Here is a 55,355-nt window from a genome sequence, read left to right as displayed (position 1 = left end):
GCCCTATCTGATGTTTGCCGAACAGGCGGGTCTCATCGCCCACGTCAAGGCGGTCTGCCAATCGGTCGGCATTGGCGTCATCGTCTATAACCGCGACAATGCCGTCCTGACCGCCGACAGCATCGCGCGCCTGGCGGAGGAATGCCCGAACCTGATCGGCTTCAAGGATGGTGTCGGCGATGTCGACAAGGTGATCGAGATCACCACCCTGCTTGGCGACCGTCTCATCTATGTCGGCGGCATGCCGACCCATGAGGTTTATGCCCAGGCCTATTTCGCTGCAGGCGTGACGACCTATTCATCGGCCGTCTTCAACTTCGTGCCCGCGCTTGCCCAGCGCTTTTACGGCGCCCTGCGCACCGGCGATCAGGCAACCGTCGACGAGATCCTGAAGGGCTTCTTCTTCCCCTTCGTCGCCTTGCGCAACCGCAAGAAGGGATACGCCGTCTCGATCATCAAGGCCGGCCTTCGCGTCCTCGGACAGAACCCAGGCCCCGTGCGCCCGCCTCTGACGGATCTTACCCAGGACGAGCTGGCGCTATTGGAAAAGATCGTCCAGGCCAATGGCGTGACACGGATCGCGGCGGAATAATATATCGCGGCAGTAGGCCGCCGGGGTGGCTCGGCGGCTGTCCGGTTCGCACGGACATCGGCTCGGCTTGGATAGACGACTGCTACGGGGCCGGAAGCGGCGCGTCTGTTATCGGGGCGAGTTCAGCAGAAGCTGCCATTCGGCATTCGACCGCACGTCGGACATTCGCGCTTTATAATTGCGCCGGATCTACACCATCATCGATCCTGAATAGTTGTCGATTTGGCATTCATGGGCGCAAAACCAAACTGTGCCTTGAAGGCTCGGCTGAAGGCTGCTTCGGAATCATAGCCCACTTGCCTGGCGACCGACCCAACCTTGGCATCAGGCTGGCGCATCAAGCCCAAGGCGAGCGTCAGCCGCCAGCGGCTGTGGTAGGAAAGTGGCGCTTCTTTCACCAATGCTGTAAATCGCGCCGCGAAGCCGGACCGGGACAGGCCCGCCACCCGAGCCAGATCGAGCACGGTCCAGCGCCGATAAGGTTCGTCGTGGATGGCCTTGAGCGCGCGGCTGATGCGCGCATCCCCGAGCGCTCCAAGCCAGCCGACATTGCCGCCCCGCTCGATCCGCACCCAGCTACGCAGGATACTGATCACCAGCACGTCGATCAGCCGTGAAATCATGATGGACGCGCCGGGATACACCTCCTGGGCTTCCTTCATCATGAAGTAGCCAAGGCCCTCGGCCCATCCGGCGGTCTCGCCGCTGGCTTTTGGAATGTGAATGACCGAAGGCAGTGCCGATACGAGCCAGGGCACGGAAGCGCTTTCGAACCGAAAGGCTCCGGCGATAAGCTTGGTCTGTCGGCCGCCTCCGCCGTGGGAGACATTGAGTTTTTCGGAGGTAACCTGCGCCGCCATCAGGGCTGCCAAGTCAGCCTCAGATGCACACTCGCCATCGCTCAAGCCGTGCCCAAGGCCTCGCGGCAGCATGATCAGATCGCCAGTTGCCACCTGCAAGGCATGGCCCTGATCGTTCACAACCGTCAGGCCCCCTTCGAGCACGATGAAGAAATAAGCCGCTCCTGGATGAAAGCGTAGCGCCCATGGTTGGCTGAGCTCGACTGTAAAGACGATTTCGCCATGCAGGCTGACCATGGCCAAAATCTGGGAGAGCAGATCCACCCGAGAGGCGAGCATGATCGCATTTTTGGACGATGGAGCATGCATTGCGGGGCTCGGGTCATGGTGATCCATCTCGGTAAGCCCTAGTTTGGTTTTGTCTTCAAAGAGGAATTATCTGGCAGTTCAAGTGTTTCCGCGAAGGCAAGGCCATCCTGGTCTTCCTGCCGTCGCGTAGGCGATAGCATTGCAGATTATCCGAATTAAGCAATTGCGCTGATGCGCCCAGTAGGAGCTCCAAATGAAATCTCTTCTTATGTCCGCCCTAATGCTGACGACCGCCATGCTTGGTGCTGCCCCCGCGTGGGCCCAGCCGGCTCTCCCGGATCAAACAATTAAGAATATCGTTCTTGTCCACGGCGCCTTCGTTGACGAAACCAGTTGGGACGGCGTCGCTGCAATCCTGACCGCCAAGGGCTACACGGTGACTGCGGTAAAGAACCCACTGACCTCGCTTGCTGACGACGTCGCTGCCACCAATGCGGTGCTGGATGCGCAAAATGGTCCGGTTGTCCTGGTGGGCCATTCCTGGGGTGGCGTGGTGATCGGCGAGGCGGGCGACAACTCCAAGGTGGCATCACTCGTCTATGTCTCGGCCTTTGCGCCCGAGAAAGGTGAAACCATCACAGCATTGGCAGCCAGCGGTCCGGCAACCCCCGGAGCGGCCGCCATTCGGCCCGACGCAAAGGGTTACTTGACCATCGATCCTGCAGTATTCCCCAGTGCAGTGGCGGGCGACCTGCCCAAGAAGATCGGTGAACATCTGGCAGCGCACCAGATGCCGATCAACCACACTGCCTTCGATGCGCCTGCTGGGGTCGCGGCATGGCACGACAAGCCAAGCTGGTATGTCCTGAGCTCCAAGGACCTCGTCCTTGATCCCCACGCACAGGCTTTCTTTGCCGAACGGATGAAGGCCAAGGTGACGACGGTCGAGGGTAGCCACGCCTCGCTGGCCTCGCACGCCAAGGAAGTGGCTGCGGTCATAGAAGCGGCCGCAGGAGCAAAGTAGCCCTCGTCAACCGATGCTATCGCCCGCCTAGCGGTGGTCGGTAGCATCGATGTGCAACGATGCCAGTCGCAGAGCAAAGCCCCCGCCACTGCCCACACGCCATAGCCTCGGACAGCGCAGCACCGGATAGGACTCAGCCATCACGCCCCCTCACCGCCCATGAGGTGGTATCGTGATCGGGGTGCTGGTTGCTGCTCTCCTTGATGGCCGCGGCCCAGTCGGCGCCGTTGTTTTCGGTCGTACCGGTATTTTCTATGCCCGTGATCGTATCGAACCATGCCACCATGTTCTCGGTGCAGGTATTGGCAAGCGGCGAGAAGGCGTGCGGGTCGTCAAGCGAACCGATCATTAGGTTGGTGCGACCGTTTTCGAGGTGGTGGAAGAACAACGGCGTGCCGCAATTGGCGCAGAAGCCGCGCTCGACAAGCTCCGAGCTCTTCCAGACGCTCGGCTTACCGCGTGTCCAGCTGAGCGCATCATCGGGCGCGGCGACGAGCGCGGCAAAGATGTTGCCCGAGGCCTTCTGGCACATGCGGCAATGGCAGAGATGCGAATTGTCATGCATAGCGGTCGCGTGGTAGCGCACGGCACCGCACTGGCAGCCGCCGCTCACCTCCATCTCGATGCGTTTCATTTTTTCTCCTCGTTCAAGAGGCGGGTTTGGGCTTAATCTCTTTTAGGTTTTCGTCTTTTGATCGTCCAGCCTCCTAGAGCGGATCCAATTCTGGTTAGTGGGCGTGGTTTGCCAGCCCAGAAGAATGGACCCGATCACGCCTTCTCGATCGTCTGCCCATAACTTCCACTTCAACCGCCGGTTAAGCGGTGGCCGAAGCTCGCAGAGACTGTTGCGCGGGCCCGCTTTCAATCCTCCTCAATCCGAAGATCGGCGAGGAACTGCTCGAAGCTCGGAGAATAGCAGGTCACCAGACCATACTCCTCGGCCTCCTCCAGAGGTTCGGGTTCGCCTTCGTAGGCGACCATCTCGTGATCGAGCATGAAGACTTGGCCGAACCGGTCCTCGCGCAGGCAGACCATGATTGCATTGCCGCCAGCATCGTTACCGATCCGCAAAAGTTCCCTCGGAAGCGGGTAGGCGCTCGGCGTGGTGAATTCCTTATCGATCTCCGCCAAGTCACTCATGTGCCTAAGGCGAAGGTCTCTATCCATCGCATCGAGATAGACAACGGGCGGTTCAAAAATCAGGCCGCCGCCGGAAAGCTTCAAGAACTGTCTCAGTTCCTGGGGTAGCGACAAGCCAAGCTTTTTCTCGAAATCAGTCAGCTCTTCTTTCGTCGCAATTTTCCCGCCCTCGTTCTTGATGACTGCTACAAATTCTTCCAGCGTCATTCATACAATCCTTTTCCGCATGCCTAATTGATACATCAGGGTCCAAGACGTGCGTTTACCGGTGAGCGGCGGGTGGAGTGCCTCAAAGCGCTGTGGCCGATAGAGGTAGGCGGGCCACTTTCCCGCTGCCCGAAGCTGTCATGCTGCCCTTAGTGGTATGTCACGACGGGATTGAACACCCTTTGCAGGAAGGGCCTGAGAGCTCCCTGCCTGTGATTCCTTGGAATTTGATGTCCACACTCAAAGACGTGAAGCGTCGCCAGGACTCCGGCATTGGACAGAGCTTTTGAGAAGAGTTCGGCTTGGGCAACAGGAGCACGGTCGTCATGCTTTCCATGCAACAACAGCGTCTCAGACCGAACTTCGGGCGCATAATGCAATGCAGAGCGAGCCAGAAAGGCCTCTCTCGATAGGCCCGCCTCTTTCTCGATAGCCCACCGCAAACCGTCTGAACTCTCGTGATAAGCGACTTCAAGATCGTAGACGCCGCTGGATAGGATGACTGCTCGCAGATCAGAAACCTGGGTGGCGACCATTGCCGATGCAACGGCACCACGACTGTTTCCATAGAGAACAATTCGGTCAGGATCGACGGAAGGCTGGCCCCGCAGGAAAGCGAGAGCAGCGATAATCGCTTGCTGGGTTTTGGGACCGCAGAAATCCGGAGGGCCATCTGATGCCCCAAAACCGGGCTGCGAGACTGCCGCCGCAGTGATATTCAAACCAGAACAAAAGCGAAGCAACGCGCCGCTGTCGACCGCCTCTATCCCTCCAAGCAGACGGCCACCCTGATTGCCGTGGACAACTAGGATTGCTCCTGCGGGCGTTTCGCTTGCGGCTTGAGCTTGAAAAAGCTCGACCGTGGCTCCGTCACCCCGGTCAATGAGATGTCGAGTTACTACCGGCATAATCACCATCAGATTTTTGCGTGCCGGACAGACAATAGTGCAACTTGTGGCATTGGCAACGTCCGGTGGTGGGGATATCGCTCAGAAACCAAATGGCTTAGCCGCTTATCCGTCCGTTTCGGTCTTTTGAGCAGTGAGGTGCTGGCTATCCGCCCTATTCGGTGTGCGTCTGGGGGTGACGCGTCGTCAAACAAGAACGGTCTCCAATATGTGGCGATTGCGGAGTATCCAGGCCGCACTCTTTATTCTCCACGCTATTGCCCAGAGTGGCTCAGGGTTCGTACTTTCCGCCGTGACGCTGGATTCGATTGCCTGTGCTGCTGCATCCAGCACTGCGAATTCGATCAACTGGTCGATGAACCCGCTTCGAGCTTTCTGTGAGAGGCCATATCCGTCGAGCAGCATGCGGATTTGTCGTGCCCTCGCTGTTGCCGAACCGAGGCCCACCTTTTCCGCGATGTCATCATCATAGAGCTGCGCGTTCAACCAGCATGCCTGGACCAGTTCGATATCCTGGCGCACTGGACCGGCAACTTCCCAATCAATCAAAGCAATCGGCAGGCCTGCACGGGATATAATGTTCCAAGGTCCAGTGTCGCAGTGACCAATGACCAGTGGACCACGACCGACGGTGCGGCCAAACCACGGTCGCCAAACGGCATCCTTTGGAACTGAAAATGAACTGGTGGCGTCGTGCAGTCGTCTGAGCATATCCCCCAACCGGGGAAATGCGTCGTCGGCCCAAGGACCGGGATGAAGAATTTCACCCTCGATGAATGATAAAGTTTCGCGTCCTTGCTCGTCGAAGCCGCGGCCTATCACGCGCGGTGCTTCAGAAAAACCGGAGCGCTCAAGATGCTGCAGAAGACTTATGACCGTATGGGACCATGGACCCGATGCGCGAAAGACCACGCTACCGCGTCGCGAAACGCGGGTACGCCCGCCGCCGTCCAATGAAGTCTCTTCTTCCATACGGACGTATACCTTAGGGAAGGCCTAACGCCAAAATTGTCGGATCACTCAAGCAATCTCGGCGGCCACGATTGATGTTGACGATCTCGAACCACTCCAGGCGATCATCCGTGATACATGCAAATGACCTGAAGATTTCGGGAGTTATGTAGCAAATGCCACCAATGGGAGTTTACGGTCTAGGGAGTAGTGGCCGAGGTCTTGCGTAAGCGGTGCCCACCTCCCACGTTGACGCGGTCAGGCTTGGATAGGCCGTTGCATCCTGCACTAAAGGGCAAACTTTCCGATCCACCAGTCGGCTGATTTTGCCCCTTGCTGTGGTGGCCAGATTTTGCTGGAAAGGGAGATCAAGCCACCGTCATTGTATCCGACCAAAGCGATTATTTCGTCTTTGTCGACGTGGTCCAGTTTCTCCATGATTGCGGCTAGGCTCTTTGCTGCTGGTACTTTTTCGCGTACCGCCAGAATGTAGTTTTCGGGATAGCCACCCCAAAGACTTTGCGTTTTATGATAATAAGCCTGGATAGCGGTCATTGCGACGGCTTGACTAGCTGATCCGTCGATGCGGCAATCGAATAGCTGCCAATCGCTTCTCAAGAATTCTTCAAATGCGTCAATCTCCCGTACGTCGCTATGAAAGAACTTTTCCATCGTCTCGCTCTCGCCGGTTTCGCCGCCGATGATATCGCGGAAAGATTCCATCAGTCAAAGGCGGCAAACCTGCGGCCGCCTATGTTGCGTTACCGGAGGGCCGATGGTTCCACGGCAGGAGTTCTTCAATCCCACTTTGCTTGTGGCCGTTGACAATGGCCGTCAGCGTGCTGCTCAGATAGGCGAACGGATCGATAGCATTGAGCTTGCACGTTTATGCCGACCGTCGAACTATGCCGATTAATCAACTTTTTGCCAACGTTTCCGGCATCATAGCGGGCAGCTAGTCGGCATAGTTTAGGGTCTCTCCGTCGCAGTTGACGCGAAGGAGAGGACACATGAACGCAACTGACTATTTGAATCGCAGCGCCCTATACCGGAAGCTGGTCTATGGTCCGTATCGGGAGTTTGCGGGCGTTTACGCCGCCAAAATGTCGAACGAAGGTTTGGGTCGGCATTGCACGTGGCGCTCGCTGAGCCTGTTTCGGGATCTGATGGACTGGCATGTTGGCAATGGACATGCTCCGCAGGATTTAAGCGAGGTTCACGTCGACCGCTTTCTTGAGCATCGTTTCAAGCACTGGAAGCCCGACTCGGGCGATCGATCGGCACTCCGCCGCTTGCTTTTGGCGTTACGGGAGAAAGGCTTAATACCAGCCGCACTTCCGATTCTGCGCAGTGAGCACGAGAAGATCGTCGATGTATTCGGGCAATATCTCTCGACTGAGAGAGGGCTCGCCGCCGCGACTATGGGGAGCCACAAGCTTCTGTCGCTTCGATTTCTCCGGGAGGTGTGCCCTTTAGGCGTAGACGGGTTTGCAGCGCTCACCCCGCAGACCGTGATCGGTTATGTCGAGCGACATGCGCTCGATGGTTCCGCCGACAGTGGCAAAGCCATGTGCGGGGTTGTGCGTGCCTTCCTGCGCTATTTGCATCTGAAGGGTTTCATCTCGATGCCGCTCGCTGGCTGTGTGCCGTCCATCCGCCGCTGGCGACTTGCCGGCCTTCCAACATTTCTCCCGCCCGAGAAAGTCCAGAAGGTTCTCGATGCCTGTGATCGGACGACGGCAATGGGTCGTCGGGACTACGCGGTTCTGATGATCCTCGCCAAGCTCGGTTTGCGCGCCAGCGAAGTTTCCAACCTCAATCTTGACGATATCGACTGGCAGTCGGGCACGATCCTCGTACACGGAAAGGGACGACGCCAAGCGACTATGCCGCTGCGTCACGACGTCGGAACAGCACTCGTCGCTTATATCCGACATGGGCGTCCAGCCTCGGCATGTCGACGACTTTTCCTACGAACACTCGCCCCGCACGTGGGTTTTACATCTGGCAGCGCCATCACGTGGATCGCTAAGCAAGCACTCGAACAGGCCGACATTGAAGGCTATGCGCATCACGGCGCCCATCTTTTCCGCCACAGCCTTGCGACTGACCTTTTGCGATCGGGCGCCAGCTTTGCTGAGATCGGCCAACTGCTCCGCCATCGAAGCATCGACAGTACAAGAATCTATGCCAAGCTCGATATTGATAAGCTGCGTGAACTGAGCCTACCCTGGCCGGGAGGTGTCCAATGAGCCGGCTTGGCACCGCGTTTGAGCGCTACATCGGCATGCGCCAAGGGCTGGGATACAAATATGACGGTCCGGCAAAACGATTGTCGGAGTTCGTCGCTTTCATGGAATCCCGCGGCGCCGAGACCATCACGAATGATCTGGCAATGGAGTGGGTCACCTCGATGGGCCGGCAGCCAAGCTGGTCCATCCGCCTGTCTGATGTGCGCTGCTTTGCACAGCACCTCAGTTATTTCGATCCTTTGACAGAAGTGCTACCAAGCGACGCTGTAGCACCGGCACGGCGGACAAAGCCCTACATCTATAGCGAGATCGAGATTCAGACACTTTTGGCGGCGGCACTGTCGTTGCCGCCGGCCAACGCTCTGCGGCGCTGGACATATCACTGCCTGTTCGGGCTGATAGCAGTGGCCGGACTGCGCCATTCCGAAGCGCTCAGCCTGCTCCGGGCCGATGTCGATCTCGACCAGGGCGTCCTCACCATCCGAGAGACAAAGTTTGGCAAGTCACGGCTGGTCCCGCTGCATGCCACGACAATTGCTGTCCTTTCGGGCTACGCCGCCCGACGCGATGCACACCTTGGTACGCCGCGCAGTCCCTATTTCTTCGTCGCCGAACAAGGCGGCAGATTGCTGCATCAATACGTGCATCGCGTGTTCTGGCGACTATCCCGGCAAATCGGATTACGACAGGAGGGGAATCGAGATGGCCCACGGATTCATGATCTTCGTCACCGTTTCGCCGTCCAGACCCTGATCAACTGGCATCGCGCCGGCGAAGATGTGGAACGCGAGCTGCCCGTTCTCTCAACCTTCCTCGGCCATGCCAATGTTCGCGACACCTATTGGTATCTGTCGGCCACGCCGGAACTGATGAACCATGCCGTACGGCGATTGGATAAGCGTTGGGAGGTCCGGTCATGAGACACACGAACGACCTGCCCGTGCTAATCGAGCGGTGGTTTACGGATCGGCTTATGAAGCATCGAGGTGTAAGTTCCAATACCATCGCCTCCTATCGCGACACCTTCAGGCTCCTGTTTGCTTTCGCACAGACGCGCATTGGGAGATCCCCATCCCAGTTGACGCTGCGGGATTTGGACGCTCCTTTCATCGGCGCATTCCTGGAGGATCTTGAGACGCAGAGATCCGCCTCGGTGCGGACCCGGAATCTCCGCCTCACAGCCATCCGCTCTTTCTTCCGATATGCGGCGTTTGAGGAGCCGGCACACAGCGCCCACATTCAGCGTGTGCTCGCGATCCCCAGCAAGCGATGCGACAAGCGGCAGCTTCAGTTCCTAACCAGGCCCGAGATTGAAGCGATCCTGGACTGTACGGATCGAAACACGTGGCTGGGACGCCGCGATTACACTCTGCTATTGCTGGCCGCGCAAACGGGGCTGCGGGTCTCGGAGATCATCGACCTCGACCGAGACTCGGTAGTGCTCGGCCGCGGTGCGCATGTGCAATGCGTCGGCAAGGGCCGCAAAGAGCGAAGTACGCCGCTCACGAAGGTTGCACAGCAAGCCCTCCAGCGGTGGCTCAGGGAGCCAGGGAAGCGGGGCGCAACGGCTCTCTTTCCGAATATGCACGGTGGCAGGCTCAGCGCGGACGGCGTGCAGGCGCTGCTGAACAAATATGTCGCCAAAGCACGTGAGCACTGCATCTCCCTTCGCTCAAAGCGGGTCTCGCCCCATGTCTTGCGGCACTCTGCTGCCATGGAGTTGCTGCAGGCGGGCGTCGACTGCTCCGTAATTGCCCTGTGGTTGGGCCACGAAGCGATGGAAACGACGTTGACCTATCTTCATGCACATCTCGAACTGAAGGAATCTGCACTCGCAAAGCTGAAGCCGTACGAACGCGCCAAGGCCGAGCGATTTCGACCAAGCGACCGGCTTCTGGAATTCCTGAACGCCCTCTGAGCATGAGAACTATGCCGAGTGCCAAACAACAGCGACCCGCCGAACGGGCCGGGAACGCACGGTTTGCTGCAAACAATAGAAGAGACACTCGGCATAGTTCGACGGTCGGCATAAACCGCCTTATGCCGCGCGCGGCATAACGCCGTCTCGATCAATGAGGCGATGGTCGCCCAGTTCTCCGCTCCTGCGTCGTGACCTGCAAACAGAGCATTCTTCCGATTGAGGGCTATCGGCCGGATTGTTCGCTCGACGACGTTGTTATCGACCTCGATGCGGCCATCAGTTAGGAAAGCGCAAAGGCCATCCCAGTGTTTGGCGATGTAAGTGAGTGCTTCGCCGAGTGGCGACTTGCCAGCGACGCGGCCGCGATGATGCACCAGCCATATCCGCATGTCCGCAATCAATGGCGCTGATCGATCCTGCCTTCCTGCAAGCCTAGCTTCTGCGGGAAGGCCGCGCAGTTCCGCTTCGATCCGATAAAACTCGCCGATCCGCCTCATACCCTCCTCGGCGATTGGCGCTACCCCGTTGCGCGTGATCTCAACCAGCTTACGCCGAGCGTGGGCCCAACAATAGGCAAGCCGGATGTCCGGACCGACCCGGTCGGGTGCGATCAGCCGATTATATCCAGCATATCCGTCGACCTGAAGGATGCCCGTGAACCCTTGCAATATCCGTTCGGCATGTAGTCCGCTGCGACTGGGAGCATAAGTGAAAGCGACGCCTGGTGGCGCACCTCCGTTCCACGGTCGGTCATCACGGGCCAGGGCCCAGAAGTATCCGGTCTTGGTTTTGCGGGAGCCAGGATCGAGGACCGGCGCACGGGTCTCGTCCATGAACAGCTTGGTCGACCGCTTCAGGTCGGCGATCAGGGCGTCGAAGACCGGGCGCAGTTCGAATGCTGCCCGGCCGACCCAGTCGGCAAGCGTGGAGCGGTCGAGATCGACACCCTGGCGGCTCATGATCTGGGCCTGCCGATAGAGGGGGAGGTGATCGGCGTATTTGGACACCAGCACATGTGCGATGGTCGCCTCCGTCGGCAATCCAGCCTGGACCAATCGTGCAGGCGCTGGAGCTTGGGTAACGCCGTCGGTGCAGGCGCGGCAAGCATATTTTGGACGGCGGGTGACGATGACACGGAACTGCGCCGGAATGACATCTAGCCGCTCGGATAAGTCCTCGCCGATGCAATGCAAGCCTCCGCCGCAAGCACAGATCAGGCTTTCCGGCTCAATGATCTCCTCGATACGAGGTAAATGGGCGGGCAGATAACCGCGATTGGTGACGCGGGGTTTGGACTGCGGCTTCCCCGAAGGGCTGTCGGCTTCATCTTCAGCATGGATGGCCGCAATGGCCGTTTCCAGGTCTTCCAGTGCGAGATCGAATTGCTCGGGATCGGCCTTCTCGGATTTGCGGCCGAAGGCGGCCTGCTTGAAGGCGGCGACCAGCTTCTCCAATCGCTCGATCCGATCATCCTTGCGAACTTCACGCGCTTGCGCCGCGATCAGCATCGCCTTCAGGGCAGCAATATCGTCAGGAAGATCGGCGGCGTTTAGCATGGTCGAAGTCTATCAAAGCCAGTAGCACTTCGCCGTTGGAATTTGCCACCCGAGTCATCGTGCCGCATCTATTCGATGTCTTCCGGCGGCCTCGTCTCCACGGAACGGACCCGACGCCAGTCGAGACCTGCGAACAACGCCTCGAACTGAGCATGGCCCAAGGTCATCAAGCCATCCTTGATGCCCGGCCAGGTGAACGTATGCTCCTCCAACCGCTTGTAGGCCATCACCAGCCCGCTGCCATCCCAGTAGATCAGCTTCAATCGATCTGCTTTGCGAGACCGGAATACGAAGACTGTTCCATTAAAAGGGTCTTTGTGCAGCTCGTTCTTGACCAGCGCTGCCAGGCCATCGTGGCCTTTGCGAAAGTCGACCGGCTTGGTGGCCACCATGATCCGAAGCCGGTTCGATGGAAAGATCATGCCGGGACCGCTAAGGCACGCGCGACAGCCGCGATCCGGGCGGCAGACGCACCTTCTTCCAAACGGATCGTGACGGAGCCAACAACGATCTCGGGACGACTGGCTTTCTTAATCGGCGTTTCCAAAACGGGTGGATCAACGATCACCGCTGCGAACTCCACAGCATCTTCGGGTGCCGGCAGAACCAGCTTGCCCTGCCGTGCCATCGTCCGCCAAGTCGATAAGTGGTTCGGCTTCAGGCCATGTCGCTCCGCGACTTCATTCACCAACGCTCCGGGCCGAAGGCTCTCCGAAACGATCTGCGCCTTGACCTCGTCCGGCCAGTGCCGATGAACCTCACGTCCAGACCTCCTGGTCGTGAGAACCTCCAATGTACGCTCCATGGAGAAACTCCCGTTGCTCGTCCATTGAAAGCCGATCACAGATCAGGGCGGCGAGGACAACGTGGGAGTGGAACACCGGTTACGGTCTTGCGGCCGGTTCGCGTCAATAGCTGCCCCCCACGCACCCTCGTTCAGCAGCCCCGCTCTCGATGCTTAGCCATCGGATCAGTTGAGGCGAAATACTCCTGTCAGGAACTTCTTGACCGTGGCTTGCGCTGCCTCGGTCGCAGCTTTGTCGTAGCCCACTGTTGAACCGAGTTCCACACAAGCATCATTGAAGGTGAAGGGTTTGCCAGTCTCGACATTGATTATCTTGCCGTCTTCCTCGCGGCGCTGACAATTGCGAGAGGATTGTGCGCTTTGGGCAACGGAAACAAACCGCGCATCGGGGTTATCGAACCCGTGGTGCGCGCCGGGATACTCGGTCATGACAGCGTCCTTTCCGGCGGCGTTGAGACGCGTGATGTAGTCAAGGCACGGCACAGCCAGCGTCGTGTCGTCCGCCGCGCCGTGGAATTCGCGGACTGGTGCGTCTGCAATGTCGAGCTCATCAATGAAGTGAAAGTTGCACGCAGGATAGAACGAAAGATGTGCGGCAATACGCGCCTTTGCTGACCCATGGAGAGCTTGGAAGCGCCGCATGCTGGTATAGAGCGCTGCGGTGCCGCCGCGGGAGAAGCCCATCACGGCAATGCGTGATGGATCGATCCGCGGGTGGGCCGCGAGCACGTCGACGGCGCGGTAGGTATCGTAGAATTGCGCGAAGGAGCTCAGCCGCGACTGATCTGTCTCGACCTGATCTATACCTCGACCGCCAAAACTGTCGAGGCGTAACGTAGCGATGCCCATTCTGTTGAGGAATTCGCCCCATCGGACTGCTGGCGTGCTGTCGGCAGCGCCACTGGAACCATGGAGCAGAATGACGGCCGGCAGATGCCCGTTCCAACTAGGAAATCTGAGCTTGCCAGTCAGCGTCACAGCAACGCCGTTCGCCGTATTCCCCAGCAAGAACTGCTCGTCGGTCAGGGTGAGCGACGGCACTGTCAATGTCTCGTCCGGCGGAAATTTCGGCCGGACTTCCCCAGTGTGTCCGTGCGCTGCGAACAGTGTCACGATGCACAGAGTGAGGGCGGCTCCGATGAAGCGTGCCATGTCAAGCACCTCCGACTTGGCGATAACTTAGCACGTTAAGCCGCCAAACCATATGACTCCCTCAAGTTGAGTCGCATTTACTCCAACGGCCGTTGCGCCTACAGCGCCACGCCGGTGCCGCGGTCAAACACGTGCACCTGATCGCTGGTGATGCTTGCCTCGAAAACGGCGCCGTAACGGGCGGGATATTCGCCATCGACGATGGCGGTCACCTGTTGTCCGGCCAGATCGAAGACGACATGGGTCTGGGCGCCTGTCGGTTCCACCAGCATCGTCCGGCCGGCGAGCGGCGTGCCGGCGGCGACACCTGGAATGAGATGTTCGGGGCGCAGGCCGATGGTGACGGCCTGGCCGGCCTTGACCTTGCGGTCGGGCGCGATGCGGATCGCCGTGCCGTCGCTGAGACGAGCAGCAGGCCCACCATTTTCTCCGTCGACCGTGCCTTCGAGCATGTTCATCGCCGGCGATCCGATGAAGGCGGCGACGAAGAGATTGGCGGGGTTCCTGTAGAGTTCGAGCGGCGTCCCCTGCTGTTCCACCCTGCCCTGATTGAGCACGACGATGCGGTCGGCAAGCGTCATCGCTTCGATCTGGTCATGGGTGACATAGATCGATGTCGTCCTGACCTTCTGGTGCAGCGTCTTGATTTCCGAGCGCATCTGCACGCGCAGCTTGGCATCGAGGTTGGACAGCGGCTCGTCGAACAGGAAGACGGCGGGATTGCGCACGACGGCGCGGCCCATCGCGACGCGCTGGCGCTGGCCGCCGGAAAGCTGGGCCGGCTTGCGGTCGAGGAGCTCGGCGAGATCCAGCATGCGGGCGGCTTCGGCCACCCGGGCCTCGATCTGGGGTTTGGCAACGCCGGCGAGCTTCAGGTTGAAGCCCATGTTTTCAGCAACGGTCATGTGCGGATAGAGTGCGTAGGATTGGAAGACCATGGCGATGTTGCGCTCGCGCGGCGTCATGGCGTTGACGACCTTGCCGCCGATGGCGATCTCACCATCGGTGATCTCTTCGAGACCGGCGATCATCCGCAGCAGCGTCGATTTTCCGCAACCGGATGGGCCGACGAGCGCAACGAACTCCCCATCCTCAATATGAAGCGAAATGCCGTGGATGACGTCGACGGCGCCATAGGTCTTGCTGATATCGGTGAGTTCAACGGATGCCATGATTGCACTCCAACGGTTCGGTTCAGGACTTCACTGCGCCGGCAGTCAGACCGGCGATGATGTGTCTCTGGGCGACGAAAAAGACGATGATGGTGGGAAGGATGGTCAGCGTGATGAAGGCCAGCACCAGCTGCCATTCCGTGCCGTACTCGCCGCGATAGACCATGATGCCGAGCGGCCAGGGATATTTCGATTCCGAGTTCAGCATGATCAGCGGCAGGATGTAGCTGTTCCAGCTGCCGACGAAGGAGATAATACTGACGGTGGCGACGATCGGGCGCGAAAGCGGCAGCGAGATGTGCCAGAAGAAGCGGAGATAACCGCAGCCGTCGACGAAAGCCGCCTGAAACAATTCTTCCGGAAGGTTGCGGAAATAGTTTCGAAACAGCAGGATGCTCATGCCGAGACCGAAAGCCACCTGCGGCAGCACCACGCCCCAATAGGTATCGAGCAGGCCGAGATCGCGGATGCGGATGAACAGCGGCAGGATTGCGGTCGCCGCCGGAAACATCAGGCCGAGCAGGAAATAATTGAGCAGGAACGACGATCCGAAAAACCGGACATGGGCAAAGGCGAAAGCCGCCATCGACGAGACGATCAGCGTCAGGAGAACGGTGAGCGACGCGATCACCAGCGAATTGCCGATCTGCAGCCAGTAGCGTTCACCGAAAAGAATATCGGTATAGTTTGCCCATTGCCACTCCGTCGGCAGGCCGAAGGGATTGGTGCGCAGGTCGCCCAGCGTCTTGAAGCCGCCGAGCGCCGTCGTCAGCAACGGCACGAGCACGATCGCGGCAATCAGGCTCAGCGACACGTAGAGATAGACGCGTGTTGATGTGCTCATGCGGATGGAAGAGCTCATATCAGTCATGGCGCATGAATATCCTTTTGTAACCGAAGGCGAGCGTCACGCAGATGATGAAGAGCACGACGCCGACTGCGCTGCCGAGGCCGACCTGCATGCGCATGACGCCGTAGGTGTAGAGGAAGGTGACCATCGTCTGGGTGGAGTTGGACGGCCCGCCGCCAGTCAGCGGCATGATCATGTCGAAGAGCTGCAGCGAGCCGACGACGGCAAAGAAGATGGAAAGACGCAAGGTCGAGCCGAGCAGCGGCAGCGTGACGTAACGGAACTTCTGCCAACCGGTGGCGCCGTCGATTTCGGCTGCCTCCAGCACACTCTTGTCGACGGATTGCAGGCCGGCGATGAACAGCATCATGTGGAAGCCGAAATATTTCCAGACGATGACCCCAAGCACGGCATAGATCGCCACGTCCTTGTCGGCGAGCACGTAAGGGTTGGCGAATCCGAAGAAATTGGAAACGGCGGCAAACAGGCCATAGTCGCCATCATAGACGAAGCGCCAGATAAGGCCCGCGGCAACGTCCGCCAGCACATAGGGCAGGAAGAAGATCAGGCGGTAGCCGACGACACCCGGAATGCGGTGCGCCAGCATGGTCGCCAGCCAGATGGCGAGCGGCACCTGGATGCAGATCGAGATGACGATGATCAGGCCGTTATTGACCAGCGCCTGCGTGAAGGCCGCATTTCGAAACAGAACCTGGAAGTTGCGCAGCGCGATGAACTCGGTCGGCGTGCCGTAGCCGTTCCACTTGTAGAGGCTGTACCAGGCCGCCTCGCCCATCGGCATGATGACGAAGAGCGTGAAAAGCAGCAGCGCCGGCGGCAGGAAGATCAACAGCACCGCCAGCCGGTCATGGGCGACCGAGCTCTTGCTGTTTGCAGCTTTTCTTGCCGGCCTCGCGGCCGTGGTTATCGATGGGACTGAAATATTGGCCATGGGTCCTGCTTTCGCATCTCGTCGGCAGCAATGCTGGCGCTCCGCTCTGGAGCGCCAGGAGAGGTCTGCAGGCGCTGGTTATTGTTCCAGTTCGAAAGCGTCCTGGATCATCTGGGCGCCGTCCTTGGAATTCATCTGCCCGGAGACGATTTCCACCGACACGTCGTTGACGACACGCCCGACCGCCGCACCGAGATCCTGGTCGAAATAATTCTGATGCCAGGTCGAACCGGCCAGCTGTTTTGCCGATTCGGCAAGCAGCGGGTTGGTGACGCCATCGCCGGCGCCGACGGCAACGGGCAGAAGCATACCTGATTTGGCCATCGCCCGCTCATTGTCCGCATTGGTCAGGAAGGCGAGGAAATCGAGCGCTTCCTTGGATGCCTTCTTGGTAACGGCCCAGCCGTTCAGACCGCCGAGCGTATCGGTCGGCTTGCCGGCGCCGCCATCAACCGCCGGGAAGGCGAAACGGCCGATATTTTCGGGTGCGAGCCCCTTGCCGTCGCCGGCATTCTTGCGCTGGTTGGCCTCGGAATTTTCAAAGCCGAGGATGATCGCGGCCTTGCCGTCACCGAAAACGCCGAGCGCCTGCGGCCAGGTCGAGCCGAGATAGCCGGGCTGGAACGGTTCGAGCTTGCCGAGTTCGGCAAGATCGTCGCCGGCCTTGATGATCGTGGGATCGAGGAAACCTTCGCCCTGGCCGGTCTTTGCCGCTTCGAAGACCTTCTGTCCGCCTTCGCGCATGACGAGATAGCTCCAGTAGAAGTGGATCGGCCATTTCTCACCGCCGCCGCCGGCGATCGGCACGATGCCTGCCGCCTTGATCTTCTTCACGGTACCCAGAAAATCAGCCCAGTTCTTGATGTCCTCGGCCTTCACGCCGGCCTTGGCAAAGAGCTCCTTGTTGTAGAAAAAGCTGACCAGACCGACCTTATAGGGAATAGCCCAGGTCTTGCCTTCGAATGTCAGGCCGCTGACCGACGCCGGGCTATAGGCGCCGCGCAATTTGCCGCCATCGGCATCCAGCGCCGGCGTCACATCCTGGAGGGCGCCGGTTTCGGACTGCTGCTTCAAGACGCCGCCGCCCCAGCTGAAAAAGAAATCCGGTACGTCATCGGATTGCAGCAATGTCGGAAGCTTGGCCTTGAAGGCCTCGTTTTCGAGAAACTGCATCTGGATATCGACGTCGGGATGCTGGGCTTCGTATTTCTTGACGATGTCTTCCCAGGCCGCGACATATTTCGGATCGAGCTCGAGATGCAGCCATTTGACGACTGTCGCCGCCGAAGCCGCACCTGCTCCGGCCAGCAACATGCCGGCAGCCGCGGCCATGGATGCGATACGCCTGCCGCCAAAAGCGGCGCTCTTGAAGCTAAAAGTCATGATTTTTCCTCCCAGGGGTCCTGTCCTCACAATTTTTCCCCTATGCGGATTAATTCAACGGAGCTTTGGCATATTGTCAACCCAATGCCTCTATTTTTATCAAATGCGCTTGACAGGACCGCTGAATTCCCTGCTATTTATTTCGTAACCCGTTAAAAATATTGGGTTCCGCCCCAACGAAACGCTCGCCTGGCTAGTTCCCATGAAGACCGCAGATCCCGAATTAATGCGCGCGATCAATCGCTTGAACGTGCTCGATACCATCAGGCGCCATGGCCCGATCTCGCGGATAGAGATCAGCGAGCGTACAGAACTCTCCACCACAACCGTTTCGGCCATCACCGCCTCATTGCTCGACGACGGGCTGATCCTGCCGCGTCACGAAGGCGATATCCGCAATGAGGCCGTGCGCGGACGGCCGCGGGTGATGCTGGAGCTCAATCCGGATGCCGCCCGCGTGGTCGGCGCCAAGATCGCCGCCAACAGGATGGTCTTCGTCGTCACCAATTTCCGCGGCGACGTGCTGTCGAAGCTCGCCTTGCCAATCCGCATCGACCGGCAGCCGATCGGCGTCATCGCCGATCTGGTCGAGGATGGGGTCAGGCGCTGCGTCGTCGATGCCGGGCTTTCGCTTGAAGATGTCGACAGCGTCTGCCTCGGCTTTCCCGGCGTCATCGAGCACCGCACCGGCTACATCAGAAGCAGCCCGATCTTTCGCGACACCAATGTCGATTTCGCCGCCGAGATGTCGACGCGGCTGGCAACGCCGACCATTGTCGAAAGCGACGCCCACGCCATCACGCTTGGCCATCACTGGTTTGGAAAGGCGCGCGATCTCGAAGATATGGTGCTGATTTCTCTGGAGCAGACACTGGGTCTCGGGGTCCTGCACGGCAACAGCCTGTTTCGCGGCGCCGGTGGCCTCAGCCACAATCTCGGCGACCTGGTGCTCGGCATGGGCCCGAACGGCGTCGTCCGGCTTTTTAGCCAGGCCGGCGAAAGCGCGATCCTCGGCGAACAGCAGGCCGACGGGCGTTTTGCCGAGGCCATCCGCCTCGGGCGCGGCATGAACCATGCCCAGGCGCTGATCAAGGCCGATGACGACCGGCTGATCAGTGCCGCCATCCGCGCCGGCGAAGCGGTGGGTTTGACCATTGCCAATATCGTCACGCTGTTTGCGCCGCCGCGGGTTATTCTTGTGGGGTCGAGCCTAGCGCTCGGAGAACCCTTTCTCAACAGCCTGCGCGATGCTTATGCGCTCGCCATTCCGCCATCGCTGCGCGGCGTGAGCGAACTCGTCTTCGACGATTCGACCGATGATTTCTGGGCGCAGGGTGCCGCTGCGGTGGCGCTCTACGAGCTTTACGAATCGCCCTGGAGCACGACAGGGCCGGCGCTCTGACGGGCGGCACAATCAAAATCAATGGCAAGATCAGTGGAGGAATTCATGGACAAGGTCGGTATCGGCATCATCGGATGCGGCAATATTTCGGGCGCCTATCTCACGGCGATGGCATCCTTTCCCATTCTCGACATTCGCGGCGTCGCCGATCTCAACCGGGAGCTGGCGGAAGCGAAGGCTGCGGAATTCAATGTTCCCGTCAAGACGGTCGAGGAGCTTTTTGCCGACCCCAAGGTTGAGATCATCGTCAATCTGACGATCCCGAAGGCCCATGTCGCCGTGGCGCTGCAGGCGCTTGATGCCGGTAAGCACACCTATTCGGAAAAGCCGCTCGGGATTAATTTCGCGGAAGGGAAAAAATTGGCGGAAGCCGCCAAGGCGAGGAACCTCCGCATCGGCGCTGCCCCCGATACCTTCCTCGGCGGCGGCCACCAGACGGCGCGTGGCTTGATCGACCAGGGCGTCATCGGCCAGCCGGTCGGCGGCTCGGCGACCTTCATGTGCGCGGGCCATGAGCGCTGGCATCCGAACCCGGCCTTCTATTACGAAGTCGGCGGCGGGCCGATGCTCGATATGGGTCCCTACTACATCACCGATCTCGTCAATCTTCTCGGGCCGGTTTCTCAAGTTGCGGGCTTTGCAACGACGCCGCGGCCGGAACGGCTGATCACCAGCGAGCCGCGCAATGGCGAGCGGATTCCCGTGCATGTGCCGACCCATGTTACCGGCATGATGGCCTTTGCCAACGGCGCCGTCGTCCAGATCGCCATGAGCTTCGACGTTGCCGGCCACAAACATGTGCCGCTCGAAGTCTACGGCACCGAGGGCACGCTTGTTGTTCCCGATCCCAACAAGTTTGGCGGCCCGGTGGAATATCTGAAGAAGGGCGGTTCGTTCGAGGACCAGCCGGTCACAGCACCTTATGCCGAGGGCAACTTCCGCTCGCTCGGCGTCGCCGACATGGCGCATGCGATCCGTTCCAACCGGCCGCACCGCGCCAATGGCGATCTGGCGCTGCATGTGCTCGAAGTCATGGAGGCGTTCCACACCGCTGCCGCGACCGGCCGGACGGTCGCGATCACCACGGCAACGGAGCGCCCTGCCCCCTTGTCCGATTCCATCGTCGACGGACGACTGGCGAAATAAGTTTCAGGAGGAAAGACTATGCGTGAAGCACTGATCGTCTGGGGCGGCTGGAGCGGGCATGAGCCGCAGGAGTGCGCCGAAATCATCAAGACCATGCTCGAGGAAGACGGCTTCAAGGTCTATCTCGAGCACGGCACCGAGGCGCTTGCCGACCCTTCCGTCCATGATCTCAGCCTTGTCGTGCCGATCATGACGATGTCGAAGATCGAGAAGGAAGAGGTCAAGAACCTCGCTGCCGCAATCGAAAGCGGCGTCGGTATCGCCGGCTATCACGGCGGCGCGGGCGATGCCTTCCGCGACTCCGTCGACTACCAGTTCATCATCGGCGGCCAGTGGGTGGCTCACCCCGGCAACATCATCGACTATACCGTCAACATCACCCGTCCCGACGATCCGCTCATGGAGGGTATTGCCGATTTCCCTTATACGTCAGAGCAATATTACATGCATGTCGACCCGTCGAACGAGGTTCTGGCGACGACCAAGTTCACCGGCGAACACGCCTACTGGATCGACGGCGTCGTCATGCCCGTCGTCTGGAAGCGGAAATACGGCAAGGGCCGGGTCTTCTATTCCTCGCTCGGCCATCAGGCCAAGGAATTCGACGTTCCCCAGATGAAGACCATCTTCCGCCGCGGCGCCAACTGGGCGGCGCGGTAAGGCGAGGCTGTCTGGTTCGTGCGGATCCAAGAAAGGCCCCTCCCCAACCGGGGCCAGCGACGAAAGGCGAGCGCTTGCTCGCTGTAACCGTTCTACGGATTATTACGATGGAGGTTATCGCAAGCGGCGCGGCATCTTAGCCCCTCCCCCTTGTGGGGAGGGGTTGGGGAGGGGTTCTGGCTGGTCTCAGCGAATGATCAGTGCGGTGCCATAGAGCCCCAGCGCAAAAGCGGTGTGGGCGAGAAGGTTGAAGCACCGGACCTTGTTCGGGGTCGGGTGTTTGGCGGCGGCCCAGCCGATGCCGAGGCCCGGCTGCAACAGGAACCACCCTGCCCCGACGGTGACGATGCCGAAGATCCAGGCGGGAAAAAATGTCGGGGCCGCCAGCCAGGCCGAGCCCATGATGATGGCGAAGATCACCCCATAGAGGATGCCGACGGCGTAGTGGCTGATCCAGCCGAGCGCCAACTCATGGGCATAGGGCTCGGCGTCGGCAATGCTCTCGTGAAAGACCTTGCCGCGGCGAAGGTGCCAGAACCAGCGTCCCACAGGTGCCCAGTTTGGGGCCGCCTGGCCGAACTGGGTGAGCACGATTGCCCAGAGGTCCATCAGGATGGTTGCGCCGGCGCCGATCAACAGGCCGCGCCACAGAATATCGAACATTGGGAATCACCGGAAAACGTTGCGATTGCAGGAAACTACAGATCACTGCAAACCCGCCGGCGCAATGGCTGCGGTGAATTGCCTGCCACATTCCGGAGTGATTCAGAGGTTCATCCGCCTGCGGTCCGCCCTCGCCCTGCGTCTCACCCGCGCCATTGCCGATATCGCCACTGATATCCTCCGCAAACTTCCGCATGAGGAGCATCAGAGGATGCAGCACCGATCTTTAGCGGGCATCGCGCTCGTATCGCGGCGCCCATCCGCGGGCCATCCCGCGGCTCATCACTCTTTCCGCCAGTGCCAGTTGCTGGCGGAGATGTTTGCAGTCATCGAGCAGCGAGCGTATCGCCGCCTTGGCGTTGTCGTCATGCCAGGCAAGCACGGCTTCGACTTCCCAAGCTTGATCGGGCCAGGCTTGATCCGGCCAGGTTTGACCAGGTCCAGTTTGTTCGGGGCGTGCCCGATGGGGTTCCAAGGCTTTTGCCGGCTGCATCAGTTCAGCGCCAACGGCAATTGAACGGGGCGCGGCAATGGTGGCAGCGGCCGGCTGAGTTCGACCTTTCTCTGCCAGGCGGCGCGCCGCTGTTGATCCCGCTCGCGGGCTGCGCGGGACGCTTCGACAAGCGCGAGGGCGTTGGCGATCACCTGTTCCGTATGCGTCATGATCATCTCCAATGTTCCTGTTTTGTTCTAAGTTAGAACTTCGGCAGGAAAAGTCAAGCGTCGGACGATATGGCTTTGAGGATGGGGGGAAGCGCGGAGAGTATTCAGTCCGCCGCTTCTATGACGGCAATGCCCGCCTCCTGTGCCGCCCTGATGAAGGCCGCCCGCACGTGTTCCGGTGGGAGATCGCCGATAATCGCATCCAGGCACGACTTGACGGCCTCGAAATATTCTTCGCCGTCGTCTACCGGCCAATCGCGCAGGAGCGTGCGCGCGGCGTCCCACACAGAGTTAATAACGGCATAATGCCCGAGCCCCATTGAGGCCAAGCCAACCGGTCGAAAATGTGCCGTCTGTTTCACTTTGCTACAGCTTTTCCCAATTTCGGTGGAGCTTATGGGTACGATGCAATTTGCATGCCGTTGGTAGGCCGTGTCACCAGCCGAAGTGCGGCTTCACGGGATTTGATCTTGGTCAGCGATGCTCGCAGTGTAGACGCTCCCCTTCGTCCACTCCAGATCCCTGCAGCCGGCCCGGTTTGAGAACACGGAGCTTGAACTGGGGCCCTCCGATCAGTCTTTAAGCGAGCGATTATGGTAAATATCGGGCTCCCAGTCCCGCGCCTGCTGATTACGTCTCAGTCTTTCCTTTTATACTCTATAAGAATTACAGCAACTCATATGCTTTGCCCGACGCCGGACGCTCTCTAATCATTAATGGATTGTACCAGAGGTGGACGGAGTTTCATCCGGGTCGTACAATCCAAATCTATCTGCACGCGGATCTGGGAGGAGCGCGATGCCTATTTTCATGGACCGGCACTTTCTTGAAGGAACCACAGCCGCCGACGTTGCCCGGGCGCATCGATTGGATCTCGACATTCAGGACAAATACGGCGTCAAGTTCCTGACCTACTGGTTCGATCAGCGGCGCGGCACCGCCTTTTGCCTCGTGGATGCGCCGGATGCGGAAACCGCGCAATGTGTGCATCGCGAGGCCCATGGCTTCGTCGCCGGCGAGATCGTCGAGGTCGCCTTGTCGGCGGTCGAAGCTTTTCTTGGCCGAATTCACGATCCTGAGCCGGCGCCTGGCCAGTCGTCCAGCGACGTCGATCCCGGTCACCGGGCAATCCGCTTTACCGACATCGTCGGATCGACGGCAATGACATCGCGCCTCGGCGACCGCATTGCGACCGAAATGGTCAGAGCCCATGACGCTATCGTGCGCAGATGCCTCAGCCAGAATTCAGGCCGAGAAGTGAAACACACCGGCGACGGCATCATGGCGGCCTTCGCCGCGACAACGGCAGCGGTCGCATGCGCCATGGCGATCCAGCGGGAATTCGAGCGTTACAACGGCGGAAACACCGAGCCTATCCATATCCGCATCGGAGTGGATTGCGGCGAGCCGGTCGAGGACAGCAACGACCTCTTCGGCTCGACCGTGCAACTTGCCGCGCGTCTCTGCGCGGCAGCCTCCAGCGACCAGATCCTCGTCTCGGAGAATATCTTTCGGGAATATGGCGCCGCCGATCTCTTCGCTCACGCGACGCGCCGACGGTTCAAGGGATTTTCGAAGCCTATGCTGGTCTTTCGATGCGACTGGGCGAGTGCGGGCGTAAACTAATATCTGCTGGATCCGACATCCAAATAGCGGCTGCCTCTTGGCAGGGCTTGCCGCGGCGTTTTGTGGCCAAGAAATAGGCGATCATCCGATCAGCAGATATCGAAACCAGAACGCGCCGCAACTGATGTCACGGCGCGCCCTCGCCTGCCATGCAGGCGGCCCCCCACAGCCATATCTGATTAAGCATTACCAATTTGATGATTCATCAGCCCGTCGAACCTGGGACCACCCTCGACCTTGGCAAGCACGCCCGACATCTTCAGAAAGCGCCGGAAATTCTCGCGCGCAGCGCTCAGCGGGAAACGCCCGTTGGCCGTATCTCTGCACGCCTTCAACAGCGTTTCATATGCCAAACCCCGTTTGTCCTCCGGCCACCCGTCCAGAACATCGAAGATTTCATCGAGGCACGTGACCTCATCGATGAAATGTTGACGATGAAGCAGAATCGGATCAAACCGAGTTGACGACATAGTATCCTCCCATTTATATTACTTTTTTATGGTGTAATTTTACTCAAAAACCGCAATCTGTTCAAGTCGAAATCGCGCCCGCTTGACTATTAACGTGGCGAAACTACTTCCATAGCGAGGGAATAGCCCGATCAGCTTAGACTTACGTGAATTTAATCATCGGCTGAGGCCGCGACGCATCACGATTATAGATTGATTGATCAATCGCGCGAATGTTTCGGCTCAGGTGAGCGTGATCTAGCGGGCCAGAAGTTTTCGTATAGGCTCGCGTTGGCATGGTAGATTGCGACCATGACAAGCTTGTGAGGAGACGTTCAGATGAACCGATTTTTTCCATTGGTAGCGGCAGTGCTGATCGGTGTGTCCGTGTTCACGTCTTCCTGCACGTCGCCTGCAAGGCAGGATCACCAGGATTTTCAATATCAGCGGGATACATCGATAAACCCGGCATGCGCGGGCGGATTCAGACCCGGCAATGCTCGCTCGTGCAGCTATTGAAAGGCATAGAGGCGGAAATTTCGCCGGAGGCGGCATGATACGGCGATGCAAGTGATTGGGAACTCCAAGCCCTGCCTCACCGTTAGATGATCGGGTCACAATGGCCCGACCTTCAACAGGAGAACGGTTTCCCATGAACAATTTGATCTGGATTGTCGGCGCTGTCGTTATCGTGCTCGCGATTTTGAGTTTCTTCGGCTTCCGCTGATTGCAGACGTGCTGATGGCATGCGGCGGTTCAACCGCGTCTTCTTCTCCCGGCGAGCATATGGACGAGGGAAGCCGGAGTGCGCGTCTGATTGAAAAGACTTCACGAAGCGCGATTGACCCGCCGACGCCCCCTGACAGGTTTCGAGAAGGCCGAACTGGCTTTTTCACGGAAGGAATTACTGGTCGCCGATTGTGACGTATTCACAGTATTGCGATACCGCCCAGTTGCCGCCCGACAAACATCAGCCACTTGCCACCGGACATACGCGTTCCATATCGGAGAGCTTGAGCATTGGAGGAAAGGGAGACCGACAATCCTGCGATGTCTTATTCCTTCCAGTGCACTCGTTCTTGCGGGTTGCAGCGGTCAGCAGTCCGCGCTTAGTCCCGCCGGCGAGGAATCGGAGGCGGTCTATCGGCTGCTCGTCGTCATGGTTATTGGCGGCATTGCAATTTGGGGCGGCGTAACCTTCCTGTTCCTTCACGCTGCCCGCCATCGACGGGAAGCATGGCCGGCGGAAAAGGCTAGCGCGCTCATTGCCTGGGGTGGCGTTGCTTTTCCGACTGTCGTCCTTCTGCTTTTGCTGGGCTACGCAGTCTGGCTGATGCCGGCGATACGCCCTTGGAACCCGCTTGCAGAAAAGGACGGGGCGATCGAGGTGACGGGGGAGCAGTTCTGGTGGCGTATTCGCTACCCGGCCGTCGGCGACCAGCCTGCTTTCGAGACCGCCAACGAAATTCGCCTGCCCGTCGGCCGACCGGCGACTTTTTCTCTCAAAGCAACCGACGTTATTCATTCCTTCTGGATTCCGGCGCTTGGCGGCAAGATGGACATGATTCCGGGCCGGACCAATTATCTCACGCTGACGCCAACGCGCACCGGCAGCTATCGTGCCCCCTGCGCCGAATTTTGCGGTGCCTCGCATGCCTATATGGCTTTCTCGGTCGTCGTCATGGAGGAGGACGATTACAACGCCTGGCGCAGCCGCCTGATCGATGGCCAGGCAAGCGCTGCGGATGAAGGCGGACAACTCCTGCAGCGTCATGGCTGTGTGGCCTGCCATTCGCTCCGTGGACTGCAGATCGCCGGCCAGACCGCCCCGGATCTCACCTTGATCGGCGCCCGCCTCTCGATCGGCGCAGGTGCGCTTGCCAACACGCCGGAGAACATCGCCCGCTTTATTCGCTCACCCTCATCGGTGAAACCGGGCGCGAAGATGCCCGCTTTCAACATGCTTCCTGAAGATGATATCGAAGAAATTGCCCGCTATCTCGGGGGGCTCGAATGACGGAACCCCTTGCTTCGGTCTCAACCGAAACATCCGCCGCCCAGGAAGCGGAACTTCGGCGTGTATGGGCCAATCCAAAAGGCTGGCGTTACTGGACCTCCGTCAACAACACTCAGATCGGCCTGTGGTATGGATCGGCCGCCTTCATCTTTATGCTGTTTGCCGGCATCCTTGCGCTGCTCATGCGCCTGCAACTGGCAGTCCCCGACAACGATTTTCTCTCCGCCGATCTCTTCAACCAGGCCTTCACGCTGCACGGCACCGTGATGATGTTCCTGTTTGCCGTTCCGATCTTCGAGGCCGTCGCAATCTTCCTCTTGCCCTCCATGCTCGGCGCGCGGGAACTGCCGTTTCCGCGGCTTTCGGCTTTCGGCTTCTGGAGTTTTGCGCTCGGCGGCGTGTTCGTCTGCGGGTCGATATTTTTCGGGGCGGCGCCCAATGCGGGCTGGTTCATGTATCCGCCGCTTGCCACCGACAAACAATATTCCGGCATCGGCGCGGATATCTGGCTGCTCGGCCTTTCCTTCATCGAAGTGGCTTCCATCGCCGCAGCCGTCGAGCTCATCGTCGGCATCATGAAATGCCGGGCGCCGGGCATGCGGATCAACATGATGCCGCTCTTTGCCTGGTATCTGCTGATCGTGGCGGGCATGATCCTCTTCGCCTTTCCGCCGCTGATTGCCGGCGACATCCTGTTCGAGATGGAGCGGATGTTCGACTGGCCTTTCTTCGATGCAGCCCGTGGCGGCGATCCGCTGCTCTGGCAGCATCTGTTCTGGATTTTCGGCCACCCCGAGGTCTACATCATCTTCCTGCCCGCCATCGCGCTCATGGCGATGATCGTTCCGACCTTCGCGCAGCGTCCGATCGTCGGCTATTCCTGGATCGTGCTGGCCGCTGTCGGCACGGGGTTCCTGAGCTTCGGGCTCTGGGTCCACCATATGTTCACCACTGGCCTGCCGCAGATTTCACTGGCCTTCTTTTCGGCGGCATCCGAGGCCGTAGCGATCCCGACAGGGGTGCAGATCTTTGTCTTCATCGCCACCATGCTGGCCGGCCGGGTGATCTTTTCCCTTCCCATGCTCTTTGGCGCCGGGGGACTGGCGATCTTCATCATTGGCGGGCTGACCGGCGTCATGGTGGCGCTCGCGCCCTTCGACTGGCAGGCGCATGACACCTATTTCGTCGTCGCCCATCTCCATTACGTGATGATCGGCGGCATGCTGTTTCCGGTGGTTGCCGGAATCTACTATTATTATCCGCTGGTGAACGCACAAAAACTTTCGGCTCGATGGGGCAAGATCGCCTTCTGGCTCATGTTCGTCGGTTTCAACACCGCCTTCTTCCCCATGCACCTGACCGGCCTGCGGGGCATGCCGCGGCGGGTCTTCACCTACCCGGCTGATGTCGGCTGGAACCTCCTGAACCTCGTCTCCACCATCGGCGCTTTCATCTTTGCCGCAGGCGTCACCATCATCGTCATCGATATTCTGCGTCCTAGACATCGCGAACCGAAAGGCGAAATGAACCCCTGGAATGCCGGAACGCTCGAGTGGATCAGCGAGCCGGAAGAAAATTGGGGCGTGCGGTCCATTCCGATCATCAAAAGCCGGTATCCGCTCTGGGACCAGCCGGAGCTGATCGACGGCATCAAGGCGGGCCGGTTCTATCTGCCGGACGCGGCCGACGGCCGGCGCGAAACGCTCGTGACGTCGGTTCTGGACGCCGAACCGTTGCAATGCCTGCGGGTCGGCGGCACGTCGCTTCTGACCATAATCTCCGCTTTGGCACTTGGCGGCGTGTTCATCGCATTGACCTTCCATTGGTGGATCTTGACGGCGCTATGCGCCGCCGTGACACTTGCCGCCGTCCTGATCTGGCTCTGGACCGGAACCGGCGAAATACCAAGCCAAAACCTCAGGGATATCGGCCTTGGCAAGCAGGTTCCCCTTTACGCCTCCGGCCCGGCTTCAGTCGGCTGGTGGGCGGTCTTCATCACCATGGCCGGAGACGGCACAGCCTATGCCAGCTTGATGTTCGGTTATTTTTTCTACTGGACGATCCATCCCGACTTTACGGCAGGATTGCCGGGTCCGGGTAGGCTCTGGCCGCTGGTGGCGGCCGCGCTATTTGCCCTTGCCTGGCTGGCCATGCTGTTTGCGCGATATATCAATTCGAAGGGCAGGATGGTATCCGCCCGCCTGTGCCTCCTCGCCTCCACGATCCTCACACTTGCCGCCTGCGCCGCCGGTCTGGCGGGTCCCTATCTGTACGACATGAAGCCGACGGCGCATGTCTATCCGGCGATCGTCTGGGTCATCGTGCTCTGGACGATCATTCATGGCCTCGTTGCCGTGATCATGCAGTTCTATTGTCTGGCGAGTAGTTTTGCGGGTCGTCTGACGGCGGAATATGACGCCGATCTGCACAATGTCGTGCTCTATTGGCACTTCCTGGTCATCACAGCCCTCGCCTCCTTCGGAGTGCTGGGCCTGTTTCCAGAGTTGAGGTGACGAGATGCGCCTGATTCCAAAAGAGGTGGAAACGCTCTGGACCCTGTTTACCGGGCCGGCCGTCTGGGCTCTGCACTTTCTTGTCTGCTATGTCGCGGCCGCCGTCTATTGCGCGAAAGCATCGGAAATTGCTTTCTCTTTCGGCATGCTCCGCTTTGCCTTGTCCATTGTGACGGTTTTCGCGCTGCTTGCCATTCTCGGCGCCGCCTGGCTCGCCTGGCGGCAATGGGGCTTCGGCAGCGGCGATCCGCCCCATGACGAACCGACGAGGCAAGACCGGTTGCTGTTCCAGGGCTTTGCAACACTGCTGCTGTCAGGCCTGAGTTTCGTTGCGGTCATCTTCGTATCGGTCCCGCTGCTTTTTATCGAGGCCTGCGCAAGATGAAGAACCTTGCTCTTGTCGCCGGCATCTTTGCCCTTTGTCTTGCGCTGGCGCTTCTTGCGACGAGTTGGAATGGCGGGTCGCTGACGGCGCATATGATCGTCCACATGACGACCGTCGCCATTGCAGCTCCGCTGCTGGCGATAGCGGTCAGCGGCAGGTGGCTCGATCCCGCCGTCCATCTCCCCTGGTTCGGGCCGCTACTCGCCTCGGTCGCCGAGCTCCTCGTCGTCTGGCTCTGGCATATGCCGGCGCTCCGTCGGCTGGCGGAAACGCGGCTTGATGCGATGTTTCTCGAACAGGCAAGCTTCCTTCTTGCCGGCATTCTGTTGTGGACCGCGTGTTTCCGGCGGCATGATGAAGGCGCCCAGAGGTTGGCGGGCATTATCGGCCTGCTCTTCACCTCGATCCACATGACGCTGCTCGGTGTCCTGCTGACACTTGCGCCCCGCCCGCTTTATGGGATCGGAGATGTCACCTGTCTCGGCTTCGCCCTTAGCCGTGACACCGATCAGCAACTCGGCGGTGTCGTCATGCTCCTGGTCGGCGCAGCCGCCTACATGATCGGCGCCATCATCCTGCTTGCCGACGTCCTCAAGCCCACGTCTTCAAGGGGCAACCAATGCGGATAAGGTTGAGACGGATATCTGCCGGCGCCGCAGTACTTGCTGCAGCTGGCCTGTTCGTCGCCTGGGCCGGCATCATCGACATCCGTGCAAGCACAGGGCATTGGCGCGTTACGGACTGGTTCCTGCATTGGGTGATGCGTGCATCCGTCCGCACGGCAGCGCTCGGCGGGCATGCGCCACGGTTTACGGCGGCGATGCTGCCGCTTGCCGCAGGTCACTACGAAACCGGATGTGCGGGCTGCCATGGTTCGCCGGCGATGCCGCGACCCGCCACCGTCGAAAACATGCTTCCCCCTCCGCCCGACCTGCAGCATGTCAACGCGACATGGAATGATGCCGAGCTCTTCGAGATCGTCAAACATGGCGTGCGCTACACCGGCATGCCCGCCTGGCCGTCGATGGAGCGGGATGACGAGGTCTGGGCCATGGTCGCCTTCCTGCGGGAATATCCAAGCCTCGACCAAGCCGCCTATCAGCGGCTCGCCGGCTTTTCCGCGACGGCAAGCCGGGACTTCGATGCGATCGTGAAAAGCTGCGAAGGCTGCCATTCGCCGGCAGGCCCCGATGAAACCAGCCTCATTCCGCGTCTCACAGACCAGTCGGAGACCTACCTTCGCGACAGTCTCGAGGCTTACGCGACCGGCAAACGTCCAAGCGGCGTCATGAAGGTTGCGCTCTCGCAGACATCGAGCGAAGACCGGAAAAAGCTGGCCAGCTATTTCGCCAGTCAGAGCGTAGCCACCGAAACGGGCCGACCTTCGGAAATGCTCTCGCGCGGAAAGCTCCTTGCGGAACGCGGTGACCGGACGCGTGGCATCGCAGCCTGCGCCGCCTGCCACGATGCTGCCGGTGTCAACGAGGCCTATCCACGCCTTGCCGGCCAGCCGATACCCTATCTTGAAAACCAGCTGGGTCTTTTCCGCAGCGGAACTCGTGGCGGCGGCCCCTATGCGGGTGTGATGACCAGGGCTGCTGCAGGCTTGACCGACGACGATATTCGGGCGCTCGCGGCCTATTACGGGGCGTTGCCCCAGGATTGAAGCTTTCCCGCGCGACGATGTTCGCCGGATTGCAAAAAGTGGATGATCACCCCACGGCCCTTCCTTTACAATCAGCCGTTTCGCCGTCCAAGGCAGATGGTAAGGGAATTCGATGGCTCGTCTTATTGGCGCAGATGAAGCGGCTCAATCGGAAAAGCGGATTGCAAAAGCCGATCGGCGGGAGGGCTTGGCGCGGAATGTTACGGCCATCAAGATCGGCGACTGCCTGCTCGGTTACAAGGCCGTCCAGCGCCGCATGCGGGCCAGCAGATGGAACCATTTCCGCGGCCGGATGCGCGAGATCGAAAAATTGATCAGGCACCGTCACGGAGACATCGTGCCCGAAGCCGATGACGCATTGATTTACGTCGAGGTGATCGCCGGCCTCGCCCTTGTCGAGTTCAAGGAAGAGTTTGTCGAAGTGGTGCTCGGCTGGGCGGCGCGATGGCTGCCCTGGGCTGGGAAAGCCGACATAGAGGACGTGATCTACGAGCGGACAAAAGTGCGCTTTTCTGATTTGTCCGCCGACGCGCTCGGCCATGCTTTGCACCTCAGCTACGCAGAACGGAGCGCCCTCGATATCCGCACCATCGGCGCCTTCGATGTGCCGAAACAGAAACGAGCAAAACTTCAAAAGGAAAAGCGGCGGCAGCGGGACCGGAGCCGAAAAGAGGAGCAGCGCCGTGCCGCCGGCGCGCTTTCCAGATCCGATTATCTCGCCAATTCTTTCAGCCAAGCGCACCCCTGGGAGGCTTTCGGCATCAGCCGTCGGACGTGGGAACGCCGCGGCAAACCCATGCCGGACCCCGCTATGATATCGGATTGCGGCTCGATCTCGCTCGCCGCTTAGCGCTTTTCGGCCTTTAGCCGAGTCGACCGAACCAGCTATTCATCGCCTCCTGCAGACCATCCTGCGTCCTGTCACCCACCCACGCCACATATCCGTCGGGCCGGATCAACACTGCCGCTGGCGCGGAAACTAGGCCCAGCGCCGGCAGCTCCCATGCGCCGTCATATCCGGCGTCGACCAACTTGATGCGGTCCGACCACGGCGCGATGTCGAAGCTGCCGGGCACGTCGAGGTTCAACAATACGGGTCGCGCATCCTGGAGCAGCGTAAAGAGACGCAGAGGGCCATCCGGCGTGGTGAGATCAAGGTCAGGCATGCGGCGGCCGAGCAGCGGATGCCCGTCGCCGAAATCGTAATGGATCGCCAATCCGGACATTTCGGCAGCGATGCGTTTGCGCGGCTCCTCCATGCCAAGCAGCTCCGTTACCACGTCACGCAAGGCTTCCGTGCGATCGTCGGTCCGCTGCAGTGCCACCTGCGCCATCGTCATGCGCAACACGCGGGCAGCAACCGGATGCCGCTCGGCGTGATAGGTGTCGAGCAAGGCGTCAGGCGATGTGCCTTTCACCACCTGGGCCAGCTTCCAACCGAGATTGACGGCATCCTGCACGCCGGTATTCAGGCCTTGCCCGCCGACCGGAGAATGCACATGGGCGGCATCGCCGGCGAGGAATACTCGGTCCTTGCGGTAGGCCGTCGCCTGCCTGGACATGTCGGTGAACCGTGAAATCCAGTTGACGCGATGGAGTCCGTAATCCGTTCCGAATGCGGCGATGAGCGCTTCCCTGAGATCGCTGAGCGTCGGTTCGGTCGTGGCGCCGGCATTCTTCTCCGGCACCATCACGCCGATCGGACCTTCCTTGGCAAAGACGATCTTGCCGTCGACGATTTCGTACTCCTCCCTGCCGAAGGCATAGATGCCAAGGACCGTGCGATGAATGCCCAATGGCGGCTCCTCTGCCATCTCCACCTCGGCGAGAATGTTGCCGGTCGTCGGATCCCATCCTTCAAACGCAATGCCGGCAGCCTTGCGAACCAGACTGCGGCCGCCATCGCAGCCGACGAGATAGCATGCCCTGAGCGAGGCCCCATCGGAGAGTTCGATGGTAACGCCGCTGTCATCCTGGGCGAAACCCGTTACCTCGAGGCTGCGATAGATCGGCACCGCCAGCTCGCCGACCCAGCCGGCCAGGATGCGCTCGATATGCTTCTGCCGCAGCGCCAGCCCGTAATTGTGCCGGGTCGGAAAATCGCTGATATCCAGACGCGTGACCGCAAAGCCCGTGACCTGAGCTATCTGCCCTGCCGCGAGGAACCGGTCGACGATGCCGCGCTGATCGAGAACCTCGAGCGTGCGTGCGCTCAGACCACCTGCACGCGTACCGGCAAGCTCCTGGTTGGGGCGGCGTTCGACGATCGCCACGTCGACGCCTGCCAAGGCCAGCTCGCCTGCCAGCATCAGTCCCGTCGGCCCTGCCCCTGATATCACGACTGCATGTTCCCTCATCCGCAATCTCCCCTGTTCCGACGCACTCTTTCAGGATTCCAGACAGAGCTGGCCCACTAGTAATCCGTCCTGCGCAGATGCCGATTTTCTCTGTCGCAGGTTTTCTCCCTATAATAAGAGTTCCATACTGGTTGGAAGGACTTGCGACAGGATGTCGGGCTTGCTCTCTAAAGCCATATTCCTTGCCATTTGCTGATCTTGTGCCGTGGAACCCAAGGCGTTTCAGCACGACCTGACCGGGTGGGCGCCGGATTTTGACAGGCATCTTTCCCGGTCATCGTCTGTTCTCGAACGGCGATCAATCAATGACTTGGAAAGGGTATCTTACTGCGAAGCCGGAGCTTTTTGCGGAATCGTCTCGGCTGCCGGTCGCTCGGACGGATCGGCGGGATGGCCATAGATCGTGTAGGCGGCGCCTGCCAGCACCCCGAGGACGAGAAGAGCGAGCACGTACAATATCATTCCGCGGATGGCCGTCTTCGGTGTCAGGATCTCCAGGATTGCTCAGCGGTCAAATTCAATGCGAGCGCTTTTGGTTCCGACGCGGCGGTTGTTCAGGTGAGTAGCCGCGCACGGAACGATCAGGTCCGGATTTGGTTTAACCCACATCCTCATCGCTAGCGGAGGCCATCATGTGGGCAATCCTGACCGGAGCCGCTCTCATCATCGGCGGACTTCTCTTTCTCTTTACCTCTGCGCTTGGTCGAAGACCGAGTGATCCGCATCGAACGCCGCAAGGCGGCACCACGCTGGAACCACGACGCCAAGGCCTCAGGTTCCTCGGTGTGTCCAAAAACTGGCCGGCGCTCGCCGTTATCGCGATCGGCGCCCTTCTCCTGGCTTTTGGCGGATATTCATGACATCCGACAGTCATCAACCGCCTTAACTCCTTCGGCAGCAAAAACCCGGCTTTCACCGGGTTTTTGTTCGGTCATTACCAAGTCTGGCATTACCAAGTCTGGCGGCCGGTCCAGTCATCGATGTCGCGTTTAACACGGTCCTTTTCGATGCCATACCGCTCCTGGATCTTGCCTTCCAACTGGTCGCGCTTGCCGGCGATCTGGTCGAGATCATCGTCAGTGAGCTTGCCCCACTGCTCCTTGACCTTGCCCTTCGCCTGCTTCCAGTTTCCTTCGATACGATTCCAATCCATGGTCGATTTCTCCAGTTGTTGATGAGGAGAAAACGGACTGCAGTGGAAGTTGGTTCCTGTGTCTGAGCCAATTTTACAAACCGTCGCGTTACCTGCATCGACGCACGTGAACGACAGCCCAGGCCATGCGCGCAAGTGCTCGCCAGCAGCCGATCGCCATCGGCTTCCTTCAGTGTTTGAGCAAATGGGCACCTATTGTGCCGACCATAGTGCGGAGATCGTCTTTCGACCGTACCCCATGCTCGAACATGGAGATCAACTCTTGAGCTGCTTTGATTGCACTTGGGCTATCCTTGGAGCAGCAGCGAGCGGCGCACCATTCGTCATAGATGTCTTTGATCATTGTGAGGTCTTCTGGACCCAGAGCCGACTTTGAGCCGTGCATACCTTGAAACATCGCAATCCTCCCAGATGCTGACGTGACACGTAACCACAACGCACTGATTTTATGCCAACTTCCGGAGATTTCAATGTGCGGTATAGGACAGAGCGAAGGTCAATTCCTGCGGCAAAGATGCAAGGCCCTGCCCGCGTCAAATCAAAACCACATCCAACCAATATAATCTGAACCTTTGAGAGACATAAATAGATATTTAAAAATTTTGTTCAGATCTAATTCAAATATTTCATTCGCATGTTATACTGTCCAAGAGGAGATGAACAATGGAACTCAATGTATTCGTCAGCCTCTACAATTTAGGTGGACTTGACGCACTTAACGTTTCTCTACGGAGTCTGCCGGATGAAGAAAGGCTTGGCGCATTACTCTCGCTGGAGAAGATAGGCTACGAAGTGATCTGGAATGCACGGAGAAAGCCGGCTTCCGCATATGTGTGGAGCGGCCCAAACGAACACTAGTTGTCAGATGGGAACAAAGACCTATCCGGAACATAGGGATGAGGCTTCACGACCTTGTGTCTCCCTTCAAGCGCTCAAAAAGGAGATGTTCCATCCACTATCGTTCCGAAGGAAGCGAGGGCGGTCATGATCCGATCCCAGATAGCCGACACGCAAACCGTGTTGAGCGACGAAGAAGTTGCCCTCTGCCAGAGAGTATTTGACCACATTAGCTCGGTGCGACAAATCACAACAGACATCGAGCGCGAAGATCTGGCTCAGCGAGTTATCCATTCGTACCAGCATGGGGTGAAGGATGAGGGCGCGTTATTGCGACTGTTGATCTAAGATCGCTTCTTTCCGTGAAATTTATACCGGCGCTTGCCAACTCGTTCATGATTACGAAAAGCGATGCTTCGTGAGGCTCGGGCTTGCGGCAGGTGCGGATAGAATTCCGTGACACACGATATCCAAAGAGATGATGACTTCGTCGTGAACGCCAAAAATCAAGTTAAATCAGATGGTGTGGCGTTTAATGTGCTAAAATACTCTGTAGGCGGAGATGACACAAATCAGGGAGAAAAAACGATGGCCGACTTAGGAGACCGCAAAAAGGCGATGGAGGATCAATACTTCCAAGACGCCGAGAGGTCCATCAAGCTCAAATCTCGCATGGACAGGCTTTTGGCGCAATGGATTGCAGGCCTCATTGGTCGGGATGATGTTGCGGGCTACGGCGCTGAAATCACTGATGCCCGCTTTAAAGGGGGTGGAGACGCTGGAGTTCTCTCGAAAGCTATATCGGATCTTCAAGCGGCTGGTCAGAACGTCAGCGAGCAAGACGTGGCAGCAAAGATGAGTGAATTTCTGGTCGAGGCCGCTGGACAGCCTTGAGCACGAAGCGCTCCTGGACTGCGGGCGCCTTCCATACGGCATGTAGCCGTCGGTCTCACCAGTCGGCGGCTGTTTTTACATGCCCATGTGTCATGCGCCAATCGTGTGCCGTAGTGCCGCAGGTGTATTCGAAGGCATGGGCCTAGAAGCGTTCGCCATTGGCGATCGCTTCTTTGATCAGCGGCACAGCCGACCCTCCTTTTGAGATTTTTAAGCTTTACTAACGAGGTGTGCAGTGCCACCAGGCACATCGCCTGAGCGACGTATTACCTCGTGCGATGCTGGGCATGTAGGTCGCCTTTGTTGGTCGCGCGAGCAACGACTTTCGTCATTCCCACCAAGTGCTTGCAGGATAAACGAGATCTGTTCACCAAGGCCCTCTTCAGCATTCCCGGCGTTTCGAACCCGTTCCTCGACGAGGACCGGGTGGTAAAAAGGCACGAATGCATTCATCGCACTTCGAGAAGCTATGGCTGCATCGATGACACTAAAACTGCCGGCGTCTGCCCCTTCTTCGATAATATTTCCGATGATCGCCACAAGATGAGCGCTATGGGCGCTAATAACTGGCCAGCTCTCCGCCGTTGCAGCGACGATCAAGTCATGGACCGGCTTCTCTTCAACGAAGTTCTTTCTTCTCTCCTCATGGAGCAGCTTGAAAAGACTTTCGAGCTTCTCGTGAGCCGGCGCCTCTTGCCGGGCGACTGCATCCGCCAACCGAGTAGCTTTCGCGATGAACCGGCCGCAGATCGACTTGTTGATCGCTGCCCTCGACGGGAAGAACCGGTAGATGTTGGCACTGCTCATCCCGAGGCATGATGCGATATCTGCGACAGATGTCTTCTGGTAACCGATGCGGCGAAAATGCTCTTCCGCCACATCGAGGATACGCTCGCGCCACATTTCGACTTCAGTGCCCGAGCGGCCCTGTGGGATCTCGATACGTGGCACGGACGCCCCTATTCTGCCGCCAGCGCAATTGGCCGCGCCTGATGTTCGACCGCTTCCTCTTTCCCATCTGCTTTGGGTGGTTTGATCCGAAACCACACAGCATAGAGGGCCGGAAGGAAGAGCAGGATCATCACGGTGCCTGCCGCCGTTCCGCCGATCAGGGTATAGGCCATCGACCCCAGAACACCGAGTGGGTCAGCGGTATGAATGCCAGGATCGCCGCGAGTGCCGTCAGGATAACAGGTCTTGTTCGCTGGACGGTCGCTTCGATCACGGCATGGTAGTCGTCGAGCCCGGCCGCCTGGTTCTCCTTGATCTGCTCTGTCAGGATAAGCGTATTGCGCATCAGGATGCCTGCGAGCCCGATCAAGCCGAGGATGGCGTTGAAGCCGAATGGCTGATTGAACAACAGCAAGGTCGGAACCACCCCGGCAAGACCAAGCGGTGCGGTCAGCATCACCATTGTCATTGTCGAGAGACTGCGAACCTGCAGGATGATGATGATCAGCATGGCAGCAATCATCAGCGGGAAGACCTGAGCTAGTGCCGTATTCGCCTTGAGGGACTCCTCGATGTTCCCACCCATTTCGATACGGTATCCAACGGGAAGCGATGCGATCAGCGGCTGGAGGGCCTTCATTACCTGTTGCGAAACCTCCGGTGGCTGCGTCGCCTCGTTGATATCAGACCTTATAGTGATGACCGGGGTCCGGTCGCGACGCTTCAAGATCGGCTCTTCGAACCGGATCTCGGAATGCCCGATCTGATCGAGGGGAACCTGGCGGCCATCCCGGCTCATCAGCGAAAAGTCGGCAAGTCGTGACGGGTCGAGGCGGTTTTCGCCAGCACTTCGAGCAACGACAGGCACGTTGCGGATGTTGTCGCGCACCTGCGTGACAGGGATGCCGGTGAGTAGCATCTGCATCTGCTGGGCAGCCTCCGATGGAGAAAGACCAATCAGATTGAGCCTTTCCTGGTCGGGGACAAATCGCAGAACAGGTGTTCGGTTGCCCCAGTCGCGGTTGGCTTGGCGGACATCGGAACGGTCTTCATGATCGCCAGAGCCTGCTCGGAAATCTTATAGAGTTCATCCTGATCAGGCCCCATGATCCGGAACTCGACCGGGAACGGCGTGTACGGACCAAACACGAGCTGGGTGACGCGCACAGAAGCTTCGGGAACAAGACCCTCCGAAATAGCGGCACGAAGGCGGTGCTTCAGTTCTTCGCGCGCATGGGCGTCCGGCGTGAGAACGACGACCTTGGCGAAGGCGGGATCCGGCAATTCCGGTGCCATAGCAAAGAAGAACCGGGGTGCGCCCTGCCCTACGTAACTTGTGACGATATTGGTCTCGGGCTGGGTCTGTAGCCAGTCTTCAACCTTCTTCACCGCGGATGTCGTCGCCTCGATGCTGGTGCCCTCGGGCATGCGCACTTCAACCAGTACCTCCGGGCGATCCGATGTCGGGAAGAATTGCTGTTTGACGCCGCCCATCCCAACAACCGAAACGGCCATGGTGATGCCCACCACGGCGCAGACCATGAACTTATGGCGGACAGCGAACTCGATGACGGAACGAAGACGACGGTAATTCGGCGTGTCATAGATGGCGTGATGACCGCCCTCGACCGGCTTGATGTTCGGCAGCATCTTGACGCCAAGGTAGGGCGTGAAGGTAACAGCCACGATCCAGGATACGATCAGCGCAAAACCGACGACCCAGAAGATGTTACCGGCATATTCGCCGGCCGTTGATTTTGCGAACCCCACGGGCATCAGCCCGATGATCGTCACCAGCGTGCCCGACAGCATTGGCGCCGCAGTATGGCTCCAGGCATAGGCGGCCGCCTTGATGCGGTCCATGCCCTCTTCCATCTTCACGACCATCACCTCGATGGCGATGATGGCATCGTCCACAAGAAGTCCCAGCGCAAGGATCAAAGCGCCGAGCGTGATGCGGTCGAAGAACCGCCCGGTTTCCAGCATGATGAGGAAGACCACGGCAAGTGTAAGCGGCACAGCAAGCGCAACGACAATGCCGACGCGCCAGCCGAGTGCGACTAGACTTACGAACAGCACGACGCCAAGCGCCATAGCGAACTTGAGCATGAACTCGCCGACGGCCTCATCGATATTGACAGCCTGATCGCTGACCTTGGTGAGCGTCATCCCCAGCGGCAGTGTCTCCGCGATCGCGGCGGATCGAGCCTCAAGCGCTTTTCCGAGATCAAGTCCGTTCCATCCCGCCTGCATTACGGCACCCAACATAATTGTTGGCTCGCCTTCATGGCGTATAAGGTAGGTGGCAGGATCTTGATAACCGCGCCGTACATCCGCGATATCGGAGAGTTTCAAAGTCCGGCCAGCGGCCACGATCGGCGTGTCGGCAACGGCCTGCACACTGTTGTAAGCTCCGTCGAACCGGATGAAGACCTGTGGCCCCCGTGTGTCAATCGAGCCGGCGGGTGTGACCGTGTTCTGTCGCTGCAAAGCAGCAGCGATATCTTGCGCCGATATGCCGAGTGTCGCGAGCTTCGCGTAGGAGAACTCGACGAAAATCTGTTCGGGACGTTCCCCGACGATGTTGATTTTCTTGATGCCAGGAACATGCAGCAGGTCCTGCCGGATGACCTCTGCCTGCCGCACGAGATCGCGCATCGGCAGTCCCTTTGCCTTCAATGCATAGAGACCGAAGCTCACATCGGAGTATTCATCGTTGACGAATGGCCCCATGACGCCCGGAGGGAGATTGCGGGCTTCGTCACTAAGCTTCTTGCGCGCCTGATAGAATTCTTCTGCCACGGCACTTGCCGGGGTGTTATCCTTGAGGGTGACCGTCAGGAAGGCGTAGCCCGGTCGGGTTGTCGTCTCGACGCGGTCGTACCATGTGAGTTCCTGAATGCGCTTTTCAAGCGGCTCGGCGACAAGGTCCTGCATTTCACGGGCAGTGGCACCTGGCCAGACCGAAGTAACAGTTAGGGTCTTGATTGTGAAAGACGGATCTTCGGCGCGCCCCAGCTTGACGAAGGCGTAGGCGCCAGCGGCGGCCAGCAGCACAATAAAGAACAGGGTGATGGCACGTTCGCGAACGGCGATGGCTGACAGATTGAAGTTCATTGCTTTTTCACCTCTTGCTGCGAGGCAATCCTGATGACCGCGCCGTCGGCGAGGAGATGCGCGCCCAGTGCTACAACCTGCTCTCCAGTTCCAATTCCCGTGACGAATGCCATCTCCTCGCCAATCTGCTGAACTTTGACCGGGGTGAACTTCACCGTTGATGTTGTGCCGTTGACGACCCACACTCCGGTGCGACTACCGTCATCCAGAATTGCGCCCACTGGTATAGCGACCTCCGACTGGCGGTCAGCATCGAGAATTCTAATCGTCACTGTCGAGCCAAGCGGGGCGGAAGCCGCATCGCCTTCGAGAACATAACGCGCCTCGTAGGTACGGGTTTGCGGATCGGCGGAATCCGAGATCTGCCGAAGTTTGGCCCTTCCGCTTAGACTTCCGCCTCCATAGACGCTGGTCTGCGCTTCGGAGCCAATCTTGGGCCGCAGAGTCTCCGGAAGCCAGACAACAGCCTCGCGCGGGCCCGCCTGCGCCAATTGAACGACGGTCTGGCCCGCTGCCACGACTTGTCCCGGATCTCCAAGGGTCTGGGTTATGGTTCCATCAGCGTCGGCAACAAGAAGCGTGTATGCGGTCCCATTTTCGGCCACTTTGGCGTCGGCTTCTGCCGCAGCAAGCTGAGCAGAGGCTGTGTCGAGCGCTGCTTTTGCCTGTTCATAACGCTGCGGAGTAGCTGCCAAGCCATTTTTTACCAGCGCCGCATAGCGCTTTTCGTCTGCTTGCGCCTGAACCAAGACAGCGCGTGCTGCGGTAACGGTATTACGCTTTGCTGTCAGCGCGAGTTGGAGATCGGTCTCGTCAATGCGCAACAGCGCCTGGCCTTGCCTCACCTGCTGCCCCACGTCGACCATCCTCTCGACGATTTTGCCGGGAACACGAAAACCAAGGTTGCTTTGTACCCGGGAAGCGACAGTGCCTGTGAAAGAGCGCTCAGCCGCACCGGTGGTGGTTGCCTCCACCATTCTTACGAGTGGTGACGCCGTTCTTGGATCAGCGGCCACCGCTTCCTGCTTGGTAGGTTCAAAAACCACGAAAAAGGCCCCGGCTGCGCCGGCCGCTGCCACGAGACCTACGAAAGTCAGGACAAGTTTGCGTTTCATTTTGCGTTTCTCTTCTTGACGGGCGACATGGATCATTTAGATTGCGATCTAAATCTATTTTTGTTATAGATGTCAAACAAAATCTAATCGGAGGTCTATATGAGAGTGAGCCGGGCACAGGCTGAGGAGAACCGCGAAACGGTGATCAACGTCGCAAGCCGTCTGTTCCGAGAACATGGCTTCGATGGAATTGGGCTAAAGGATCTGATGAAAGGGGCCGGTCTGACCCAGGGAGGTTTCTACAAGCAGTTCGCGTCGAAGGACGACCTCGCCGCACTAGCATCGCGGCGTGCGATGGAAAGCGCCACACGGAGATGGTCTACAGCGGCTGCAAACAGCTCCGATCCCCTTGAGGCAGTCATGGCGTTCTACCTTTCATCGGACCACAGAGGCGAAAAGTCAGAAGGCTGCCCCCTTGTGGCGCTGGGATCGGACGCGGCTCGCCAGAGAAAAGAGGTCAGGCGCCCATTTGAAGACGGGATCCGGGCTCACTTCGAGGTTCTGGATGAACTGATGGCCAGCGACACGAGCTCTAGTCCCAGCGGCAGGGCGATGGCCATACTGTCTCTCATGGTAGGCGCCGTTACGCTGTCGCGGATCATGGAAGACGAGAACCTTTCACGAGACATCCTTAACGCAGCGGCTGGCGAAGTCAGGCGCATTGCGCGCGGCGACGATGTCGCTGAAGGCTAAGCCGGGTTCAATGACCTGGCGCGGAAAAGTGCCGAAGTTTAGCTCCCTCCTGGCAAAGATGAGTGTGTCCTAAGGCTCCTGCATAAGCCGCATGTTTAGAGAACAGGCCCTTACCGCATCATCGGTCAAGAGGCTGACGGCATGCCCTATTTTTTGCAGTGAAGACAGGTGGAAGAAAGATGCGTCGTATCGTTGTCACAGGAATGGGAGCTGTCAGCCCACTTGGTGCGAATGTCGGGATATCATGGTCGCGCCTGCTTGCGGGCCAAAGCGGTATCCGTCGACTGCGTGACGATATCGTCGGAGACCTCCCTTTTGCACGTAAATCGCAGACAGCCTACCCGACTTTTACAAGACGCAGCTCATCACACAGAAAGAAGTGATTTCCATGAACAAGAACAATCTTGGCGTAGCCTTGGTGACTGGGGCATCCACCGGCATCGGGTATGCAACGGCCGCAGCCCTGCAGAACGCGGGCTTTCGCGTGTTCGGAACCAGCCGCCGCCTCGCAACCCAGAGGAGCGACGGTGTATCCATGCTGACATGCGACGTGACCGACGACGCGTCGGTGGCGAAACTGGTTGATGACGTGCTAGCGGAGGCCGGGCGCATCGATCTTCTTGTCAATAATGCGGGCGTGGGCCTGCTTGGTGGCGCGGAGAAGTCCTCAATGACCCAGGCTAAGTCGTTGTTCGACGTGAACGTCTTCGGCGTTTTCCGTGTGACCAACGCGGTGTTGCCGGTAATGCGACGCCAAGGGAAGGGCAGAATCGTGAATTTGAGCTCGGTGCAGGGGTTCATCCCCGCTCCCTATTTCGCGCGCTACTCGTCGACCAAACATGCCATCGAGGGTTATTCCGAATCGCTCGATCATGAATTGCGCGCCTTCGGCATTCGCGTTTCGCTGGTGGAGCCAGCCTACACCCGGACGTCGTTCGAAGACAATCTCGCCAAGCCGGATCAGGTGCTCGATATATATGACTCTGCGCGCGCTGGCATGAATGTAGCCGTGCAGAAAGCAATGGAAAAAGGCGACGCGCCCGACGTGGTGGCCAAGACCGTTTTGGCGGCGGCGACCGATCCGGCGCCGAAGAGGCGCTATGCGGCCGGGAAAATGGCACGCCAGGTCAGTTTCCTGCGCCGTTTCGTCCCCGCATTCGCATTCGATAAGAGCCTGCGAAAACAACTCGGGCTGCCAGTCTGAAACCGACGACATCCTGTTCCGCTCGATGAGCAGGCGTCTGGGCGCATTTCAGGAGATGGTTAGCGAAAGAACATCTCATGACAATGGAAGCATCGACGCAGGAAACATGGCGCCATTTGGCGCGAACGCTTGCCCCGGCGCCAAAGAGGAGAGTTAAAAGACTCTCAGAGACGCAGAGTTCGCTGCGGAGCGGGCGTGGGTCACCAGATTTTTCCAGAAAACTAATTCGGTCGAGCAATAGGAAACATCGCCTTCCATACGCTTGTCGCTTCGAACGTCCAGCTGTGTTTCGGCGTGCAAATTTGGCTCTGACTCACTTTTGATGAAATCAAGTGCTGGCTGATGTTGGTTTCACACAAGGAATCAACACCATGGGTCATTCGCTCCGCCTGTCGACGCTCGTCCCTCGCGGCTTTGTCGTCGACAATACAGCCCTTGATGATGAGGTAATGTTGATCGCAGTTCGGCCGGCGAGCAGAGCAAGCCTTTGCCCGGTTTGCGGAACAAGATCGGAACGAATCCACAGTCGATATCAACGACGCTTGGCTGACCTGCCGTTGGTGGGAAAGCCTGTTCGGCTTGTCATTTATGCGCGACGGTTCCACTGCGACGCAGTGTTGTGCGGCCGGCGAATCTTCACCGAGCGCTTCGATGGGGACGTTCTCGCGCCTTCGTCGCGGCGAACCGCCAGGCTCGACCACATCGTCCATCATCTCGGACTTGCACTGGGTGGCAGGCCAGCGGCCACCTTTGCCAAGCGGCTCATGCTGCCCGTAAGCAACGATACGCTGCTACGCGTCGTGCGGCGACGCGGAAGTCCGCGCTTTGTCCCGCCGACCGTCATCGGGATTGATGATTGGGCTTGGCGACGTAACCAACGCTATGGGACCATCATCTGCGATCTGGAACGGCGCAAAACCATTGCTCTCTTGCCAGATCGAGAGCCGTCTACGGCCCAGGCCTGGCTCTCGGACCAACCTCAGATCAGCATCATCGCCCGCGACCGCGGCGGTGGTTACGCGACGGCTGCAGCCAAGGCATTGCCACAGGCGACCCAGGTCGCTGACCGCTGGCACTTGATGGAGAATGCCAGCCGGGCATTCCTCGATGCGGTGCGCAAATCCATGCGCCAGATCCGAACCGCGATCGGAGCCGCCACGATCAATCCCGAACTGCTGACTGCCGCCGAGCGCATCCAGTACGAGGGATATCTTCGCCGCGAAGACACCAACGCCGCCATTCTCGATCTGGCCAAGTCGGGGGCCGCAATCAAGGAGATCGTGCGCCAGACCGGGTACAGTCGCGGCCTGGTCCGATGCGTGTTGCGTGGTCAACGGTCGGATATTTTCCGCGTCCGCGAGAACTCGCTCGAACTCCATCTGCCGTGGCTTGACGCTCAATGGGCGGCCGGACATCGGAATGGGACAGAGCTGTGGCGGAAACTCAAGAGCCAAGGGTTCCGCGGCTGCCTTCGCGTTGTCACCGAATGGGCCACACGCCGCCGAAAAGCGGAAAAGGTCGATGACGGCAACTTGAACCGAGCGCCGTCGGCCAAGACCATCGCGCGTCTTATGACCATCGGTCGCGACGATCTCTCCAAATCCGAGACCGTGACGGTTGCTGCGATTGAAGGCGGCGTGCCGCTGCTCGTTGAGGTGCGGGAAGCGATCGCCGCCTTCCAGACGATGATCCGCAAGAAATCCATCGCTGATCTCGATCCATGGTTGGAGAGAGCCAGAACAGGTTTGATAGCCTCCTTCGCTAACGGCATCGTCAAAGACCGTGCGGCCGTCAGCGCCGCGATCACTTCACCATGGTCGAACGGCCAGACGGAGGGGCAGATCACCAAGCTCAAACTTGTGAAACGCCAGATGTATGGCCGCGGAAAGATTGACCTCCTCCAGGCCCGCGTCATCGGCGCGGGATAAAATCCATCACCATCAAAACTGCGTCAGAGCCAAAATTGGATGCCGATAAGGGGTGAATTTTGGATGCTGATTGACATCCAGCCGAATTCCGGAATAAAGCGGCAATCCAGGGGCTCAGCATAGAAGCCCTCCGATTCCAGCTGCTGGCGGTTTGCCCGGTGGACGTCGATCTGAGGATCTCCGCCGACCGCACGCTCCAGTGCTTCCATCGCCGCCGAGACCTTGGCGTCGATGTCCTCGATCCCCTTCCCCTGATTTATGAAGATCGAACGGGAGTTGGGCGCAATGGCATTCCAGACCGGATGCCGATCCTGTCGAGATCCGTCAGGCGAGCGAGACGGGTGATGCCGTATTTTGACAGCGAGGGCGTTATACGTGCCAGGGTCTCATGCGGTGAGCAACTGCGGTCGGAATAGGACGTCAATCGTGCATGAGAAGTCATACCGCCACCGAAACCGAATGCGGCGGAACCCGGGCGCACGCCATCTTGTTTGAAGGCTATGCAGAGCAGATTCCGCCGGAGATTTTACTTAGTTCACCTTGGTAGCGGGAACGTCGACCGCCGGAGTTCGGTAGACATGGCCGGCCTGAAAAGGCGGCTACCTTGAGCTCGAAACCAACCGCAAGGTCAACTTCCGGCGTACTCCAGAAGTGACCGGAAATGGCCTCCGCTTTAGTCTCGAAGTACTCCGCAAAATCGAGCACATCGTTGTCCGTGGGTGCCGGGCCGGTGGCTGACATAGTCTTCACGTTTTCCGGCTGTCGCGGTGACGGTGCCCGCATCGAAGTCGACAAGCCGAAGGCCGTCTTCGCACCCTTCACGCCTATAATCATCACCTTAGATTTGGAATTCTCCTCTAAAGATAATTTGGAGAAGGCGATTGCGAAATTCAGTTCTGCCGTTAACCTGGCAAACATAGCATAACGTTTTCCACGCATTGTTGAATTTCATAGCACATTGAGACAAAGTGCCACCGCGAAGATACAGTTTGCGACTTCTGCTGGTGCAATACGCACACTGCACTTTCATGCAGACGCAGAAACGTGTGATGACTTAAAGGGCAAAATGGCGCTTGTTCTGAAGACCTTCGGTAGGTTGCAGCTCGTTGACGAGGCCGGGAATGTGGTCGCGTTTCCTGAGAAAGGCCTGCTGCTTCTCGCCTATTTACTCACGACCGATCAAGGTTCCGCGGATCGAACAACATTGGTGAGCTTTCTGTGGGGCGAGGCCGATAGGGACAATACGCTTGCGACTTTGCGTAAGTTGATTTCGAGAATGAAGGCCCGTCAAATTGAACTCGGGATAAATATCCTTTCATCCGAGGGCAACATGGTCACCGTCGACCGGGAGTCTCTGTCTTCCGATATTCTGCTGTCCGGGACGGAGGAAGAGGTTGAACCGTTCTCCCGGCTTAAGATTCTCGTGAAGCTCATGAACCAGCCTTTTCTGGAGTCGGTTCACAGTCATAGCCGTCGGTTTCAACTGTGGCTTGCCGAGCGAGAAATTAGCCACATCGCACTTCTCGGAAATACGTTGAGAGCGGCGTCCCGACTGGCGCAATCGCCGAAGGAATCCGAACTCCTGAGGAAGGCTGCAGTTATCCTATTTCGGGCGGAGCCGAAGGATCCCGATACGCTGCAAATGCTCATAGAGATATTCCAGGCGGAAGACGAGGTTGCGTCCCTTCGGAACCATTTTGAACAACGGCGGAATGCGATTTTGCGAGGGACCGCAGCGCGCACCAGACCCGATGGTGACGCCATATCCCTCCGTCCGACATCATCGCCTTCGAAGCCGAAACTCGAGACCGCTTTTCCCCTTGAGCCCCAAGATATCCGGATCGCAATTCCCCGTCTGGTGCTGCTTCCGCCCAAGAACCAATCCGTCCGACCCCAAGCCGGTTTTCTAGCCGCGTCTTTGGTCGAAGATATCACAATCGGATTTTGCGCCTTCAACAGCTTGGAGGTCATAGCCCCGTATTCGGCGGTTCAAATCGGCCACCACATGGAGACGCAGAAGGCCTTCTTTGAACGTCATCACGTCAATTATATTCTCGATACCCGGATCAGCAATACGGACGATGACGTCACCCTGTTCGCCCAACTGATCTTTTTCGACCAAAATCAAATTGTTTGGGCGGAAAGATTCAGCCTTGATCATATGGATCTCGTCAAAGATCGGAGAACTGTCGCCCGACGGATCGCGCTCTCCGTGTCCAGTGAAATCGAGCGCCATGAGGCATTGCGCGAAGATCTAAACCCGATCGCTTACCATCGATATCTTGTCGGCAGGCGGCACCTGGCGCGGTTGACGCTTCCGAATCTGCGGCGTGCGCGCAAGGAAATGAAAGCCGCACTCAGCGTCAGCCCCGATTTCGCGCCGGCGCTGAGTTCGATGGCGCGGACCTACTCCAAGGAATGGTTGCTGACGGCCCGAGGTGATATCGAGCTTTTGCAAACGGCGGAGAGCTTGGCTAAGCAGGCCACCGAGACACGTCCAGACTTCGCCGATGGGTATCGCGAGTTCGGGGTCGCCAAACTGTTGCAGGGGGCGTTTGACGAAAGCGCCGAGGCAATGGAAGTGGCGGAGAGCCTTGCTCCGCACTACGCCGACGTGATTGCCGACTACGCTGACACGTTGGTTCATTGTTCGCTTCCCGCCATGGCCTTGCGAAAGATCGAGCGGGCAATTGAATTGAACCCGCTCGGTCCCGATACCTATTTCTGGACCGGTGCGGGAGCAAACTATGCGCTCGGCGAATTCGAAGCTTCGCTGGACTACATTGGGCAGATGGCCGATCCCAATTTGGCGGACAGGCTGTCCGCCGCGAACTGGGCCATGTTGGGCCGTCAGGACAAGGCGCGGGTCTTCGTACGGAGGTTTCGCGAAGGCAATCCGGACTTCGATGTGGACAAATGGTTGTCCGCGGTCCCAAGTAAAGAGCAATGGCATAAAGATCTTTATCGTGAAGGCCTGAAGAAAGCTGGATTTTAAACATCAATCGTTGGAGGGAATAACATGGCTACAGTTGTTGTTATTAGTGTTGAAGGTCAGGACGGGCTCTGGATCGCTGATCTGGACAACGGCACCGTCGTACCGCTCCCGGCGCCTAAATCGGGCGGCCTGAAAGTGGTGACAGACCTTCGCGCGACCGGGACAACCTTGACGAAGGGCGTGAATATCGCCGTGGTTGTTAAGTCTGCCGAGGCGGCACTTTCGGGCCATTATGATGGCTGAACGCCTATAACCCTTGGGGGACAAGCTGGACGGCGGCGGAGATTACTGCTCGCCGTTCCGCACCAAACAGGCCGCACAGGGCATAGTCACGGCGCACCCGCCCCCGGCGGGATGCCGGCCCGAGGTGTGCGCCGCGTGGTGACATACGGCCTAAAGCGCGTCGCGATCTTTCAGATTCGCTTGTCGCGCTTTAGGTCTTTGTTTTTACGCATGTCGTTGTCGCAAAACCGCTGCACACTTTTGCGCGACATGCTTTAGTCGGCCGCAGCCAACCTTTTCGGCCGCCGTACATTAAGTGGCACATATTCCCAACGAACTGCTTGGCAGGGTCGGCAAAGGTTCTTTCCTGCTTCAGCTGACCCACCCCGGCTTTTGTCCCGGAATTCAAGATACCAGTCCTCGGCAAACTCCTTGGCCAGCGCAAGACTGTCCGTTTTGGTGCTCACGCGCCACTCCCGGCCCTCCAAATAGGTTGGAGCATTGCCACAGGGAACTCTGGGCGCGACGATAGATTCGAACCTTGTCACCGAATACCGTATGCGAGGTCACTTTACCCTCCCGGACTGTGCGAGACATGTGTGAGGGTATTGTAGCCGATATTTAGGCCAATCCAAGGCTTTAAGCCGTTGAAATCGTTGGTGAGAGCGTCGGGGTTCGAACCCGAGACCTACTGATTAAAAGTCAGTTGCTCTACCAGCTGAGCTACGCTCTCCCTCTCCGCGGGCGTGCCCACCCCGGCTGGAAGTGGGCGGAACATAGGCAGGCGACCCATTGCGGTCAACCGAAAAATTTGCCTTTTTCCGCACCCGGCACATTTCTTGCGCGCGCCAAGACCAAATGTCTTGCGTGCAAAGACGGATTTCTTGCGAGAGCGAAGACAGATTTCTTGCGCGCGCAAAAAGGTGATTGGCAATCGCTGGCCTGCAAAGCTAGGAACATCACGCAGATTGCAGCCGGAGAGAATGCGTGTCGATTGCCGATATTTCCCTGTGGAGCGCGCTCATTGCCGGGGCGCTTTCCTTCCTGTCGCCCTGCGTGCTTCCCCTCGTTCCGCCCTATCTCTGCTATATGGCCGGCATCTCCGTCGAGCAGTTCCGCGGCGGCGGTGCGGTGGCGGTGGCGCCGGACGTCAGGCGCGGCGTGTTCTTCTCGGCACTGCTCTTCACGCTCGGCTTTGCCACCGTCTTCGTGGCGCTTGGCGCCGGTGCTTCCAGCATCGGCATGGCGCTTCGCCAGCATCTTGACCTCCTGTCGAAGATCGGCGGGCTGATCATCATCGTCATGGGATTGAACTTCCTTGGCCTCTTTCGAATCGGAGTGCTGGCGCGTGAGGCGCGCTTCCAGGGCAGCGGCAAGCCGGCGACGCTGACGGGCGCCTATATTATGGGCCTTGCCTTCGCCTTCGGCTGGACGCCCTGCATCGGCCCGGTGCTCGGCGCCATCCTCGGCGTTGCCGCCTCGCGCGAGACGGTCGGCTCCGGTGCCGGGCTGCTCGCCATCTATTCGCTCGGCCTTGCCATCCCCTTCTGGATCGCCGCCGGCTTTTCCGGCGCCTTCATGCGCTTCCTGTCGCGCTTCCGCCGGCATCTCGGCACGGTGGAAAAGGTGATGGGTCTGTTCCTCGTGCTGACCGGCCTCGCCTTCCTCTTCGGATGGGTCAGCAATGTGGCGATCTGGTTCCAGCAGACCTTTCCGATCCTGATGCAAATCGGCTAGGCCACCGGTTGCCGATTTTCCAGGCCATGTGGCAGGTTGCGTGGGCTCGTCAGAAATAGCGCGGCGCCCACAATTCCGTGCAACTTGCTCTCATAAAAAAGTCAGATGTCAGCGCAGGCGTTTAGTTGCGCCTTTTGTACAGACGTGCGTCTTCGTCTCGCATTTGCCGACTTCAGCTCGGGAATGTCCAAATTCGTCTCGTAATCCCAGTTAATGTCCATCTCTATCGCTCAAGCCGGTCCCAAGGATCGGTCTTTGTGTCATCGTGCGAAACGGTCAGATCTCGCTTGTTCAAAGCAACACCGAGGCTGACCCTAAAGCCAATTAATGACGGGTCTGGCAGTCGCTAAAGTTTCTCGACAGGCTCGCCGTTTGGGTTGGGCACCGGCGCCTCTCTTGTATCACGGGCCGGGTGTTTACGATCGTCAGGCTCCGGCGGTTCCTTATGGTCGGGGCGATTGACAGGCTGCTCTTTAGGATTGCCCCTTTTTGATGGGGCATTATTCTTTTTGGACATGGCCGGTTCCTCCACAACAGTACGAACTGACTGGGGACATTGAAAGTTCCGAGGCAGCCAAACTGCCAACGCCAGCGCATAAAACTTAAGCTGAAATACATTCGGTGGCGCTGGCCGGGCGCGATCCTACTGTCCTCCGAGGAAGTGCTTTGCTACCATCTGAAGGCGGCCCCCACTCGGACGCGGAGCGGTATTCGTCGGCTCTACGGCCGCCATTCCTGGCTATTGCGATCGTCGAGCTCGCGATCTAGGTAGAACGCTGCGCTGATGAGAGCGAGATGAGTAAAGGCTTGCGGGAAATTGCCAGCGAGCTGCGCCTTGGTATCAAACTCCTCGGCATATAGTCCGAGATGGTTGGCATAATTCAGAACCGACTCGAAGACCCTGCGAGCCTTCTTGGTGTCCCCCGCTCGTGCGAGACACTCTGCATACCAGAATGAGCAGGCTGAGAAGGCGCCCTCCTCCCCGTCAAGGCCGTCATTACTTCGATATCGGTGCACGACGCCGTCGTCCGCTAGTTGGTCGCCGATCGCCGTCAAGGTCGACAGCCACCTCGGGTCCGTGGCACTGACAAACCTCACCAGCGGCATGAGTAGCAGCGAGGCGTCAAGCGTGTCGCCGCCCTTTGTCTGCACAAAGTGCCCCTTCTCCTCGTTCCAGAAGTTTTTCCAAATGTCTTCGTAAATGTCGTTCCTGACGTCATGCCACTTGGAAAAAGGCGCCGCGAGGGATCGCTTGGTCGCGAGACGTATTCCCCGATCGACCGCCACCCAACACATGAGCCTGGAATGGAGGAACTCCTGTGGCTCGCGGCGCATCTCCCAAATCCCGGCGTCAGGATCCTCCCAGTGGTCGCAGACAAACTCCACAACCTTTCGAACCCCCTCCCAGTGATCGTGAGAGATTGCGTGGCCGTATTTGTTGCTCAGATAGATTGAGTCGAGAAGCTCACCGTAGATGTCGAGCTGGAACTGTTCTGCAGCGTTGTTTCCCACCCGGACGGGCGTCGCACCGCCATAGCCGTGCAGGTGCTCGAGGCTGGCCTCATTAGGCACCTCGCCGCCGTCGATCGCATACATGATCTTCAGTCGACCGCCGGCGTCACATGCCGACGCCCGCTGGCCGATCCAGTCGTTGAATGCCATCGCCTCGTCGCGATAGCCAAGCCTCATCAATGCATACACTGTGAAGGAGGCGTCGCGTATCCAGGTGGCGCGATAGTCCCAGTTGCGGCTGCCACCGGGGGTTTCCGGCAACCCAAAGGTTGCGGCGGCGACGATCGACCCGTGCTTGCGCGAGGTCATGAGTTTCAACGCCAGTGCAGAGCGATTGACCATTTCGCGCCAGCGTCCGCGATAGGTCGACTGTCTCGCCCAGTTCTGCCAGAAGGCGACCGTCTGATCTTCCATCTCCTCCGTGGTCGCTTCTTCCGCATTGTCGTCACCGTCGTCGAGAATGAAATCGACGCCCTCTCCAGCTTGAAGGGTGATCTCGGCGATAACGCCGCCATCGATCTCGACGAGTGGCACACCAGCCAAGAGTCGTAGAACTTCGCCGTTCGCCTGCCGCCAGATTACAGCGCCCTCTTCCATCTTCGCCGGGAGCTGTCTTCTCGCATATTCGAACCGAGGAGTGCACGACATACGCAACTTCAAACTCCCGCGCGTCACACGAAAGCGCCGTACAACCATGCTCGAGCCGTCGCTACGGCTGTTTTTCACGTACATGAAATCAGTAAGTTCGCCGCTTGCCTTGTCGCCCATCCAACGTGTGAGGAGGACGTTCGTATCCGGAAGATACTGTTGCGTCACGCGGGCGTCGGCAAGCTCCGGAGCGATCCGAAACATGCCACCACGTTCCGGGTCGAGCAGCGCAGCAAAAATTGTCGGACTGTCGAAATCGGGCCAACATAGAAAATCGATCGTGCCGTCGGTAGCGACAAGCGCGATCGTCGCCAAATCGCCGATGACGCCGTGGTTCTCTATCGCGCGCGGAACGACGGCTGCGTCCTCCTGGCTACGTTTTGCGGCAACCTTATCCCCGATGAGCCCGCTGTTTGCATCCATGCTGCGTTCCTCTTGGCTGAGCTTCGGATGAAAAGTCGGGAGCTCGCCACTTCACCGATTTGGCGCTTTGGTTCGAAACGGCAATAGCGAATGAGGTCGCCGGGAGAGGGCCGCAGGTCAATGACCTTGCTTTAACGGGAATAGACAAAATTTGGCCTAGCCACAGCGTTTTCGACTATAGCATAGGTCTCTTCAAGCCCCATAGTCGCAGCAATTCTGCTGGAGCCGAAATCTCTGCCGCAATGACGTAAGGGTCTCCAGATCGTCTCGACTTCGCAGCGGCCCGCATTTTGATTGGAAGCCCGTGCCCCATGTTCCTGACCGAATAAAAGGCCAGCTTCAGACCGTCTGCGGCCCGCCACGACTGCAATCTGCCCCACGGTTTTTCCGCCGCACGTCCGCTGCCTTCGTCGATGCCCTGGACTTCGAGCCACTGTGCTATGCATGCGCTCGCGTTGACCGGGTTCACAGTCCTATCGTCCATGCCCTGCCAGATCGTTACCGCGGGCCACGCCTTGACCTCGGAAGAGATCTTCGTAACAGCTCGGCCCCAGCCGCCGGGCGGCGGCGTCGCGCCCGACTTCATCGCTCGTAGTGCGGACATCGCATCTCGGGCCGATCCGACGGGCATGCCTGCGATGATCGCGGCGCCTGCGAACATTGGGGGATAGTTGGCAACGAGCGCGGCCGTCATCGCTCCGCCAGCAGACAATCCTGCGATAAAGATCCTCGAGCGGTCGATGCGATGTCTTTCGCAAGCATGTTCGATCATTTGCTTGATGGAGAGCATTTCTCCGCGGTCTCTGGCGACGGCGCTTGGGCGGAACCAGTTGAAGCATCGTTGCGAATTATTGGCGCTTCTCTGCTCAGGATAAAGGAGAACGAAGCCGCGTTCTTTTGCGAGTTTGGAGAAGCCAGCGGCACTGTCCAGGCTTTCGGGTGTTTGTCGGCAACCATGAAGCACGACCACAAGTGCCGGGTTTTTCGGCAGCCGCGCTGTCGGCACGAAGGTTTTCATGATCAGGCGGCCGGGATTGCTTCCAAATGCGGTCGTCTCGACCAGAGTCGGTTTCGCGGCACGGGGTGTCGGCGTCGCGCGTTTCGCCTTGTTTCGCGGCGCCTTGAGGGCCTTCTCGATCAGCCTGCTGAATTTCTTCTGGGATTTGAGGACCCGGGCTAGCGATTTGCCGAAACCGACTTTCATACGCCCACGGACTCGAGCTGCGACAACAGCATCCGCAAGCCCGGCTGCGCTGCTTCCCGCAGCGCGGTCTCTAAGGGGAACCACCGTGTCTTACGGACATGCTTCTCCGGAAACTTGTCCGCGATCCTCGAGACCTTAAGAAGGTGGACGGCCACGTGGTATTGGTTGGGACTCGTGTCCTTCCGATAAGAAAACGTACCGAATACGGCCTTGTCCACGACGCCTGCGACCCCAGCCTCCTCGAACGCCTCTCTTAGCGCCGCGGCGCTGCTGGCCTCACCACCTTCGACGTGCCCCTTCGGAATGCCCCATCGACCGTTCCGTCGGCTGCCTACAAAAAGGATTTCAACTCCACCGTTTTCGTTCCGACGGTAGCAGAGAGCACCAGCCTGCGCGACATCGCGACCAGACATGGTTTTCGTAAGGTCCGTCTGGGCGTTTTCGTTGAGCATCGTCCGCCTCCGGTTTCGAAGCCCGCGCAAGCTAGCCGGGCGACGTTCGAGAGTCCAGTTCGCTTCATCAGGTCGTGACGCGACCGAACTATGACAGGACCTCCAGCGTTGATGAACATCCAATCAGAATGGAGCCTGCCTTGCCATCGGAAATCGAAATCAAACTCGACCTCTCCAACGAAGCCCTTGAGAGCCTTTTGGGTTCCGATCTTCTCGGAGAGCCTGACGACGCACTGCAGCAGACATCGACCTACTTCGAAACGGATGATCGTCGGCTGTCGCAGAAGGGGTTCTCTCTGCGTATCCGCTCTACCGGCGCTTCCCACGTCCAGACTGTGAAGGCATCCGGACCGGCGAAATCACTGTTTGTCCGTTCAGAATGGGAGACTCCCATTGAAGGCAATGAACCCGTCCTCGACCATACGAGCCCTCTGATAAGCGAGTTCGGACCGGAACTTGATGTGGAAGCCGCTTTCACCGTGTTCATTGAGCGCCGCGTCTGGAACATCGAATTGAACGGCTCTCGGCTGGAGGTGGTCGTCGACCGGGGAGACGTAGTGTCTGGCAACAGGCGCTCGCCAGTTCAGGAAATCGAAGTCGAACTGAAGGACGGCGATACGAAGGACTTGTTCGTATTCATTCGCAAGATCGACGCGATCGCACCTTTCCGGTTCGGCATTCAGTCCAAGTCCGAACGGGGTCTCGCGCTTCTGGACAGGCAGCAATTCATGTTCAAGGCAGAGCGCCTC

At 58.8% G+C, this 55,355-nt stretch carries 54 protein-coding genes, 1 tRNA gene and 6 pseudogenes (2 of these 61 only partly in view); 27 read left to right on the top strand and 34 right to left on the bottom strand.

Annotated features, from left to right (window positions below; all coding sequences use genetic code 11):
* Positions 1-592 carry the 3' portion of a 5-dehydro-4-deoxyglucarate dehydratase gene (gene kdgD / locus BA011_RS06855; protein WP_065279874.1) on the top strand. It extends 335 nt beyond the left edge of the window, so only the last 592 of its 927 coding nucleotides appear in the window; the start codon falls outside the window, past its left edge; the stop codon is at positions 590-592.
* A gap of 197 nt (positions 593-789) precedes the next feature.
* Here the strand turns inward: kdgD and BA011_RS06850 are convergent, their stop codons facing one another.
* On the bottom strand, positions 790-1,788 hold the full coding sequence (locus tag BA011_RS06850) for an AraC family transcriptional regulator (RefSeq protein ID WP_237352595.1): 999 nt from the start codon (positions 1,786-1,788) through the stop codon (positions 790-792).
* Positions 1,789-1,954: 166 nt separating this feature from the next.
* Here BA011_RS06850 and BA011_RS06845 point away from each other — a divergent pair, with 166 nt between their 5' ends.
* Positions 1,955-2,725 carry an alpha/beta fold hydrolase gene (locus tag BA011_RS06845; RefSeq protein WP_065279872.1) on the top strand — a complete coding sequence of 257 codons (771 nt, stop codon included), beginning with the start codon at positions 1,955-1,957 and terminating at the stop codon, positions 2,723-2,725.
* Positions 2,726-2,858: 133 nt separating this feature from the next.
* Here the strand turns inward: BA011_RS06845 and BA011_RS06840 are convergent, their stop codons facing one another.
* The 6 genes and pseudogenes from BA011_RS06840 to BA011_RS46505 form a co-directional block, all read right to left on the bottom strand.
* Entirely contained in the window at positions 2,859-3,359 is a 501-nt protein-coding gene (locus BA011_RS06840) for a GFA family protein (protein ID WP_017960381.1), read from the bottom strand.
* Positions 3,360-3,586: 227 nt separating this feature from the next.
* A complete protein-coding gene (locus tag BA011_RS06835; protein WP_065279871.1) occupies positions 3,587-4,072 on the bottom strand; it encodes an SMI1/KNR4 family protein in 486 nt (161 codons plus the stop codon).
* A gap of 149 nt (positions 4,073-4,221) precedes the next feature.
* On the bottom strand, positions 4,222-4,989 hold the full coding sequence (locus BA011_RS06830; protein ID WP_065279870.1) for an alpha/beta hydrolase family protein: 768 nt from the start codon (positions 4,987-4,989) through the stop codon (positions 4,222-4,224).
* Positions 4,990-5,166: 177 nt separating this feature from the next.
* Positions 5,167-5,952, bottom strand: coding sequence for a trifolitoxin immunity protein (locus tag BA011_RS06825; RefSeq protein WP_065279869.1), 786 nt, complete (start codon positions 5,950-5,952; stop codon positions 5,167-5,169).
* A 267-nt stretch (positions 5,953-6,219) separates the two neighbouring features.
* Entirely contained in the window at positions 6,220-6,654 is a 435-nt protein-coding gene (locus BA011_RS06820) for a hypothetical protein (protein WP_065279868.1), read from the bottom strand.
* Positions 6,655-6,682: 28 nt separating this feature from the next.
* A pseudogene (locus BA011_RS46505) lies at positions 6,683-6,817 on the bottom strand (transposase domain-containing protein); the annotation flags it as partial.
* A gap of 124 nt (positions 6,818-6,941) precedes the next feature.
* On the opposite strand from BA011_RS46505, the gene BA011_RS06815 reads away from it, so the two are divergent.
* The 3 genes from BA011_RS06815 to BA011_RS06805 are packed head-to-tail and all read left to right on the top strand — an operon-like array spanning position 6,942 to position 10,101.
* Positions 6,942-8,183, top strand: coding sequence for a site-specific integrase (locus BA011_RS06815; RefSeq protein WP_027664907.1), 1,242 nt, complete (start codon positions 6,942-6,944; stop codon positions 8,181-8,183).
* Positions 8,180-9,103, top strand: coding sequence for a tyrosine-type recombinase/integrase (locus BA011_RS06810; protein WP_027664908.1), 924 nt, complete (start codon positions 8,180-8,182; stop codon positions 9,101-9,103). The genes BA011_RS06815 and BA011_RS06810 overlap by 4 nt, the downstream gene beginning before the upstream one ends.
* Positions 9,100-10,101 carry a tyrosine-type recombinase/integrase gene (locus BA011_RS06805; protein WP_027664909.1) on the top strand — a complete coding sequence of 334 codons (1,002 nt, stop codon included), beginning with the start codon at positions 9,100-9,102 and terminating at the stop codon, positions 10,099-10,101. The genes BA011_RS06810 and BA011_RS06805 overlap by 4 nt, the downstream gene beginning before the upstream one ends.
* Positions 10,102-10,244: 143 nt before the next feature.
* Here the strand turns inward: BA011_RS06805 and tnpC are convergent.
* The 8 genes and pseudogenes from tnpC to BA011_RS06770 form a co-directional block, all read right to left on the bottom strand.
* Positions 10,245-11,660, bottom strand: a pseudogene (gene tnpC, locus BA011_RS41230) (IS66 family transposase); the annotation flags it as partial.
* Positions 11,661-11,728: 68 nt separating this feature from the next.
* Positions 11,729-12,082 carry an IS66 family insertion sequence element accessory protein TnpB gene (tnpB, locus tag BA011_RS06800; RefSeq protein ID WP_065279867.1) on the bottom strand — a complete coding sequence of 118 codons (354 nt, stop codon included), beginning with the start codon at positions 12,080-12,082 and terminating at the stop codon, positions 11,729-11,731.
* Positions 12,079-12,465, bottom strand: coding sequence for an IS66-like element accessory protein TnpA (tnpA, locus tag BA011_RS06795; protein ID WP_065279866.1), 387 nt, complete (start codon positions 12,463-12,465; stop codon positions 12,079-12,081). Before tnpA ends, tnpB begins: the two co-directional genes overlap by 4 nt.
* Before the next feature lie 165 nt (positions 12,466-12,630).
* A complete protein-coding gene (locus BA011_RS06790; RefSeq protein ID WP_065279865.1) occupies positions 12,631-13,617 on the bottom strand; it encodes a dienelactone hydrolase family protein in 987 nt (328 codons plus the stop codon).
* A gap of 98 nt (positions 13,618-13,715) precedes the next feature.
* A complete protein-coding gene (locus tag BA011_RS06785; protein WP_065279864.1) occupies positions 13,716-14,789 on the bottom strand; it encodes an ABC transporter ATP-binding protein in 1,074 nt (357 codons plus the stop codon).
* Between the two features lie 22 nt (positions 14,790-14,811).
* Positions 14,812-15,660 carry a carbohydrate ABC transporter permease gene (locus tag BA011_RS06780; RefSeq protein WP_003539503.1) on the bottom strand — a complete coding sequence of 283 codons (849 nt, stop codon included), beginning with the start codon at positions 15,658-15,660 and terminating at the stop codon, positions 14,812-14,814.
* Positions 15,653-16,591: a carbohydrate ABC transporter permease gene (locus BA011_RS06775; RefSeq protein WP_017960376.1), complete on the bottom strand. Its 939-nt coding sequence runs from the start codon at positions 16,589-16,591 to the stop codon at positions 15,653-15,655. The genes BA011_RS06780 and BA011_RS06775 overlap by 8 nt, the downstream gene beginning before the upstream one ends.
* A 78-nt stretch (positions 16,592-16,669) precedes the next feature.
* A complete protein-coding gene (locus BA011_RS06770) occupies positions 16,670-17,974 on the bottom strand; it encodes an ABC transporter substrate-binding protein (protein ID WP_065279863.1) in 1,305 nt (434 codons plus the stop codon).
* 202 nt (positions 17,975-18,176) lie between these two features.
* On the opposite strand from BA011_RS06770, the gene BA011_RS06765 reads away from it, so the two are divergent.
* From BA011_RS06765 to BA011_RS06755, 3 genes are read left to right on the top strand one after another with little or no spacing between them, the layout of a single operon-like run.
* Positions 18,177-19,376 carry an ROK family transcriptional regulator gene (locus tag BA011_RS06765; protein ID WP_003539497.1) on the top strand — a complete coding sequence of 400 codons (1,200 nt, stop codon included), beginning with the start codon at positions 18,177-18,179 and terminating at the stop codon, positions 19,374-19,376.
* 45 nt (positions 19,377-19,421) lie between these two features.
* Positions 19,422-20,522, top strand: a complete 1,101-nt coding sequence (locus tag BA011_RS06760; RefSeq protein WP_065279862.1) for a Gfo/Idh/MocA family protein — start codon at positions 19,422-19,424, stop codon at positions 20,520-20,522.
* Positions 20,523-20,540: 18 nt separating this feature from the next.
* On the top strand, positions 20,541-21,182 hold the full coding sequence (locus BA011_RS06755; RefSeq protein ID WP_027665906.1) for a ThuA domain-containing protein: 642 nt from the start codon (positions 20,541-20,543) through the stop codon (positions 21,180-21,182).
* A gap of 186 nt (positions 21,183-21,368) precedes the next feature.
* Here the strand turns inward: BA011_RS06755 and BA011_RS06750 are convergent, their stop codons facing one another.
* The 5 genes and pseudogenes from BA011_RS06750 to BA011_RS06740 form a co-directional block, all read right to left on the bottom strand.
* Positions 21,369-21,845: a DUF2938 domain-containing protein gene (locus BA011_RS06750; protein ID WP_065279861.1), complete on the bottom strand. Its 477-nt coding sequence runs from the start codon at positions 21,843-21,845 to the stop codon at positions 21,369-21,371.
* Between the two features lie 112 nt (positions 21,846-21,957).
* A pseudogene (locus BA011_RS44990) lies at positions 21,958-22,053 on the bottom strand (MarR family transcriptional regulator); the annotation flags it as partial.
* 18 nt (positions 22,054-22,071) lie between these two features.
* Positions 22,072-22,338 carry a hypothetical protein gene (locus tag BA011_RS06745; protein WP_065279860.1) on the bottom strand — a complete coding sequence of 89 codons (267 nt, stop codon included), beginning with the start codon at positions 22,336-22,338 and terminating at the stop codon, positions 22,072-22,074.
* Positions 22,338-22,508: a hypothetical protein gene (locus tag BA011_RS41220; protein ID WP_162039352.1), complete on the bottom strand. Its 171-nt coding sequence runs from the start codon at positions 22,506-22,508 to the stop codon at positions 22,338-22,340. The genes BA011_RS06745 and BA011_RS41220 overlap by 1 nt, the downstream gene beginning before the upstream one ends.
* A gap of 104 nt (positions 22,509-22,612) precedes the next feature.
* A complete protein-coding gene (locus tag BA011_RS06740) occupies positions 22,613-22,870 on the bottom strand; it encodes a DUF982 domain-containing protein (protein WP_003539480.1) in 258 nt (85 codons plus the stop codon).
* 436 nt (positions 22,871-23,306) lie between these two features.
* Here BA011_RS06740 and BA011_RS06735 point away from each other — a divergent pair, with 436 nt between their 5' ends.
* Positions 23,307-24,134 (top strand): nickel-binding protein, encoded by an 828-nt coding sequence (locus BA011_RS06735; protein WP_065279859.1) that lies wholly within the window; start codon positions 23,307-23,309, stop codon positions 24,132-24,134.
* Positions 24,135-24,313: 179 nt separating this feature from the next.
* Here BA011_RS06735 and BA011_RS06730 read toward each other — a convergent pair whose 3' ends face one another.
* Positions 24,314-24,604, bottom strand: coding sequence for a DUF982 domain-containing protein (locus BA011_RS06730; RefSeq protein WP_017960359.1), 291 nt, complete (start codon positions 24,602-24,604; stop codon positions 24,314-24,316).
* Between the two features lie 1,126 nt (positions 24,605-25,730).
* On the opposite strand from BA011_RS06730, the gene coxB reads away from it, so the two are divergent.
* From coxB to BA011_RS06700, 6 genes are all read left to right on the top strand, one after another.
* Positions 25,731-26,600: a cytochrome c oxidase subunit II gene (coxB, locus tag BA011_RS06725; RefSeq protein WP_420493429.1), complete on the top strand. Its 870-nt coding sequence runs from the start codon at positions 25,731-25,733 to the stop codon at positions 26,598-26,600.
* The gene (gene ctaD / locus BA011_RS06720) at positions 26,597-29,113 is read left to right on the top strand and encodes a cytochrome c oxidase subunit I (protein WP_065279857.1); all 2,517 of its coding nucleotides are present in this window, start codon (positions 26,597-26,599) and stop codon (positions 29,111-29,113) included. Before coxB ends, ctaD begins: the two co-directional genes overlap by 4 nt.
* Positions 29,114-29,117: 4 nt before the next feature.
* Complete coding sequence (locus tag BA011_RS06715; protein WP_065279856.1) at positions 29,118-29,498, top strand: hypothetical protein; 381 nt, start codon at positions 29,118-29,120, stop codon at positions 29,496-29,498.
* Positions 29,495-30,127 carry a cytochrome c oxidase assembly protein gene (locus BA011_RS06710; protein ID WP_065279855.1) on the top strand — a complete coding sequence of 211 codons (633 nt, stop codon included), beginning with the start codon at positions 29,495-29,497 and terminating at the stop codon, positions 30,125-30,127. Before BA011_RS06715 ends, BA011_RS06710 begins: the two co-directional genes overlap by 4 nt.
* The gene (locus BA011_RS06705; RefSeq protein WP_065279854.1) at positions 30,118-31,164 is read left to right on the top strand and encodes a c-type cytochrome; all 1,047 of its coding nucleotides are present in this window, start codon (positions 30,118-30,120) and stop codon (positions 31,162-31,164) included. The genes BA011_RS06710 and BA011_RS06705 overlap by 10 nt, the downstream gene beginning before the upstream one ends.
* Positions 31,165-31,276: 112 nt before the next feature.
* On the top strand, positions 31,277-32,014 hold the full coding sequence (locus BA011_RS06700) for a hypothetical protein (RefSeq protein ID WP_065279853.1): 738 nt from the start codon (positions 31,277-31,279) through the stop codon (positions 32,012-32,014).
* A gap of 13 nt (positions 32,015-32,027) precedes the next feature.
* Here BA011_RS06700 and BA011_RS06695 read toward each other — a convergent pair whose 3' ends face one another.
* Positions 32,028-33,521, bottom strand: a complete 1,494-nt coding sequence (locus tag BA011_RS06695; RefSeq protein WP_065279852.1) for an FAD-dependent monooxygenase — start codon at positions 33,519-33,521, stop codon at positions 32,028-32,030.
* 324 nt (positions 33,522-33,845) lie between these two features.
* On the bottom strand, positions 33,846-33,971 hold the full coding sequence (locus BA011_RS46080; RefSeq protein ID WP_257785317.1) for a hypothetical protein: 126 nt from the start codon (positions 33,969-33,971) through the stop codon (positions 33,846-33,848).
* 182 nt (positions 33,972-34,153) lie between these two features.
* On the opposite strand from BA011_RS46080, the gene BA011_RS06690 reads away from it, so the two are divergent.
* Entirely contained in the window at positions 34,154-34,381 is a 228-nt protein-coding gene (locus BA011_RS06690) for a hypothetical protein (RefSeq protein WP_065279851.1), read from the top strand.
* A gap of 89 nt (positions 34,382-34,470) precedes the next feature.
* On the opposite strand, the gene BA011_RS06685 is transcribed toward BA011_RS06690, so the two are convergent.
* Positions 34,471-34,674 (bottom strand): CsbD family protein, encoded by a 204-nt coding sequence (locus tag BA011_RS06685; RefSeq protein WP_017960350.1) that lies wholly within the window; start codon positions 34,672-34,674, stop codon positions 34,471-34,473.
* Between the two features lie 169 nt (positions 34,675-34,843).
* Positions 34,844-35,017, bottom strand: a complete 174-nt coding sequence (locus tag BA011_RS06680; protein ID WP_231283788.1) for a hypothetical protein — start codon at positions 35,015-35,017, stop codon at positions 34,844-34,846.
* Between the two features lie 320 nt (positions 35,018-35,337).
* Between BA011_RS06680 and BA011_RS41210 the strand changes: the two genes are divergently transcribed.
* The 3 genes from BA011_RS41210 (at position 35,338) to BA011_RS06670 (ending at position 36,405) form a co-directional block, all read left to right on the top strand.
* Positions 35,338-35,532 carry a hypothetical protein gene (locus tag BA011_RS41210; protein WP_151343397.1) on the top strand — a complete coding sequence of 65 codons (195 nt, stop codon included), beginning with the start codon at positions 35,338-35,340 and terminating at the stop codon, positions 35,530-35,532.
* 126 nt (positions 35,533-35,658) lie between these two features.
* A complete protein-coding gene (locus BA011_RS44985) occupies positions 35,659-35,859 on the top strand; it encodes a hypothetical protein (RefSeq protein WP_029873198.1) in 201 nt (66 codons plus the stop codon).
* Between the two features lie 108 nt (positions 35,860-35,967).
* The gene (locus BA011_RS06670) at positions 35,968-36,405 is read left to right on the top strand and encodes an ATPase inhibitor subunit zeta (protein WP_237352593.1); all 438 of its coding nucleotides are present in this window, start codon (positions 35,968-35,970) and stop codon (positions 36,403-36,405) included.
* A gap of 210 nt (positions 36,406-36,615) precedes the next feature.
* Here BA011_RS06670 and BA011_RS06665 read toward each other — a convergent pair whose 3' ends face one another.
* The 3 genes and pseudogenes from BA011_RS06665 to BA011_RS06655 form a co-directional block, all read right to left on the bottom strand.
* The gene (locus BA011_RS06665; RefSeq protein WP_335727674.1) at positions 36,616-37,356 is read right to left on the bottom strand and encodes a TetR/AcrR family transcriptional regulator; all 741 of its coding nucleotides are present in this window, start codon (positions 37,354-37,356) and stop codon (positions 36,616-36,618) included.
* An 8-nt stretch (positions 37,357-37,364) separates the two neighbouring features.
* Positions 37,365-40,473: pseudogene (locus BA011_RS06660) on the bottom strand (efflux RND transporter permease subunit).
* Positions 40,470-41,588 carry an efflux RND transporter periplasmic adaptor subunit gene (locus BA011_RS06655; protein ID WP_065282434.1) on the bottom strand — a complete coding sequence of 373 codons (1,119 nt, stop codon included), beginning with the start codon at positions 41,586-41,588 and terminating at the stop codon, positions 40,470-40,472. Before BA011_RS06655 ends, BA011_RS06660 begins: the two are co-directional and overlap by 4 nt.
* Before the next feature lie 99 nt (positions 41,589-41,687).
* Between BA011_RS06655 and BA011_RS06650 the strand changes: the two genes are divergently transcribed.
* From BA011_RS06650 to BA011_RS06640, 4 genes and pseudogenes are all read left to right on the top strand, one after another.
* The gene (locus BA011_RS06650) at positions 41,688-42,281 is read left to right on the top strand and encodes a TetR/AcrR family transcriptional regulator (protein ID WP_065279849.1); all 594 of its coding nucleotides are present in this window, start codon (positions 41,688-41,690) and stop codon (positions 42,279-42,281) included.
* Between the two features lie 179 nt (positions 42,282-42,460).
* Positions 42,461-42,595, top strand: a pseudogene (locus tag BA011_RS41205) (beta-ketoacyl synthase N-terminal-like domain-containing protein); the annotation flags it as partial.
* A gap of 74 nt (positions 42,596-42,669) precedes the next feature.
* Positions 42,670-43,485, top strand: coding sequence for an oxidoreductase (locus BA011_RS06645; RefSeq protein WP_065279848.1), 816 nt, complete (start codon positions 42,670-42,672; stop codon positions 43,483-43,485).
* 371 nt (positions 43,486-43,856) lie between these two features.
* The gene (locus BA011_RS06640) at positions 43,857-45,413 is read left to right on the top strand and encodes an ISL3 family transposase (RefSeq protein WP_065279847.1); all 1,557 of its coding nucleotides are present in this window, start codon (positions 43,857-43,859) and stop codon (positions 45,411-45,413) included.
* Between the two features lie 169 nt (positions 45,414-45,582).
* Here the strand turns inward: BA011_RS06640 and BA011_RS44980 are convergent.
* Both BA011_RS44980 and BA011_RS06630 read right to left on the bottom strand, forming a co-directional pair.
* Positions 45,583-45,855: pseudogene (locus tag BA011_RS44980) on the bottom strand (hypothetical protein); the annotation flags it as partial.
* Positions 45,856-45,911: 56 nt separating this feature from the next.
* Complete coding sequence (locus BA011_RS06630; protein WP_151343396.1) at positions 45,912-46,352, bottom strand: hypothetical protein; 441 nt, start codon at positions 46,350-46,352, stop codon at positions 45,912-45,914.
* Between the two features lie 127 nt (positions 46,353-46,479).
* On the opposite strand from BA011_RS06630, the gene BA011_RS06625 reads away from it, so the two are divergent.
* Both BA011_RS06625 and BA011_RS06620 read left to right on the top strand, forming a co-directional pair.
* Positions 46,480-48,408, top strand: a complete 1,929-nt coding sequence (locus tag BA011_RS06625; RefSeq protein ID WP_065279844.1) for a hypothetical protein — start codon at positions 46,480-46,482, stop codon at positions 48,406-48,408.
* Positions 48,409-48,432: 24 nt separating this feature from the next.
* On the top strand, positions 48,433-48,651 hold the full coding sequence (locus BA011_RS06620; RefSeq protein WP_065279843.1) for a hypothetical protein: 219 nt from the start codon (positions 48,433-48,435) through the stop codon (positions 48,649-48,651).
* A gap of 636 nt (positions 48,652-49,287) precedes the next feature.
* Here BA011_RS06620 and BA011_RS06615 read toward each other — a convergent pair.
* Positions 49,288-49,363: transfer RNA gene (locus BA011_RS06615), tRNA-Lys, on the bottom strand.
* A gap of 254 nt (positions 49,364-49,617) precedes the next feature.
* Between BA011_RS06615 and BA011_RS06610 the strand changes: the two genes are divergently transcribed.
* Positions 49,618-50,367, top strand: coding sequence for a cytochrome c biogenesis CcdA family protein (locus BA011_RS06610; RefSeq protein WP_025394453.1), 750 nt, complete (start codon positions 49,618-49,620; stop codon positions 50,365-50,367).
* Positions 50,368-51,087: 720 nt separating this feature from the next.
* Here the strand turns inward: BA011_RS06610 and BA011_RS06605 are convergent.
* The 3 genes from BA011_RS06605 to BA011_RS06595 all read right to left on the bottom strand — a co-directional run bounded on the left by BA011_RS06605 (position 51,088) and on the right by BA011_RS06595 (position 54,606).
* A complete protein-coding gene (locus BA011_RS06605; protein WP_065279842.1) occupies positions 51,088-52,950 on the bottom strand; it encodes a glycoside hydrolase family 15 protein in 1,863 nt (620 codons plus the stop codon).
* 175 nt (positions 52,951-53,125) lie between these two features.
* Positions 53,126-54,154, bottom strand: coding sequence for an alpha/beta hydrolase family esterase (locus BA011_RS06600; RefSeq protein ID WP_065279841.1), 1,029 nt, complete (start codon positions 54,152-54,154; stop codon positions 53,126-53,128).
* Positions 54,151-54,606, bottom strand: coding sequence for an NUDIX hydrolase (locus tag BA011_RS06595; protein WP_065279840.1), 456 nt, complete (start codon positions 54,604-54,606; stop codon positions 54,151-54,153). The genes BA011_RS06600 and BA011_RS06595 overlap by 4 nt, the downstream gene beginning before the upstream one ends.
* A 128-nt stretch (positions 54,607-54,734) precedes the next feature.
* Here BA011_RS06595 and BA011_RS06590 point away from each other — a divergent pair, with 128 nt between their 5' ends.
* Positions 54,735-55,355 carry the 5' portion of a CHAD domain-containing protein gene (locus BA011_RS06590; protein ID WP_065279839.1) on the top strand. Its footprint extends 840 nt past the window's final position, so the window shows 621 of its 1,461 coding nt (coding positions 1-621); the start codon lies at positions 54,735-54,737; the stop codon falls past the right edge of the window.

It is taken from the genome of Rhizobium leguminosarum, assembly GCF_001679785.1.
In the GTDB taxonomy this organism is placed as follows: Bacteria; Pseudomonadota; Alphaproteobacteria; order Rhizobiales; family Rhizobiaceae; genus Rhizobium; species Rhizobium leguminosarum_R.
Note: the sequence above shows the minus strand (reverse complement) of the source record. Positions and strands in the feature narration are given on the sequence as shown.

Coding starts and splice junctions, on each gene's coding strand:
- BA011_RS06850 (WP_237352595.1), bottom strand. CDS start 1,788: ATGGATCACCATGACCCGAGCCCCGCAATGCATGCTCCATCGTCCAAA.
- BA011_RS06845 (WP_065279872.1), top strand. CDS start 1,955: ATGAAATCTCTTCTTATGTCCGCCCTAATGCTGACGACCGCCATGCTT.
- BA011_RS06840 (WP_017960381.1), bottom strand. CDS start 3,359: ATGAAACGCATCGAGATGGAGGTGAGCGGCGGCTGCCAGTGCGGTGCC.
- BA011_RS06835 (WP_065279871.1), bottom strand. CDS start 4,072: ATGACGCTGGAAGAATTTGTAGCAGTCATCAAGAACGAGGGCGGGAAA.
- BA011_RS06830 (WP_065279870.1), bottom strand. CDS start 4,989: ATGGTGATTATGCCGGTAGTAACTCGACATCTCATTGACCGGGGTGAC.
- BA011_RS06825 (WP_065279869.1), bottom strand. CDS start 5,952: ATGGAAGAAGAGACTTCATTGGACGGCGGCGGGCGTACCCGCGTTTCG.
- BA011_RS06820 (WP_065279868.1), bottom strand. CDS start 6,654: ATGGAATCTTTCCGCGATATCATCGGCGGCGAAACCGGCGAGAGCGAG.
- BA011_RS06815 (WP_027664907.1), top strand. CDS start 6,942: ATGAACGCAACTGACTATTTGAATCGCAGCGCCCTATACCGGAAGCTG.
- BA011_RS06810 (WP_027664908.1), top strand. CDS start 8,180: ATGAGCCGGCTTGGCACCGCGTTTGAGCGCTACATCGGCATGCGCCAA.
- BA011_RS06805 (WP_027664909.1), top strand. CDS start 9,100: ATGAGACACACGAACGACCTGCCCGTGCTAATCGAGCGGTGGTTTACG.
- tnpB (WP_065279867.1), bottom strand. CDS start 12,082: ATGATCTTTCCATCGAACCGGCTTCGGATCATGGTGGCCACCAAGCCG.
- tnpA (WP_065279866.1), bottom strand. CDS start 12,465: ATGGAGCGTACATTGGAGGTTCTCACGACCAGGAGGTCTGGACGTGAG.
- BA011_RS06790 (WP_065279865.1), bottom strand. CDS start 13,617: ATGGCACGCTTCATCGGAGCCGCCCTCACTCTGTGCATCGTGACACTG.
- BA011_RS06785 (WP_065279864.1), bottom strand. CDS start 14,789: ATGGCATCCGTTGAACTCACCGATATCAGCAAGACCTATGGCGCCGTC.
- BA011_RS06780 (WP_003539503.1), bottom strand. CDS start 15,660: ATGACTGATATGAGCTCTTCCATCCGCATGAGCACATCAACACGCGTC.
- BA011_RS06775 (WP_017960376.1), bottom strand. CDS start 16,591: ATGGCCAATATTTCAGTCCCATCGATAACCACGGCCGCGAGGCCGGCA.
- BA011_RS06770 (WP_065279863.1), bottom strand. CDS start 17,974: ATGACTTTTAGCTTCAAGAGCGCCGCTTTTGGCGGCAGGCGTATCGCA.
- BA011_RS06765 (WP_003539497.1), top strand. CDS start 18,177: ATGAAGACCGCAGATCCCGAATTAATGCGCGCGATCAATCGCTTGAAC.
- BA011_RS06760 (WP_065279862.1), top strand. CDS start 19,422: ATGGACAAGGTCGGTATCGGCATCATCGGATGCGGCAATATTTCGGGC.
- BA011_RS06755 (WP_027665906.1), top strand. CDS start 20,541: ATGCGTGAAGCACTGATCGTCTGGGGCGGCTGGAGCGGGCATGAGCCG.
- BA011_RS06750 (WP_065279861.1), bottom strand. CDS start 21,845: ATGTTCGATATTCTGTGGCGCGGCCTGTTGATCGGCGCCGGCGCAACC.
- BA011_RS06745 (WP_065279860.1), bottom strand. CDS start 22,338: ATGCAGCCGGCAAAAGCCTTGGAACCCCATCGGGCACGCCCCGAACAA.
- BA011_RS41220 (WP_162039352.1), bottom strand. CDS start 22,508: ATGACGCATACGGAACAGGTGATCGCCAACGCCCTCGCGCTTGTCGAA.
- BA011_RS06735 (WP_065279859.1), top strand. CDS start 23,307: ATGCCTATTTTCATGGACCGGCACTTTCTTGAAGGAACCACAGCCGCC.
- BA011_RS06730 (WP_017960359.1), bottom strand. CDS start 24,604: ATGTCGTCAACTCGGTTTGATCCGATTCTGCTTCATCGTCAACATTTC.
- ctaD (WP_065279857.1), top strand. CDS start 26,597: ATGACGGAACCCCTTGCTTCGGTCTCAACCGAAACATCCGCCGCCCAG.
- BA011_RS06715 (WP_065279856.1), top strand. CDS start 29,118: ATGCGCCTGATTCCAAAAGAGGTGGAAACGCTCTGGACCCTGTTTACC.
- BA011_RS06710 (WP_065279855.1), top strand. CDS start 29,495: ATGAAGAACCTTGCTCTTGTCGCCGGCATCTTTGCCCTTTGTCTTGCG.
- BA011_RS06705 (WP_065279854.1), top strand. CDS start 30,118: ATGCGGATAAGGTTGAGACGGATATCTGCCGGCGCCGCAGTACTTGCT.
- BA011_RS06700 (WP_065279853.1), top strand. CDS start 31,277: ATGGCTCGTCTTATTGGCGCAGATGAAGCGGCTCAATCGGAAAAGCGG.
- BA011_RS06695 (WP_065279852.1), bottom strand. CDS start 33,521: ATGAGGGAACATGCAGTCGTGATATCAGGGGCAGGGCCGACGGGACTG.
- BA011_RS06690 (WP_065279851.1), top strand. CDS start 34,154: ATGTGGGCAATCCTGACCGGAGCCGCTCTCATCATCGGCGGACTTCTC.
- BA011_RS06685 (WP_017960350.1), bottom strand. CDS start 34,674: ATGGATTGGAATCGTATCGAAGGAAACTGGAAGCAGGCGAAGGGCAAG.
- BA011_RS06680 (WP_231283788.1), bottom strand. CDS start 35,017: ATGATCAAAGACATCTATGACGAATGGTGCGCCGCTCGCTGCTGCTCC.
- BA011_RS41210 (WP_151343397.1), top strand. CDS start 35,338: ATGGAACTCAATGTATTCGTCAGCCTCTACAATTTAGGTGGACTTGAC.
- BA011_RS44985 (WP_029873198.1), top strand. CDS start 35,659: ATGATCCGATCCCAGATAGCCGACACGCAAACCGTGTTGAGCGACGAA.
- BA011_RS06655 (WP_065282434.1), bottom strand. CDS start 41,588: ATGAAACGCAAACTTGTCCTGACTTTCGTAGGTCTCGTGGCAGCGGCC.
- BA011_RS06650 (WP_065279849.1), top strand. CDS start 41,688: ATGAGAGTGAGCCGGGCACAGGCTGAGGAGAACCGCGAAACGGTGATC.
- BA011_RS06645 (WP_065279848.1), top strand. CDS start 42,670: ATGAACAAGAACAATCTTGGCGTAGCCTTGGTGACTGGGGCATCCACC.
- BA011_RS06640 (WP_065279847.1), top strand. CDS start 43,857: ATGGGTCATTCGCTCCGCCTGTCGACGCTCGTCCCTCGCGGCTTTGTC.
- BA011_RS06630 (WP_151343396.1), bottom strand. CDS start 46,352: ATGCGTGGAAAACGTTATGCTATGTTTGCCAGGTTAACGGCAGAACTG.
- BA011_RS06625 (WP_065279844.1), top strand. CDS start 46,480: ATGGCGCTTGTTCTGAAGACCTTCGGTAGGTTGCAGCTCGTTGACGAG.
- BA011_RS06620 (WP_065279843.1), top strand. CDS start 48,433: ATGGCTACAGTTGTTGTTATTAGTGTTGAAGGTCAGGACGGGCTCTGG.
- BA011_RS06605 (WP_065279842.1), bottom strand. CDS start 52,950: ATGGATGCAAACAGCGGGCTCATCGGGGATAAGGTTGCCGCAAAACGT.
- BA011_RS06600 (WP_065279841.1), bottom strand. CDS start 54,154: ATGAAAGTCGGTTTCGGCAAATCGCTAGCCCGGGTCCTCAAATCCCAG.
- BA011_RS06595 (WP_065279840.1), bottom strand. CDS start 54,606: ATGCTCAACGAAAACGCCCAGACGGACCTTACGAAAACCATGTCTGGT.